This is a genomic window from Stenotrophomonas sp. STEN038 (genome assembly GCF_056759895.1).
In genome coordinates this window covers 1-57671 of sequence record NZ_JBRRDW010000009.1, presented here as the reverse complement: position 1 = coordinate 57671, position 57671 = coordinate 1, and the positions used below count along the sequence as shown (strand labels likewise).

General features: G+C 64.2%; 47 protein-coding genes and 1 pseudogene (1 of these 48 running past the window's edge). 30 read left to right on the top strand and 18 right to left on the bottom strand.

Going from position 1 to position 57671, the window contains the following annotated elements:
• From ACVOLS_RS05580 to ACVOLS_RS05565, 4 genes are all read left to right on the top strand, one after another.
• A protein-coding gene (locus ACVOLS_RS05580) for a TonB-dependent receptor (RefSeq protein WP_481544818.1) crosses the window boundary here: on the top strand, window positions 1-2658 show its 3' portion. The gene continues 153 nt to the left of window position 1, outside the view; the window shows 2658 of its 2811 coding nt (coding positions 154-2811); its start codon lies off the left edge, out of view; it ends in the stop codon at window positions 2656-2658.
• A 209-nt stretch (window positions 2659-2867) separates the two neighbouring features.
• Window positions 2868-6038, top strand: a complete 3171-nt coding sequence (locus ACVOLS_RS05575; protein ID WP_481544817.1) for a TonB-dependent receptor — start codon at window positions 2868-2870, stop codon at window positions 6036-6038.
• 78 nt (window positions 6039-6116) lie between these two features.
• The gene (gene pelA / locus ACVOLS_RS05570) at window positions 6117-7178 is read left to right on the top strand and encodes a pectate lyase (RefSeq protein WP_481544816.1); all 1062 of its coding nucleotides are present in this window, start codon (window positions 6117-6119) and stop codon (window positions 7176-7178) included.
• A 92-nt stretch (window positions 7179-7270) separates the two neighbouring features.
• Window positions 7271-11059 carry a LamG-like jellyroll fold domain-containing protein gene (locus ACVOLS_RS05565; RefSeq protein ID WP_481544815.1) on the top strand — a complete coding sequence of 1263 codons (3789 nt, stop codon included), beginning with the start codon at window positions 7271-7273 and terminating at the stop codon, window positions 11057-11059.
• A 167-nt stretch (window positions 11060-11226) separates the two neighbouring features.
• On the opposite strand, the gene ACVOLS_RS05560 is transcribed toward ACVOLS_RS05565, so the two are convergent.
• The 3 genes from ACVOLS_RS05560 to ACVOLS_RS05550 all read right to left on the bottom strand — a co-directional run bounded on the left by ACVOLS_RS05560 (window position 11227) and on the right by ACVOLS_RS05550 (window position 14561).
• The gene (locus tag ACVOLS_RS05560; RefSeq protein WP_481544814.1) at window positions 11227-11817 is read right to left on the bottom strand and encodes a cysteine dioxygenase family protein; all 591 of its coding nucleotides are present in this window, start codon (window positions 11815-11817) and stop codon (window positions 11227-11229) included.
• 56 nt (window positions 11818-11873) lie between these two features.
• Window positions 11874-13478, bottom strand: coding sequence for a carboxylesterase/lipase family protein (locus ACVOLS_RS05555; RefSeq protein ID WP_481544813.1), 1605 nt, complete (start codon window positions 13476-13478; stop codon window positions 11874-11876).
• A gap of 99 nt (window positions 13479-13577) precedes the next feature.
• Complete coding sequence (locus ACVOLS_RS05550) at window positions 13578-14561, bottom strand: alpha/beta hydrolase (protein WP_481544812.1); 984 nt, start codon at window positions 14559-14561, stop codon at window positions 13578-13580.
• Between the two features lie 140 nt (window positions 14562-14701).
• Here ACVOLS_RS05550 and ACVOLS_RS05545 point away from each other — a divergent pair, with 140 nt between their 5' ends.
• The 7 genes from ACVOLS_RS05545 to kduD all read left to right on the top strand — a co-directional run bounded on the left by ACVOLS_RS05545 (window position 14702) and on the right by kduD (window position 22149).
• The gene (locus ACVOLS_RS05545) at window positions 14702-15529 is read left to right on the top strand and encodes a 2-keto-4-pentenoate hydratase (RefSeq protein WP_481544811.1); all 828 of its coding nucleotides are present in this window, start codon (window positions 14702-14704) and stop codon (window positions 15527-15529) included.
• A 37-nt stretch (window positions 15530-15566) separates the two neighbouring features.
• Window positions 15567-16571: a TRAP transporter substrate-binding protein gene (locus ACVOLS_RS05540; RefSeq protein WP_481544810.1), complete on the top strand. Its 1005-nt coding sequence runs from the start codon at window positions 15567-15569 to the stop codon at window positions 16569-16571.
• Window positions 16572-16584: 13 nt separating this feature from the next.
• Window positions 16585-17121: a TRAP transporter small permease gene (locus tag ACVOLS_RS05535; protein ID WP_481544809.1), complete on the top strand. Its 537-nt coding sequence runs from the start codon at window positions 16585-16587 to the stop codon at window positions 17119-17121.
• Window positions 17122-17124: 3 nt separating this feature from the next.
• The gene (locus ACVOLS_RS05530) at window positions 17125-18408 is read left to right on the top strand and encodes a TRAP transporter large permease (RefSeq protein ID WP_481544808.1); all 1284 of its coding nucleotides are present in this window, start codon (window positions 17125-17127) and stop codon (window positions 18406-18408) included.
• A gap of 88 nt (window positions 18409-18496) precedes the next feature.
• The gene (locus ACVOLS_RS05525; protein ID WP_481544807.1) at window positions 18497-20074 is read left to right on the top strand and encodes a family 43 glycosylhydrolase; all 1578 of its coding nucleotides are present in this window, start codon (window positions 18497-18499) and stop codon (window positions 20072-20074) included.
• Window positions 20075-20098: 24 nt separating this feature from the next.
• Window positions 20099-21175 carry a LacI family DNA-binding transcriptional regulator gene (locus tag ACVOLS_RS05520; protein WP_481544806.1) on the top strand — a complete coding sequence of 359 codons (1077 nt, stop codon included), beginning with the start codon at window positions 20099-20101 and terminating at the stop codon, window positions 21173-21175.
• Window positions 21176-21393: 218 nt separating this feature from the next.
• Window positions 21394-22149, top strand: a complete 756-nt coding sequence (kduD, locus tag ACVOLS_RS05515) for a 2-dehydro-3-deoxy-D-gluconate 5-dehydrogenase KduD (protein WP_282270993.1) — start codon at window positions 21394-21396, stop codon at window positions 22147-22149.
• On the opposite strand, the gene ACVOLS_RS05510 is transcribed toward kduD, so the two are convergent.
• Window positions 22098-22571 (bottom strand): hypothetical protein, encoded by a 474-nt coding sequence (locus tag ACVOLS_RS05510; protein ID WP_481544805.1) that lies wholly within the window; start codon window positions 22569-22571, stop codon window positions 22098-22100. The two genes, kduD and ACVOLS_RS05510, sit on opposite strands and share 52 nt — an antisense overlap.
• Before the next feature lie 117 nt (window positions 22572-22688).
• Here ACVOLS_RS05510 and ACVOLS_RS05505 point away from each other — a divergent pair, with 117 nt between their 5' ends.
• The 3 genes from ACVOLS_RS05505 to ACVOLS_RS05495 all read left to right on the top strand — a co-directional run bounded on the left by ACVOLS_RS05505 (window position 22689) and on the right by ACVOLS_RS05495 (window position 25803).
• Window positions 22689-23327, top strand: a complete 639-nt coding sequence (locus ACVOLS_RS05505; protein WP_282270991.1) for an RpiB/LacA/LacB family sugar-phosphate isomerase — start codon at window positions 22689-22691, stop codon at window positions 23325-23327.
• A 278-nt stretch (window positions 23328-23605) separates the two neighbouring features.
• Complete coding sequence (locus ACVOLS_RS05500; protein ID WP_481544804.1) at window positions 23606-24781, top strand: GDSL-type esterase/lipase family protein; 1176 nt, start codon at window positions 23606-23608, stop codon at window positions 24779-24781.
• A gap of 278 nt (window positions 24782-25059) precedes the next feature.
• Complete coding sequence (locus ACVOLS_RS05495) at window positions 25060-25803, top strand: outer membrane beta-barrel protein (RefSeq protein WP_481544803.1); 744 nt, start codon at window positions 25060-25062, stop codon at window positions 25801-25803.
• 46 nt (window positions 25804-25849) lie between these two features.
• On the opposite strand, the gene ACVOLS_RS05490 is transcribed toward ACVOLS_RS05495, so the two are convergent.
• Complete coding sequence (locus tag ACVOLS_RS05490; RefSeq protein ID WP_481544802.1) at window positions 25850-26779, bottom strand: LysR family transcriptional regulator; 930 nt, start codon at window positions 26777-26779, stop codon at window positions 25850-25852.
• 137 nt (window positions 26780-26916) lie between these two features.
• Between ACVOLS_RS05490 and ACVOLS_RS05485 the strand changes: the two genes are divergently transcribed.
• From ACVOLS_RS05485 to ACVOLS_RS05465, 5 genes are all read left to right on the top strand, one after another.
• Window positions 26917-27627: a pirin family protein gene (locus tag ACVOLS_RS05485; RefSeq protein ID WP_481544801.1), complete on the top strand. Its 711-nt coding sequence runs from the start codon at window positions 26917-26919 to the stop codon at window positions 27625-27627.
• Between the two features lie 393 nt (window positions 27628-28020).
• Window positions 28021-28401, top strand: a complete 381-nt coding sequence (locus tag ACVOLS_RS05480; protein ID WP_481544800.1) for a copper resistance protein CopC — start codon at window positions 28021-28023, stop codon at window positions 28399-28401.
• 12 nt (window positions 28402-28413) lie between these two features.
• Window positions 28414-29310 carry a copper homeostasis membrane protein CopD gene (gene copD, locus ACVOLS_RS05475; protein WP_481544799.1) on the top strand — a complete coding sequence of 299 codons (897 nt, stop codon included), beginning with the start codon at window positions 28414-28416 and terminating at the stop codon, window positions 29308-29310.
• 25 nt (window positions 29311-29335) lie between these two features.
• Window positions 29336-30028 (top strand): heavy metal response regulator transcription factor, encoded by a 693-nt coding sequence (locus ACVOLS_RS05470; RefSeq protein ID WP_481544798.1) that lies wholly within the window; start codon window positions 29336-29338, stop codon window positions 30026-30028.
• Window positions 30025-31392: a heavy metal sensor histidine kinase gene (locus ACVOLS_RS05465; protein WP_481544797.1), complete on the top strand. Its 1368-nt coding sequence runs from the start codon at window positions 30025-30027 to the stop codon at window positions 31390-31392. The genes ACVOLS_RS05470 and ACVOLS_RS05465 overlap by 4 nt, the downstream gene beginning before the upstream one ends.
• Window positions 31393-31410: 18 nt before the next feature.
• Here ACVOLS_RS05465 and ACVOLS_RS05460 read toward each other — a convergent pair whose 3' ends face one another.
• From ACVOLS_RS05460 to ACVOLS_RS05445, 4 genes are read right to left on the bottom strand one after another with little or no spacing between them, the layout of a single operon-like run.
• Window positions 31411-32067 carry a DUF2894 domain-containing protein gene (locus ACVOLS_RS05460; protein ID WP_481544796.1) on the bottom strand — a complete coding sequence of 219 codons (657 nt, stop codon included), beginning with the start codon at window positions 32065-32067 and terminating at the stop codon, window positions 31411-31413.
• Complete coding sequence (locus ACVOLS_RS05455; RefSeq protein WP_303748166.1) at window positions 32067-32717, bottom strand: OmpA family protein; 651 nt, start codon at window positions 32715-32717, stop codon at window positions 32067-32069. The genes ACVOLS_RS05460 and ACVOLS_RS05455 overlap by 1 nt, the downstream gene beginning before the upstream one ends.
• 5 nt (window positions 32718-32722) lie before the next feature.
• Complete coding sequence (locus tag ACVOLS_RS05450) at window positions 32723-34810, bottom strand: DUF802 domain-containing protein (protein ID WP_481544859.1); 2088 nt, start codon at window positions 34808-34810, stop codon at window positions 32723-32725.
• A 10-nt stretch (window positions 34811-34820) separates the two neighbouring features.
• Complete coding sequence (locus ACVOLS_RS05445; protein WP_481544795.1) at window positions 34821-35537, bottom strand: DUF3348 domain-containing protein; 717 nt, start codon at window positions 35535-35537, stop codon at window positions 34821-34823.
• Between the two features lie 206 nt (window positions 35538-35743).
• Between ACVOLS_RS05445 and ACVOLS_RS05440 the strand changes: the two genes are divergently transcribed.
• The 4 genes from ACVOLS_RS05440 (at window position 35744) to ACVOLS_RS05425 (ending at window position 40295) form a co-directional block, all read left to right on the top strand.
• Window positions 35744-37957 carry a TonB-dependent siderophore receptor gene (locus tag ACVOLS_RS05440; RefSeq protein ID WP_481544794.1) on the top strand — a complete coding sequence of 738 codons (2214 nt, stop codon included), beginning with the start codon at window positions 35744-35746 and terminating at the stop codon, window positions 37955-37957.
• A gap of 97 nt (window positions 37958-38054) precedes the next feature.
• Entirely contained in the window at window positions 38055-38375 is a 321-nt protein-coding gene (locus ACVOLS_RS05435) for a hypothetical protein (RefSeq protein WP_481544793.1), read from the top strand.
• Window positions 38372-38674: a hypothetical protein gene (locus tag ACVOLS_RS05430; RefSeq protein ID WP_481544792.1), complete on the top strand. Its 303-nt coding sequence runs from the start codon at window positions 38372-38374 to the stop codon at window positions 38672-38674. Before ACVOLS_RS05435 ends, ACVOLS_RS05430 begins: the two co-directional genes overlap by 4 nt.
• 10 nt (window positions 38675-38684) lie before the next feature.
• The gene (locus tag ACVOLS_RS05425; protein ID WP_481544791.1) at window positions 38685-40295 is read left to right on the top strand and encodes a PepSY-associated TM helix domain-containing protein; all 1611 of its coding nucleotides are present in this window, start codon (window positions 38685-38687) and stop codon (window positions 40293-40295) included.
• 147 nt (window positions 40296-40442) lie between these two features.
• Here the strand turns inward: ACVOLS_RS05425 and ACVOLS_RS05420 are convergent, their stop codons facing one another.
• Window positions 40443-40715, bottom strand: a complete 273-nt coding sequence (locus tag ACVOLS_RS05420) for a metal/formaldehyde-sensitive transcriptional repressor (protein ID WP_481544790.1) — start codon at window positions 40713-40715, stop codon at window positions 40443-40445.
• A 62-nt stretch (window positions 40716-40777) separates the two neighbouring features.
• Between ACVOLS_RS05420 and dmeF the strand changes: the two genes are divergently transcribed.
• Complete coding sequence (gene dmeF, locus ACVOLS_RS05415; protein ID WP_481544789.1) at window positions 40778-41761, top strand: CDF family Co(II)/Ni(II) efflux transporter DmeF; 984 nt, start codon at window positions 40778-40780, stop codon at window positions 41759-41761.
• 159 nt (window positions 41762-41920) lie between these two features.
• Here the strand turns inward: dmeF and ACVOLS_RS05410 are convergent, their stop codons facing one another.
• Window positions 41921-42556: a response regulator transcription factor gene (locus tag ACVOLS_RS05410; protein WP_481544788.1), complete on the bottom strand. Its 636-nt coding sequence runs from the start codon at window positions 42554-42556 to the stop codon at window positions 41921-41923.
• Window positions 42553-43786 (bottom strand): annotated as a pseudogene (locus ACVOLS_RS05405) (sensor histidine kinase). The gene ACVOLS_RS05410 and the pseudogene ACVOLS_RS05405 overlap by 4 nt, the downstream one beginning before the upstream one ends.
• Window positions 43787-43826: 40 nt before the next feature.
• On the opposite strand from ACVOLS_RS05405, the gene ACVOLS_RS05400 reads away from it, so the two are divergent.
• Window positions 43827-44534 (top strand): DUF2306 domain-containing protein, encoded by a 708-nt coding sequence (locus tag ACVOLS_RS05400; protein ID WP_481544787.1) that lies wholly within the window; start codon window positions 43827-43829, stop codon window positions 44532-44534.
• A gap of 114 nt (window positions 44535-44648) precedes the next feature.
• Here the strand turns inward: ACVOLS_RS05400 and phhA are convergent, their stop codons facing one another.
• Entirely contained in the window at window positions 44649-45539 is an 891-nt protein-coding gene (gene phhA / locus ACVOLS_RS05395; RefSeq protein WP_481514298.1) for a phenylalanine 4-monooxygenase, read from the bottom strand.
• A 132-nt stretch (window positions 45540-45671) separates the two neighbouring features.
• On the opposite strand from phhA, the gene ACVOLS_RS05390 reads away from it, so the two are divergent.
• Window positions 45672-46154 carry an Lrp/AsnC family transcriptional regulator gene (locus tag ACVOLS_RS05390; protein WP_282271903.1) on the top strand — a complete coding sequence of 161 codons (483 nt, stop codon included), beginning with the start codon at window positions 45672-45674 and terminating at the stop codon, window positions 46152-46154.
• Window positions 46155-46339: 185 nt separating this feature from the next.
• On the opposite strand, the gene ACVOLS_RS05385 is transcribed toward ACVOLS_RS05390, so the two are convergent.
• The gene (locus ACVOLS_RS05385) at window positions 46340-47374 is read right to left on the bottom strand and encodes a patatin-like phospholipase family protein (RefSeq protein WP_481544786.1); all 1035 of its coding nucleotides are present in this window, start codon (window positions 47372-47374) and stop codon (window positions 46340-46342) included.
• 195 nt (window positions 47375-47569) lie between these two features.
• Window positions 47570-48583, bottom strand: a complete 1014-nt coding sequence (locus ACVOLS_RS05380) for a TIGR00266 family protein (RefSeq protein ID WP_481544785.1) — start codon at window positions 48581-48583, stop codon at window positions 47570-47572.
• Window positions 48584-48755: 172 nt separating this feature from the next.
• Here ACVOLS_RS05380 and ACVOLS_RS05375 point away from each other — a divergent pair, with 172 nt between their 5' ends.
• Window positions 48756-51059, top strand: a complete 2304-nt coding sequence (locus tag ACVOLS_RS05375) for a TonB-dependent receptor (RefSeq protein ID WP_481544784.1) — start codon at window positions 48756-48758, stop codon at window positions 51057-51059.
• Window positions 51060-51356: 297 nt separating this feature from the next.
• On the opposite strand, the gene ACVOLS_RS05370 is transcribed toward ACVOLS_RS05375, so the two are convergent.
• From ACVOLS_RS05370 to ACVOLS_RS05360, 3 genes are all read right to left on the bottom strand, one after another.
• Entirely contained in the window at window positions 51357-52463 is a 1107-nt protein-coding gene (locus tag ACVOLS_RS05370; RefSeq protein WP_481544783.1) for a glycoside hydrolase family 18 protein, read from the bottom strand.
• A 298-nt stretch (window positions 52464-52761) separates the two neighbouring features.
• A complete protein-coding gene (locus ACVOLS_RS05365) occupies window positions 52762-53598 on the bottom strand; it encodes an acid phosphatase (RefSeq protein WP_481544782.1) in 837 nt (278 codons plus the stop codon).
• Window positions 53599-54068: 470 nt separating this feature from the next.
• Window positions 54069-54893, bottom strand: a complete 825-nt coding sequence (locus ACVOLS_RS05360; RefSeq protein ID WP_481544781.1) for an ABC transporter ATP-binding protein — start codon at window positions 54891-54893, stop codon at window positions 54069-54071.
• A gap of 126 nt (window positions 54894-55019) precedes the next feature.
• On the opposite strand from ACVOLS_RS05360, the gene ACVOLS_RS05355 reads away from it, so the two are divergent.
• The 3 genes from ACVOLS_RS05355 to mutM all read left to right on the top strand — a co-directional run bounded on the left by ACVOLS_RS05355 (window position 55020) and on the right by mutM (window position 57539).
• A complete protein-coding gene (locus tag ACVOLS_RS05355) occupies window positions 55020-56222 on the top strand; it encodes a DesA family fatty acid desaturase (RefSeq protein WP_481544780.1) in 1203 nt (400 codons plus the stop codon).
• A complete protein-coding gene (locus ACVOLS_RS05350; RefSeq protein ID WP_481544779.1) occupies window positions 56219-56548 on the top strand; it encodes an EF-hand domain-containing protein in 330 nt (109 codons plus the stop codon). The genes ACVOLS_RS05355 and ACVOLS_RS05350 overlap by 4 nt, the downstream gene beginning before the upstream one ends.
• A 178-nt stretch (window positions 56549-56726) precedes the next feature.
• Window positions 56727-57539 carry a bifunctional DNA-formamidopyrimidine glycosylase/DNA-(apurinic or apyrimidinic site) lyase gene (mutM, locus tag ACVOLS_RS05345; protein ID WP_481544778.1) on the top strand — a complete coding sequence of 271 codons (813 nt, stop codon included), beginning with the start codon at window positions 56727-56729 and terminating at the stop codon, window positions 57537-57539.
• Window positions 57540-57671: the final 132 nt, after the last annotated feature.

The window sequence follows — 57671 nt, the reverse complement described above, 5'->3', positions numbered from 1 at the left end:
ACCGGCTACCGCGCCAGCGTGGAGAAAGCGCTGGACATCAAGCGCGGCGAAGCCGGCGTTGTCGATGCCATCGTCGCCGAGGACATCGGCAAATTCCCCGACAGCAACCTTGCCGAGTCGCTGCAGCGCATTCCGGGCGTGGTGATCACCCGTGATGGCGGCGAAGGCCGCAACATCTCGGTGCGCGGTCTGGGCCCGGACTTTACCCGCGTACGTATCAACGGGCTGGAAGCACTGAGCACGGTTGGCAGCACCGACGGCCAGGGCGGTACCAACCGCGGCCGTGGCTTCGATTTCAACGTATTCGCGGCGGACCTTTTCACCCAGTTGATCGCGCGCAAGACCGCCTCGGCGGATGTGGATGAAGGCTCGCTGGGCGCCACCGTCGACCTGCGCACAGGCCGTCCGTTCGACTATGACGGGCTGACCATCGTCAGCAATGTGCAGGCGTCCTACAACGATGCCTCGCAGTCGGCGATGCCGCGTTTTGCCGGTTTGATCGCCAACAGCTGGGCCGACGGCAAGTTCGGCGCGCTGTTCTCGGTGGCCTACTCCGAACGTGAAACCGTCGAAGAGGGCAGCGGCACCGTGCGTTGGGCCAACGCGCTGGCGAACACGCCCACCAACACCGCCAATCCGAACGGTGTCGGCTTCGCCGGTTGCTCCACTGGTACCGCGCCCTTCCCCGGCGTCTGCAGCGACAAGGTCTACACGCCGCGCTTCCCGCGCTACACGCTGATCGAGCATGACCAGAAGCGTCTGGGTGTTACCGGCGCGCTGCAGTTCAAGCCCAGCGACCGCACCAGCTTCAACCTGGACATGCTGTACTCCAAGATCGACGCCAAGCGTGATGAGAAGTACATCGAAGCCAATGGCCTGAGCAAGACCGGTACGGCTGGCAAGGCGCAGACCGTGGTCACCGATGGCGTGATCGAGAACGGCGCGCTGGTCTACGCAAAGATGGACAACGTGGACATCCGTGCGGAAAACCGCCACGACGAATGGACCACCGATTTCTACCAGCTCAGCCTTGATGGTGAGCACCGACTGACCGACAACTTCACCATCACCGGCAAGATCGGCACGTCCAAGTCCAAGCATGAGAACCCCATCCAGGCGACCATCATGATGGACAAGCTGGATGTGGATGGTTACAGCTACGACTACCGTGGCAATGCCAACAAGCCGGTGTTCAACTACGGTGTGAGCCCGACCGACCCCAGTGGTTGGACGCTGTCCACCATTCGCCTGCGCCAGAACTACGTGACCAACGAGTTCCACAATGGCCAGTTGGAGTTCTCCTGGGTGATGGGCCCGTCCTTCACCCTGGACGGCGGCATCCAGGCCAAAAACTACAGCTTCGACTCGATGGAACGTCGCCGCAAAGCGACTGAAACCGAGGTCCCCAATTTCAGCACCGGCAACAAGCTGGTACCTGCTGACATGACGGAGATCGCCAGTCTCGGTGGCATGTCGGGCTCGCCCGGCAAGTGGGTGGTTCCGAACTTCGGCGCGATTGCCGACCAGTTCGGCATCTTCAGCAATCAGGGCACCTTTGCCGTTGCCGACTACGCACCCAGCATCCGTGGTGTGGAGGAGCAGGACCGCAGTGGCTGGTTGATGGGTCGCTTCTCCACCGAACTGGGCTCGATTCCGGTGTCGGGCAACATCGGTGCACGCTACGTCAAGACCAAGCAGACCTCGCACGGCATCGCCACCGGTTCCGGCACGCCGGTCGTGGCGACCGCAACGCGTGAGTACAACGACTTCCTGCCGTCGCTGAACCTGGTTGCGGAAATCACGCCGGACTTCCTGATCCGCTTGGGTGCGGCCAAGGTGATGTCACGTCCGGGTCTTGGCAGCCTGACCCCGGGCGTCACCGTCAGCGTCAGCGGTAGTGCCAAGACGGTGAGCGCGGGCAACCCCGACCTGGAACCGATCCGCGCCAAGACCGTGGATCTGGGCTTCGAGTGGTACTTCAACGAAGGTGCCATGCTCGGTGTCGGCCTGTTCTACAAGGATATCGGCAGCTTCATCCAGAACACCCGTGAGAGCCGCATCTATTCGGAAAGCGGTCTGCCGGCCAGCTTGCTGGCGGGTACCACTGCCAGCCCGGATGACACCTTCGTGTTCTCGCTGCCGGTCAATACCCCGGGCGGTGACCTGACCGGTGTCGAGTTCAACTACACGCAGCCCTTCACTTTCCTGCCGGGCAAATGGTCCAACCTCGGTGCGCAGTTCAACTACACCTATGTGGAATCGAAGGTGCAGTACATCACCAGCAGCGGCGCGCTTGCGCAGAAGACCGATCTGACCGGGCTGTCGCGCAACTCCTGGAATACGACCTTGTTCTACGAAGGTGAGCGTTGGTCAGGCCGTGTTTCGGCGACCAACCGCGACGACTACCTGATCCAGGTGCCGGGCACCGAAAAGGGCTTCGACAGTGCAGGCCTCGGCGTACACGGCCAGAGCGGCACGACCTTCGTTGATGCGTCCATCCACTACCGCATCAGCGACCAGCTGGAAATCAGCCTGGAAGGCGCCAACCTGACCAACGAAGCACAGGAATCGTGGGTGGCAAACCCGTCGGTATCGCTGCCGCTGGAGTACAGCGAGACCGGCCGCCAGTTCACCTTGGGCCTGCGTTACAAGTTCTGATAGTCGCACTTTGGCAGGGACTGGAGCGCACTCTCTCCGCAGCTCCGGCCCTGCCCTTTCATCTTCCGCAGGCCATGGTCATGCCATGGCCTGACGGCTGTCCACGTGCGGCCGCAACGGCCCGACAGCACCTTTGAAGTACTCGCCAGGGACAACCCCACACCCTTCTCAGTCCGCTTGATTCCCCGCCCGGGGAAGGAGCCAACCGTATGGATCGTAAGCGCCGTTTTGGAAAGACACCGGTTACCTTGTTGGCAACCGCCATTGCTTCGGTATTGACTGCTCCCCTCGCCTTCGCCCAGTCCGCACCAGCGGCCGCCGAGGCCACCCAGCTGGATGCAGTGAACGTCACTGGCTACCGCCAGAGCCTGCAGAAATCGCTGGATGAAAAGCGTTACACCACCGAACAGGTGGACGCGATCTTCGCCGAGGACATCGGCAAATTCCCCGACCAGAATCTCGCCGAGTCGCTGCAGCGTATCGCTGGCGTATCGATTGATCGCGAAGGCGGCGAAGGCCAGCGCATCTCGATCCGTGGCCTGGGTGCGGACTTCACCCGCGTGCGCCTCAACGGCCTGGAAGCATTGGCCACAGCCGGCAACGGCAGCAGCGGCGTCAACCGCAGCCGTGGTTTCGATTTCAATACCTTCGCTTCCGAGCTCTTCAGCCAGGTCAAGGTCAACAAGACCCAGTCGGCGCAGATGGATGAAGGCTCGCTGGGTTCGACCGTCGACCTGCGTGGCTCGCGGCCATTCGATTTCGCCGGCTTCCAGGCCTCGGCCTCGGCACAGGCCGGTTATGGCGAGCTCTCGGAGAAATTCGATCCGCGCTTCTCCGGGCTGATCAGCAATACCTGGGCCGATGGCCGCTTCGGTGCCCTGTTGTCGGGCTCGTACAGCAAGCGCAACGTCTACGAGGAAGGCTACAACCCGGTGCGTTGGGAGCACGGCAACCACCGCAACTCCAACCAGTCCACCGCCGCCAACAACGGTACCTACGGCTTCTGTTCGCCGGTGGGCTACAACCCGCAGACACCGCGTAATCCGGCGTCGAATGAAACCCCGGCCGGCAGTGGCAGCCAGGCCAACCAGGACCGCAACAACGGCTGGGGCAGCTATGGCATCAGCGCCACCCATTGCGGCAACGGTTTGCCGCGCCCGGCCAATACGCCGGAGAACATCGCCGCCTACGAGACCGCGACCAATGCCTGGATTCCGCGCTACCCGCGCTATATCCGCACCGCGCATGAGATCGAGCGGCTGGGCGTAACCGGTGCATTCCAGTTCCGCGTTTCCGATGACACCTTGCTCAGCTTCGATGCGATGTATTCGAAGTTGGACAAGGAGCAGCGCGAAGATTCCATCGGCGCCAACCTGCACCGCGCCGCCAACCTCGGTGGCAAAACCCAGATCGTGGTGCGCGAGGCCGAAGTGGATGCGCAGAACCGACTGATCTACGGCGTGTTCGACAACGTCGATTTCCGCACCGAATCGAGCCTGATCGAGGAATCGACCACCTTCCAGCAATACAGCTTGAACCTTGAGCATCACTTCAACGATGCGGTGAAGCTGGAAGCCGTGCTCGGCCACTCCAGCTCGGATTACGAACGCCCGGTGTTCTCGTTGGTGAGCTTCGACAACAGCAATGTCGATGGCTTCGTGATGGACATGCGCAACGGCGGCGACATGCCGAACATGACCTTGCCGTTTGCCTTGAACGACCCGGCGGCATGGTCGTGGCTGGGCTATGGCGCGGTGCCGGTCAACAGCAACGGTACCGCGCGCGGCAGCAACATCAGCGAAGTGCGCTTGAACCCGAGCTACGTCAACAACGCCTTCGACACCGCCAAGATCGACCTGCAGTTCAACATCAACCCGACCTTTACCCTGCGTACCGGCCTTGCCTATAAGGACTACGACATGGAGTCGGAGGAATACCGCCACATCAGCTACGGCCGCCTGGCCCAGGCCTTGCCGGCGGGTGTCACCGTCGGTGACCTGAGCACAACGCTGACCGGCTTCGGCAAGAACCTGTCCGGCAATGTGCCGAACGGTTGGCTGATCCCGGATTTCGGCAAGATCGCCGAGCTGCTCAACATCAACTGCAATTGCGATACCGGCGTGCAGGGCGGCGATTACCGCTTGGCTGGTGTTGGTCACTTCGGTGCTTCCAACAACAATTTCGAGGTCAACGAGCGCAGCCTCGGCGGCTACCTGCAGTTGGACTTCAATACCGAGCTGTGGGACCGCGCTTTCCGTGGCAACCTCGGTGTGCGCGTGGTCAACACCCAGATCAACGCATCGGGCTGGGCGCCATGCAACGCAGCGACGTCGGGTAACAATTCGGCCAACTGCGAATCGTTCTTCGGTGTCGCCAGTGCGACGGCTGCCGCCGGCGAACGCTCGCTGGTGCGCTCGGTGGTCAACCACAGCTACCAGGACGTGCTGCCATCCTTGAACCTGGCCTGGGACGTGGCCGAGAACGTGGTGCTGCGCTTCGGCGCGGCCAAGACCATGGCACGACCGACGCTTGCCTACCTGTCACCCAGCGTCAGCGGCGGACCCACCGGTTACTTCGATGATGGCCGCGTGTTCGCGATCAACCTTGGCAATCCCAAGCTCGATCCGTTCCGCTCGACCAACTACGACCTGAGCGCGGAGTGGTACTTCGGTGATGGCGGCCTGTTGTCTGCTGCGTTGTTCTACAAGGACATCGACAGCTACGTGCAGCGCACCCGCCTGCTGACCACCTGGGGCGACATGGGCTACTCGCTGGACCTGCTGCCGGCTGGCTTCACCGCCGACACCGTGTTCAACGTGCAGAGCTACTACAACACCCCGGGCGGCCCCCTGAAGGGCTACGAGTTGAGTTACCAGCAGCCGTTTACCTTCCTGCCCGGCATCTGGAGCAAGTTCGGCATCCAGCTCAACTACACGCACGTCGAGTCGAGCATCAAATACATGTTCAGCTCGGCCGGCAACAGCAATACCAGCATCACCACCACCTTCACCGACAACGACCTGGTCAACCTGTCGCCGAATTCGTACAACGCCACTTTGTACTATGACGACGGCAAGTTCAGCGCCCGCGTATCCACCAGCTACCGTGACGGCTACATCGGCGAGATCCTCAGCCAGGAAAGCGTCTGGGACCTGGACGGCAATCAGTTCGCAACGCCGGATGTGACCGGCAAGAACAGCGTGCGCAACGTCGACTTCAACATGTCGTACAAGGTCAACAAGAAGCTGTCGCTGACCTTCGAGGCGATCAACCTGCTCGACACCCCGGACGAGCGCTATGTGGACTCGTCACGGCAGATGGCCGACCGCTACACCGTTACCGGTCGCCAGTACTACGTCGGCGCGCGCTATAAGTTCTGAGATGAAACATACGCACGGCCAATGCAGTAACACCGGGATGCCAGCACGCTGGCGTCCCGGTGCGCGCAGGAGGATGCGATGAGGCGATTATGGTTGTCGACAGCGCTGTTGATCAGCGCGGGCTGGAGCTTCCCGGCGGCGCATGCGGCCACGCCGCGCACCGAAGCAGAGGCCGAGAACATGTTGCTGCTGCAGACCGCCTCCGGCGGTTGGTCCAAGCAATACCAGGGCGAGGCGGTGGACTACCAGCACGTATTCAGCGCCGACGAGCGCACGGCGTTGCAGGCCCCGGATCGATTGGATGACGCCAACATCGACAACAAGTCGACCACGCGTGAGATCCGCCATCTGCTGCAGGCCTGGAAAGACACCGGCAACGCCGCCTACCTGAGCGCCGCACAGCGCGGCGTGGACTATCTGCTGGCCGCGCAATACGCCAATGGCGGCTGGCCGCAGTACTACCCCGAGCGCTCGCTGTACCGGCATCAGATCACCTTCAACGACGACGCGATGACGCGGGTGCTGGATCTGTTGCAGGACATCGCCGAAGGCGTGCCCGCGGTTGCGGGCTTGCCGCCGGACTATGCGGGCAAGGCCAACGCCGCCTTGCAGCGCGGTCTGCAGAATGTATTGGCCACGCAGGTGCGCATGGATGGCCGGCTTTCCATCTGGGCAGCGCAATACGACGAGGTCAGCCTGCAACCGGCCAAGGCGCGTTCCTACGAACTGCCATCGCTTGCGGTATCCGAGTCGGTGGGCGTGCTGCGGCTGTTGATGCGCCAGCCCGAGCCGAACTCACAGACCATCGAAGCCATCGAAGCCGGCCTGCACTGGCTGCAGGCCAATGCCTTGCCGGGCTTGGCTATGCGCAAAGTTGAAGCACCGGAACAGCCCAGTGGCAAGGACGTGCTTATAGAACATTTGGCAGGCGCAAGGTTGTGGGCACGCTTCTACGATCTGGACCAGGGGCGGCCGATGTTCGTCAATCGCGAGGGCGAACGCGTGGCGCGTTTCGCGGATATTCCGAACGAACGCCGGGTCGGTTATGCCTGGTACGGCGTGTGGCCTGAGCAGTTGCTGGTGCGGGAGTGGCCGAAGTGGGCGCAGCGGCATGGGCGGAAGATGCCGGAGCGAACGTGAAGCCAGGCCCTTCTCCCTCCGGGAGAAGGTGGCCCGAAGGGCCGGATGAGGGTAAGGCAGTTGCAGTCAACCGATTTGGAACGAGTTAGACAATGAACCAGAAAGCCGTGTTGCGTCCCACCCACCTCGCCTGCGTGCTGGGCCTGTTGTTGGCACCGCTGAGCGCAGTCGCGCAGTCGCCTGGGCTGTTGTTCCGCGTATCGGCGGACAAGGGCTTCGTCGCCGACAGCGCAGGTGGCGACGCAACACCGAACTTCCAGGACAAGGTCAGCCTTGTTGATGACGGCGCGCATGGCCGCGCCATCCAGTGGCAGGACGACGGCGTGCTGTCATGGAATGCGCCCGGCAACATTCAGGCCGAGCGCGGCACCTTGTCGTTCTTCTGGCGCTCGCGCTATGCGGTGGGCGAAACCCCGTTCGTGATCTTCCGCGTCGGCTACGCCGACCACAGCAGCTGGGACATGGCCTGGCTGCGCATCGACTGGAACGGGCATGGCTTCGATGCCTTCGTTACCGATGCCAACCTGGCCCGCACCCGCGTCTCGTTCAAACTCGACAGGAATCCGTCGCCCGAACAATGGCAGCACATCGCCTTCGCCTGGGACGAGGACAAGGGCGTCAAGCTGTTCGTCGATGGCCGCGAGGTCGCGCAGGCGGCCACCACCGGCGACTACGACGCAGCGCTCGATCAGCTCGGCCTCGCTGGCCGGGTGATGGCGCCCTACCAGGTGCAGAGCCGCTACAACTTCCTGCGTGGCAGCGACTTCGACGAGATCCGCGTCTACGACCGCATGCTCGATGGCGCCGGTGTTGCCGCGCTTGCGCGCAATGCCGAGCCGCGCAGCGCCGAGGGCGGCAGCGCCTCGCAACGCGCCTGGTGGCACCGCTATGGCTGGGAAGGTGCCGCACCGCCGGCACTGAGCGCGCCGACTACAAGCATCCGCAAGGTCGAGTTCGCGGACGTAAAAGACAAGCTGCAGTGGATGTGGAAGGGCACTGACGGTATTGCCGAAACCACCTGGCCGGGCGTCTACAACCGCTCGCGCCTGCCCGGGCGCAATGATTACTTCCAGCTGCCGGACTGGAACACCTATGTGGAAGGTGGCCAGCAACTCGACCTGACGGTTCCCGCAGGCGAGCACATCAATCGCATCGAGATCCGCGGCGCCGCCTACGGCGAGCTGAAAGGCACGGCCGGCACCCTGTTCAAGCGTCCGCAAGGCGTGGTGCGTAGCGTGGACAGCTTCGCCGACCAGGTCGGTGGCACCCTGCATTTCCACAACACCGCGCAGGAAACGCCGATCCAGGAGATTTGGGGCTACCAGGTCAGCGACGCGGTCGAGCCGGAAGGCACGGTCAAGCAGCGCTACCAGATCGACAGCAGCGTGCTGCCGGATTACACCAATATCGCCAGCCTGCGTGACTACATCGACGGCCGCTTCGCGCCGGATGAGCGCAGCACGGTGATGGCGCTGCCCAAGGGCGCAGGCTCGCGCAAGCGCGCTGCCGACAGCCTGCCGAGCAAGCCGATGCCGATCGTGCACGTGCTGATTCCGTCCGGCGTCGGCGATGCACCGGCCGCGCAGCCGCTGATCCGCAGCTGGGCGCATAGCTGGGAGAACATGTACGACGGTCTCGATGGTGTTGCGATCGATATCCCTGCCCTGGACCTGCCGGCGACGCATGACGGTCTGATCCCGCTGAACATCCGCATCAAGGACCCTATCTGGCCGGCGCGCGACATGATTGACGTGTCGGTGTCGGTGAAGCCGGGGGAAGCACGCACGCTGTGGCTGGACCTGCGCGACCGCATTCTCACCGCCGACAGCCTGTGGATCTCGGTAGCCTCGGCTGCGCCCGGCTTCAATGCCGCATCGCTGGACGGCGCCGAAGTACGCTTGGTGTTCAAGGAACGCAAGGAGGCGATCAAGCAGCACGTCGCCGATCGCTTCAACCAGGTGCGTGACAACTGGGGCTTCCTGGTCGAGGAGCACACCACCTCCAAGCGCCAGCGTTTGTACTCACGCGTCTATGCCGATCTGAGTGATCTGCTGCGGGTCGATCCGGACCATGAGCTGGGCCGCCTGTATTGGAATTACATCAGCTACAACAGCCAGGGCAAGCCACCGTTCGAGCAGCCGCAGGCGCCGAAGGGCGTACCGTTGTGGGCGTTCCGTCAGGTTGAAGACCTGAAGTACGTGCGCCGCTTTGTCGACTGGTGGATCGAGAATCGTCAGGTTGCTTACGGCGATTTCGGCGGCGGCATTTCCGATGACAGCGACCTGACCCAACAGTGGCCGGGACTGGCACTGATGGGCGTGGAGCCCGAGCGCCTGAATCGCTCGCTGACGGCACTCTCCGATGCGGTTTACCGCAACGGCATGTTCTCCAATGGCCTGAGCACCATCGAGACCGATGAGCTGCACGCCTACGAGGAGGGCATCAATACCAACAGCGCGATGCTCTACCTCAACTGGGGCGATCCGCTGACCGTCGAGCGCCTGATGGAGACGGTGAAGGCCTTCGACGAACGCATCATCCTGCGCAACCCGCAGGGCAACCTGCTGTTCTCCAGCAACTGGTTTGGCGGCAACAAGGTTTACCGCGAGCCGAACTGGCAATGGCAGAAGCCATACTCGTTCCCGGCGCTGCACCCGGCTTTCCTGATGGGTGAGTACAACGCCGATCCCACCGGCCGCAAACTGGTCACCGGTCTGGCTGACGGCTATCTGGCCCACGCCTACAAGGACGACAAGGGCCGCTTCACCCTGCCCAACGAGATCAACTGGGCCACGGGCAAGACCCGCGGCGGCGAGTTGAACCAGGGCTCGGGCAGTGGCGATCTGATGCACACCTTCTGGGCCGCGTGGCGCTGGACCGGCGATGCCAAGTACCTGCAGGCGCTGGATTACCGCGTGGTGCGTGGTGGGCCGGGCGTGCTCTCCAACCTCGGCGAGAACTACGTCGATGTGCTGGGCAGGCAGCAGGACTGGGGCAAGCAGCTGGTGGCCGATGCCGACAAGGGTGGCAGTGCTTTTGCTGCGATCAGTGCCTGGCAGCAGACCGGTGACAAGAAGTACCTGGAAACGCTGCACGCCGACGGCATCCAGGCCAAGGCGCAGCGTGAGTACATGAACACCGAAGGCCACTGGTGGAGCGACCGCGTCGAAGCACCGAGCGAGTTCCTGCAGCGCCTGCGCCTGGGTGGCATCGGCCTGAAGCGCAACCAGAGCTGGCCGGGGCATACGGTGAGCTGGCAGTTCGCCCAGCCTGAGGGTGCCGAACAGGTCGCCTTGCTGGTGCATGCGCCGTCACGTGAGCGCTTCAAGGTGATTGCCTACAACCTTGGCAATACGCCGCTCGACGCGACCATGACCGGTTGGAACATCGCCGCCGGCACCTGGCGGATCCGCAGTGGCGTGGACCGCGATGGCGATGATGTGATCGACGGCAAGGTGGAGGTTCGCGAGGTGTTGCTGGAGAAAAGCCTCGGTACGCCGCTGCGGTTTGCGCCGAAGCAGAGCCAGGTATTCGAGTTCGAGCTGGTGACGCCGGGCACGCCGGTGGAGACACGCGCGGACCTGGGCATTGGCCGCGGCGATCTGAAGATCGAGGGTGAGCGCGTGCAGTTGACCGTGCACAGCCTGGGGCATGTCGGGACTGGCGCTGGTTATGCGGTGCTTGAAGATGCGCGCGGTCGTGAGGTCGCCCGGGTTGCGGTGCCTGCATTGGAAGCGCCGCTGGATCTGTCGCCGCGGACGGCGACGGTGGAGCTGCAGATGCCGGCCGGGTTCAAGCGCGAGGGCGCGAGTGTGCGGGTTGGTTTGGATGGGGATGGCGCTGAGGTGACGAAGCTCAATAACCGGCTGCCGCTGCAGTGATTGTTCAAGCCCCTCTCCCGAAGGAGGGGCTTTGCCAACTGTAGTGCCGAGCCATGCTCGGCAAAGGCCTTACCGGTAATGCCCTATGCCGAGCATGGCTCGGCACTACAGGTGTTGCTTGCATTGCCGGCTTCGCGGCTTACGCCGCTCCTGCAAAAGCGGCCAGCTCAGGCATCCAGGCCCAGCTCTTTGCACTCACGCGCATACCAGCGTGGCGCATCATCGATCGGCTGGAAAACGTGGCTGCGCTCCATCACGCGCTGGTAGACGTGCACCGAGATCGCAATCCGTTCGGCGTCGCTGTTGCGCAGCGTATGGAATTCATCCGGCGGAATCAGGTTGCCGGCGCTGCCCTTGCAGCCGTGCAGGCACTCCCGTGGCGCGAACTGGTAGCGTTCACCATCGCGCTCCAGCATCCGGTACGGGGTGATCTCGAGCGTGCCCTGCCACACGCCTTCCACGCACCACAGGCCGTCGTGGTCATGCAGTGGCGTGCCCTGCCCCGGCCCCCAGGTCATGGCAATGATGCTGTAGCCATGTTCCGGGCTGCGGTAGATCTCGCGGCGGGCGTAGTGGTCATGCACCGGTGCGTGTACGCAGGCCGGCAGCACGATCTGCGGATCGCGGATGGCGCGTTCCAGCACAGCCTGCACCTGGGCGACCGTGCTGTGGGTATCGCTGGCCTGTAGGGCGGCGTCGATACCGTCCAGCAGGCGCTGGCGACCAGCGAATTCGGGATGCGGCGATTGCAATGTCATCACCGCAGTCTAGGCAAGGCAGGTAAAGATTCCGTTGAAACTATCTGCCAACCAGCTCAGAAGGTGCCGCGCTGGATGAAGGGTGCCTGCTGATAAAGCTGGCGTTCGCCGCCACGGGGGTCGTCCATCTGCCGGCTTTGTGTGTCGAACAGCATGGTTTGTCTGCGTTCCAGCCCGTATTGCTGCCAGTGCGGCAGGCCCGCGTGGTTCGGATCGCCGTGCCGTGCGAAGGCCAGCAAGGCATCACTCATCGTGTCGGCGAGCTGCTGCATCGCCGCACCATTGCCGGTGCGCGAGCCGGGCTGGCTGTTGTTGTGGAACACCAGCGGGATGTCCAGCGTATGGAAGGCGCGCAGCCTGGCGGCGTCGCCATCGCGGTCGTAACCGTCCAGCTGGTACGCCCAGGTCGGTGCGCCCTGGCGCGCACGCGCTTCCAGTTCTTCCACCGCACCGCGCCAGGAGCGGCCAGCGGTGGTGGCGGCGAAGAATACTTCCGACGGTGTGTACTGCGGATACAGGCGGCGGTATTCGGCGATCACCACCGAAGGCAGCAAGTCCACGTATTGCTGGGCTTCGAGCTTGGCCGGCAGCTCCTCCCAGCTCAGTTCGAAATTCTTCGGATCGTTGCCGAGGAAGGCACGGGTTTCGTCGTGGGTGTTGCCGATCACCATCGGGATCGATGCTGATTGCCGAGGCGCTTGCGGCCAGAATGGATGCACCGGCAGGTTGCGCGCATCCAGCACCGGGCCGACGTAAAGGCTGCTGTTCTCCACACGCGAGGGATCGCGCACTTTCACCGCCTCCAGCAGCTGCTGCATCGGCATGCGCCGCAATGCCTCGGGATCGGCCTTGAGGTGTTCGAGCACCAGCTGCGCGCGTTGTGTGGCAGCGCGGGGGCCGGCGGCGGTGGCCTGCTGGCCGCTCATCGTCCAGGCGCGGTGGAACAGGCCCTTGGCTGCCGGCATCGCCATAAGCGTGGCGATCTTGGCGCCGCCGCCGGATTGGCCGAACACGGTGACGTTGTCGGCATCACCGCCAAATTCGGCGGCGTGCTGGCGCACCCACTGCAGCGCCTGGATCAGGTCGAGCTGGCCGACATTGCCGGAGTCCTTGAAGGTCTCATCGCCGAGCTGGGCCAGATACAGGTAGCCGAACAGGTTGAGGCGGTGATTGACCGTCACCACCACCACGTCGCCGCGTCGGCTCAAGTTGCCGCCGTCGTAGAGCGGGTCGCTGCCGGAGCCGTTGTTGTAGGCGCCGCCGTGGATATAGAACAGGATCGGCCGCTTGCCGCCGTCACGCAGTGCTGGCGTCCACACGTTGAGGTAGAGGCAGTCCTCGCTGCCCGGGCCTTCGCTGCCGGTTTGCGGGGCCGCGGCTGCGTAGTCGAGCGCATCGCGTATGCCGCGCCAGGCTTGTTCCTGCAGGGCGGACTGGAAGCGGCGTGGTGCGGTGTCGGCGCCGTAGGGGATGCCGCGGAATACGTGTGTGCCGTTCTCGGTCTGGCCGGCGAGGCGGCCGCTGCGGATGCGGGCGATGGGACTGGTGCCGGTGTTTGCCCAGCTGGAGTTGTTGAGGGTGGCAAGGCTGGTTGCTGCGGCCAGCAGGGTGGTTTGCTGGAGGAAGCTGCGGCGGGCTGGGTTGTTTGGGGTTTGCGGCATGGTGGTTGTCTTCTAGCAGGCGGCTGATTGGTGCGAGGGGCTGATGGTTTCCCCCTCTCCCCAACCCCTCTCCCGCGAGGGGAGAGGGGCTCTGGAGCGCTACTTCGGTTGTTGTTGCGATGCCATCCAGCTCAAGGCCAGTTGTGGCCATGCCGCTGTCGTGAGGCCTACCGTGCCGCGTGTACCGAAGCCGTGGCCGCCGTGTGGGAACAGGTGCATTTCGCTGCTGACGTTTGCACTGCGCAGGCTGTTGTAGAAAAGGAGGCTGTTGCCTACCGGTACGACGTCGTCATCGGCGGCGTGCAGCAGGAAGCTTGGCGGTGTGTCGGCACGGACCTGCAGCTGCATCGAGTACTGCTGCAGCAGTTCGTCGCTGGGCGCGCTGCCGAGCAGGCGGTCGCGTGAGCCTGCATGCACGTCGTCGCCGCGCATCGTGATGACCGGGTACATCAGCAGCTGGAAGTCGGGGCGTGCGCTTTCCGCGTCGATTGCGTCGCTGTGCGGATAGACGTTGCGGTCAAAGCCGTTGCCCAACCGCGCGGCCAGGTGGCCGCCGGCCGAGAAACCCATCGTGCCGATACGCTGCGGGTCCAGGCCCCAGTCCTTGGCGTGGCGGCGGATCAGCCGCAATGCACGCTGCGCATCGGCCAGTGCCGCTTCGCGGTCGGTACGGCCTTCGCCGGGTAGCCGGTAGCGCAGCACGAACAGGGTCACTCCGCCCTGTTCCACCAGGGCCGGCACCAGCGCCGTGCCTTCCTTGTCCAGCACGACGCGCTGATAGCCGCCGCCGGGGATCACCAGCAAGGCGCTGCCATTGGGCTTGGCCGGGCGATACGCCACCAGATAGGGCGCGCTGACATGGTCGATATAGCGGTCCGGCAACGCCAGATCGCTGCTGCGTTCGACGATGCGCTGCGCCTGCGACAGCGGCTTGTCCCCCGGTGCCATGCCCTGCGGCCATAGCGCGATACGGTCAGCCGACCCTGCTGCGGGTTCACCATCGGTGGCGGCCACTACGGTTGCCGGAAGTAGTCCGACAAAAGTGGCGAAAGCCAGCTGCAACAAGGGTTTCAGTCGAATCATGAGCGTAGCGGTTAGGTCTTGGCTGAGGGCGTGGTACAGGTTCTGGTGCAGTGCACATTGTCAGATGACACCGGTTTACCTTATACAGCCAGTCACAGCACTGTCGATGGGCAGTGCAGCAAAGTCACCAGGAGACGCACTTGAGCAACGACCAAGGCAGCCAGCCGCAGGCGCCAGCCGCGCTGGACGAGATTGCCCGCACTTTTGTGGAAGCACGCCGCGATGGCCGTTCGCTTCCGGATTTCCCCGGTGCGATCCCGGACGACCTGGTCACCGCCTATCAGGTGCAGGATCTGGCGATCAGCCGCTGGGATGACAGCGTGGTCGGCTGGAAGGTGGGCTATATCGCCGCCGAACGCCGCGACAGCTCCGGCGACGATCGCCTGCTCGGCCCGATTTTCAAACGCAATCTCTGGAATGCTACCGGTAGCATCGTGGAGATCCCGGTATTTGAAGCCGCTGGCGGCTTTGCCGCGGTGGAGGCCGAGTACGTGCTGGAACTGCTGGCCGATGCACCGGCCGACAAGCTCGACTGGACCCCGGAAGAAGCCGAGGCGCTGCCGGCCAAGCTTTATATCGGCGTGGAAGTGGCCAGCAGCCCGCTGAAGACCATCAATGTGCTCGGTCCGCGCGTGGTGGTGTCCGATTTCGGCAACAACAACGGCCTGGTGCTGGGCGGCGAAGTGCCGAACTGGACCCGCTGCGATGAGCCGGAGCTGCGTGCGCAGACCGAGATCGACGGCGTCGTGGTCGGCATCGGTGGCGCCACTACCCTGCCCGGTGGCCTGCGTGCGGCCTATGCCTTCGCGCTGTCGCGTTCGGCCAAGCGTGGCCGGCCCTTGAAGAAGGGCGAGCTGATCGCTACCGGCAATGCCACCGGCATCCACGACATCGCCGTGGGCCAACAGGCATTGATTCGCTTCGCCGGTTACGGCGACATTTCCTGCAAGGCTGTGCCGGCTGGGTAATCCCGGCAGCCACGGTAGCAACGCGTTGGAGGGCGCTATGGTTACTCGAAGAGGATTTCTCAAAACCGGCATGGGGGCATTGGCCGTACCGGTACTTGCCGCCTGCTCTGGCGGCGGCAAGGGTGCGGCTGCTGGCAGCCAGCTGCTGACTGCTACCGATGTGCACGTGGCCGACTACCCGACGGTCACCGCGGTGAAGTGGATCGGCGAACAGCTGCTGCGTGAAACCGGCGGCCGCCTGGGTTTGAACCAGTTCCACTCCGGCCAGCTCGGCCGTGAGTCCGAAGCGATCGACATGGCCCGCTTCGGTGCCATCGACATCACCCGCGTCTATTCCGGCGCGCTCAACAATGCGTTCCCGCTGACCCGCGCGCTGTGCCTGCCGTATGTCTTCGACTCAGTCGACCATATGCGCCGCGCGCTCGATGGCGGTATTGCCGATGCAGTGCTGCAGGGCTTTGAGAGCCGCGAACTGGTCGGCCTGGCGGTCTATGACTCCGGTGCGCGCAGCTTCTACAACACCAAGCACCCGATCATCACGCCCAAGGACCTGCACGGCTTGAAGCTGCGCGTGGCCAGCTCGGACATCTTCCTGCAGCTGATGCGCCTGTTCGGTGCCAACCCCACGCCGATGTCGCTGGGCGACACGTTCTCCGGCATGGAGACGCACATGATCGACGGCGCCGAGAACAACATGCGCAGCTTCCATTCCAGCCGTCATTTCGAGGCCGCGCATTACTGGTCGGAAAGCCAGCACTCGTACGCGCCGGACATCCTGCTGATGTCGCGCCGCAGCCTGGATGCGTTGACCCCGTCCGATCGTCGTCTGGTGATCGATCTGGCGCGGCAATCCGTGCAGGTGATGCGCACCGCCTGGGACGCATCCGAAGACAAGGCCCGCGAGGCGGTACTGGCGTCCGGTGTGAAGTCGAATGCGGTCGACATGCCGGCATTCCGCGCCGCTGCCGAACCGCTGCTGCGTGACTACCTGCAGCAGGCTGATATCGCCGCGCTGCACCGTCGCATCCGCGACTTCGCCTGAGGGGGCCGTACCGATGTCTGATTCCAACGTACAAGCGGCCCCGGCAGGACTCCAGCGCGTGCTGGAGAAAGTTGCCGACGTGGTCATCTACATCGCCGTCGCCGCCCTGCTCGGGCTGGTGGTGGTGCAGGGCTGGCAGGTCTTCGCCCGCTACGTGATCAATGATTCACCGAGCTGGACCGAGCCGGTCACGCTGTTGCTGTTGAGCACGACGATGAGCATGGGTGCTGCGGCCGGTGTGTATACCAACCGCCATTTCGGCTTCTTCCTGCTGGCCGAGCAGATGCATCCGCTGGTCAAGCGCCTGATCGATGCGCTGGTGCCGCTGATCGTCGGCACCATCGGCGGCTTCCTCGCCTGGTGGGGTTGGGTGCTGTGGCTGGACGGCCTGCACATCAAGACCGCCGGTGCCAACCTGCCGCAGAGCGTGAACTACCTGCCGTTGAGCGTCGGTGGTGCGCTGATGGCGGTGTTCGCACTCAATCGCCTGCTGTTGTCGCTGCGCGCAGGCGCCGGCACCGCTGCCAACGCTGCTGAAGGGGACCGCTGAGTCATGGGTATCGCTATTCTTTTCCTCGTGTTCGGCGTGCTGCTGTTGATCGGCGTGCCGGTGGCCTATGCGCTTGCCGCTGCCGCGTTGGCCACCCTGCTGTATCTGGATATCCCCAGCATCGTGCTGGTGCAGCAGATTTCCGCCGGTACCGGCTCGGCTTCGCTGATCGCCATTCCGCTTTTCATCTTTGCCGGTGAAATCATGATGCGCGGCGGTATTTCCGAGCGTCTGATTTCCCTTGCGTCGTCGCTGGTCGGGCGCATGCGCGGCGGCCTGGGCCAGGTCTCGATCCTGTCCTCGCTGTTCTTCGGCGGCGTGTCCGGTTCGGCAATCGCCGACGTGTCGGCGGTTGGCGGCACGATGATCCCGCAGATGGTCAAGCGCGGTTACGACCGTGACTTCGCGGTCAACGTCAGCATCACCGCCGCGCTGGTGGCGCTGCTGGTACCGCCCTCGCACAACCTGATCCTGTTCTCGGCCGCGGCCGGTGGTGGCCTGTCCATTGCCGATCTGTTCGCCGCAGGCATCGTGCCGGCCTTGTTGATGACGCTGGTGCTGATGATCACCGGTTACGTGGTCGCGCGCCGTCGTGGTTACGGCGTGGAAGCCTTCCCGGGCTGGCGCGCGGTGCTGCTGCGGCTGGTTGCCGCCCTGCCCGGCCTCGGCCTGGTTGGCCTGATCTTCTTCGGTATCCGCGCCGGCATTTTCACCGCGGTGGAATCGGCGGCCATCGCCGTGGTCTACGCCTTGCTGGTGACCACCGTGCTGTACCGCCAGCTGCGCATCAAGGAGTTCTTCGAAACCGTCATCCATGCGGCGCGCAGCACCGGCGTGATCCTGTTCGTAATCGCCACCGCTGCGGTGTTCGGCTGGTTGCTGGCCTACCTGCAGGTGCCTGCAGCGGCGGTGGACTTCCTGCAGTCGTTCGCGCACAGCAAGTACATGGTGCTGTTGATGATCGTGGTGATGCTGCTGTTGCTGGGCACCTTCATGGACCTGGCGCCGATGATCCTGATCTGCACGCCGATCTTCCTGCCGGTGGCCAAGGCCTATGGCATCGATCCGATCCACTTCGGTCTGGTGCTGGTGCTGACCGGTGGCCTCGGCCTGGTCACGCCGCCGGTGGGCTCGGTGCTGTTCATCGGTACCGCCATCGGCAAGATCAGCGTCGGCGAAAGCATGAAGACCATCTGGCCGTTCTGGATGGCCGGCCTGCTGGTGCTGTTGATCGTGACCTTCTTCCCCGAACTGTCGCTATGGCTGCCGGCCCTGCTGCGTAGCTGATGCATGCACGCTGCGGACAGGTTCGCGCCTGTCCGCAGCCGTGGTTTGACGCTGGCGTATCTGCCGCGCCTTCAACCTGGAGATGTCGATGAACGTGACCCGTACCCTGGCCGCGCTGGCCACCGCATGCCTGTTGGCCGCCGTGCCTGCCTGGGCCGCCGATGCACCGATCAGCCCGAAGCGTGGCATCGAGCACCAGCGCATGGCCGATCTGGGCAATGGCAGCTTCCTCAACCCGGTGCTGGCCGGCGACCACCCGGATCCGTCGGTGCTCAAGGACGGTGATGATTACTACCTCACCCTGTCCTCCTTCGACGCCTACCCGGGCCTGCCGATCTGGCACTCTCGCGACCTGGTCAACTGGCAGCCGCTGGGCCATGCCATCACCACCAACGTCGGCGCGATCTGGGCGCCGGACATCATCAAGCACGACAGTCGCTACTTCATCTATTTCCCGGCACGCACCGGCGATTCACGCAGCAACTTCGTGGTCTGGGCCGACGACATCAAGGGCCCGTGGAGCGAACCGATCGACATTGGCCTGTCCGGTTACATCGATCCCGGTCACGCGGTCGGCGAGGACGGCAAACGCTACCTGTTCCTGTCCGGCGGCGACTACGTGCAGATCAGCGACGACGGCCTGAGCGTGGTCGGCAAGCCCAGGCACGTCTATGACGGCTGGCGTTACCCGGAAAGCTGGGACGTGGAGTCGTATGCGCAGGAAGGCCCGAAGATCAGCCAGCGCAATGGCTGGTACTACATGACCACCGCGGTCGGCGGCACTGCCGGTCCACCGACCGGGCATATGGTCATCACCGCACGCTCGCGCTCGATCCACGGGCCGTGGGAGAACGCGCCGAACAATCCCATCACCCGCACCGTCGATCGCGCCGAGCCATGGTGGTCGCGTGGCCATGCCACCCTGATCGAGGGCACCGATGGCCGCGGCTGGATGATGTACCACGGCTACGAGAACGGTTACTGGACGCTGGGCCGGCAGATGCTGCTGGAACCGATCGAGTGGACCGACGATGGTTGGTTCGTGGCCAAGGGCGGCGATCTGGGGGCGCCGCTGCACAAACCTTCCGGCGAGGCGCTGCCGCATGGCATGGCGCTGTCCGATGACTTCAAGGGCGGCAAGCTCGGCCCGCAATGGTCGTTCTTCAACCCGACCCGCGAGGAGTACCAGCGGCTCTCCTTCGACAAGGACGGCATGAGCCTGCAGGGCAAGGGCACGACCCCGCGTGACAGCTCACCGCTGACTGCCATTGCCGGCGACGTCGCCTATCAGTTCGAAGTGGAAATGGACATCGAGCCGGGTGCCTTCGGCGGCGCCCTGCTGTATTACAGCGACCGCCTGTATGCCGGCGTGGGCAGCAATGGCGAGCAGTTCATCCTGCACCGCTACGGCGAGGAGCGCCCGACCCGGCCCCAGCCCAGCGCCAGCGGCGGCAAGCTGTGGCTGCGGGTCACCAACAACCGCCACATCCTCACCATCCACACTTCCAAGGACGGCCACAGCTGGCAGAAGTATCCTGTTCAGATGGAAGTCTCCGGCTACCATCACAATGTGGCGGGGAAATTCCTTGCACTGAAGCCGGCCATCTATGCCGCCGGCAACGGCAAGGTCCACTTCCGCCAGTTCCGCTACCGTGCTCTGGATTGAGTGCGGCCCGATAGAATGCCCGTCATGAACGGTTTCAAGGACATCGCCTTGCGCAAGAAAGCCGACGCCGCCACCACGCCCCAGTCACTGGGGCGGCCCGCAACCATCAACGACATCGCGCGGCTGTCGGGTGTTTCCAAGAAGACGGTCTCGCGGATCATCAACAACTCACCGCTGGTGCGCAAAGACACCCGCGACAAGGTTGAAGCGCTGATGCGCGAGGTCGGCTACACGCCTGATCCGCTGGCGCGTGGGCTCGCGTTCCGGCGTTCGTTCCTGATCGGCATGGTCTACGACAACCCCACCGCGCAATACGTGGTGGACATGCAGAACGGCGCGCTGGATGCATTGCGCGGTTCCAGCTTCGAGCTGGTGGTGCACCCCTGCGACACCCGCAGCCCCGGCTATATCGAGGGCGTGAAGCGCTTCGTGCAGCAGCAGAAGCTGCATGGCGTGATCCTGGTGCCGCGTGCCTCGGAAGACCAGGCACTGGCCGACATGCTGGACGAGATCGGTTGCCGCTTCACCCGCATCGCCGCCCTGCCGCTGGATGAAACCTCGCAGATGGTGATCACCCATGACCGCGACGGCGCCGCCGAAGCGGCCGATTACCTGCTGTCGCTGGGCCACCGCGACATCGCCCTGATTACCGGCCCCACCGCCTATCGCTCCGCGCACGAACGCACCTCGGGCTTTCTGGAAGCGCTGGAACGGCGTGGCATCGAGCTGCCGCCGGCACGCATCATCGAGGCCGGTTACACCTTCGAATCGGGTGTGGCCGCGGCCGAGAAACTGCTGCTGGGCAAGCAGCGCCCGACTGCGATCTTCACCGGTAACGATGAAATGGCTGCCGGCGTCTACAAGGTTGCCATGCGTGCCGGCATCAACATTCCACGCGAGTTGTCGATCGTCGGTTACGACGACAGCCCGCTGGCGTCGCGCCTGTGGCCATCGCTGACCTCGGTGCGCCGCAACACTCGTGACACCGGGAGAACAGCGGCTGCGATGCTGATCCAGCCGGAGGGCAAGACCGCCATGCCGATGGCCAGCGTGCGCCCGCATCTGATCGTGCGCGATTCCTGCCAGCCGCCGCAGGACTGATCGCCCCCAAGTTTTTGTTTTGCAAAGGAAACCACTTATCTTGCAGTGCAAAATGACACCGGTTTCCATAATTGGCTAGAATCGCCCGGCAGGCCCGCGGATTGCAGCGGCGGGCCACTGGACAGATGCGCTGACCGGGACCGCCCCGGCGCCATCGCCCCGCTCCGGCACCCGCCGCCGGCAGCACTACCGAACTACCGCTCTGGGAGAGGAACAGCATGACGAATCCATTCAGTCTCGAAGGCAAGGTCGCCCTGGTAACCGGTGCCAATACCGGTCTGGGCCAGGGCATCGCGCTGGCGCTGGCCGCCGCCGGTGCCGATATTGCCGGCGCCGGCATCGTCCCGGCCGACGAGACCGCCGAGAAGGTGCGCGCGCTGGGCCGCCGTTTCCTCAACATCGAAGCCAACCTGATCAGCATCGAGCCGGTCGAGCGCGTGGTTGCCGAGACAGTTGCAGGCCTGGGCCGCCTGGATATCCTGGTCAACAACGCCGGCCTGATCCGTCGCGCCGACGCGGTGGATTTCAGCGAGAAGGATTGGGACGACGTGATGAACGTCAACATCAAGTCCGCGTTCTTCATGAGCCAGGCAGCCGGCAAGCATTTCATCGCCCAGGGCAGCGGCAAGATCATCAACATCGCCTCGATGCTGTCCTTCCAGGGTGGCGTGCGGGTGCCGTCGTATACCGCTTCCAAGAGCGGCATTGCCGGCATCACCCGCCTGCTGGCCAATGAGTGGGCAGGCAAGGGCGTGACCATCAACGCCATCGCCCCGGGTTACATGGCTACCGACAACACCGCGCAGCTGCGTGCTGATGAAGACCGCAACAAGGCGATCCTGGACCGCATCCCGGCCGGCCGCTGGGGCAAGCCGGAAGACCTGGGCGGTACGGCAGTGTTCCTGGCTTCGAGCGCGTCGGATTACGTCAACGGCGCGATCATTCCGGTGGATGGTGGTTGGTTGGCGCGCTGAGGATTGAAGGTGGTGAAGCGGAAGCTGAAAGGCAGGCACGAAGCGTAAAGCTGAAAAGCCAGGAGCGCCCTCACCCCTACCCCTCTCCCGCAGGCGGGAGAGGGGAAAGCAAGAGCCAAGGCAGGAGCAGAAGCAACAGCCAAAGCCAAAGCCAAAGCAACAGCCGAAGCAACAGCCAAAGCAACAGCCAAAGCAACAGCCGAAGCAACAGCTAAAGCAACAGCTAAAGCAACAGCCGAAGCAACAGCTAAAGCAACAGCCGAAGCCGAAGCCGAAGCAACAGTCCAAGCAGAAGCAGAAGCCCAAGCAGAAGCCCAAGCAGAAGCAAAGGTAGAAGCAAAGGCAGAAGCAAAGGCAGAAGCAAAGGCAGGCGCGACAGCGATAGCGAGCGCAGGCAGCCAAGCTGCAGTCGCGCGCGGCACAGATTTCCCTTCTCCCGCATGCGGGAGAAGGTGCCCCGAAGGGGCGGATGAGGGGAGCTTTTGCTTCTGCTTCCACCTCATCACCAACAACGTTTCCCCCTAATCGAGAGTCACGCAATGAAAATCGCATTGATGCAGGAGTTCAGCCAGGCCGCCAAGAACCCGGTGGTGCTGGAACAGCTCAACACCGTCGCCGCCGCACAGGGCCACGACGTGTTCAACGTTGGCATGGACGGTGACAACGATCACCGCCTGACCTACATCCACCTCGGCATCTGCGCCGCGTTGCTGCTCAACGCCAAGGCCGTGGATTTCGTGGTTGCCGGCTGCGGCACCGGGCAGGGCGCGATGATGTCGCTCAATGCATGGCCGGGCGTGTTCTGCGGCTACTGCATCGAGCCGACCGATGCCTTCCTGTTCGCACAGGTCAACAGCGGCAACGCGCTGGCCCTGCCGTTCGCCAAGGGCTTCGGCTGGGGCGCGGAAATCAACATCCGCTACATCTTCGAGAAGGCATTTGCCGGTGAGCGCGGCCAGGGTTACCCGGCTGAGCGCAAGGAATCGCAGATGGCCAATGCCGGCATCCTGGCGCAGGTGAAGCAGGGCGCCTCCAAGGATTTCGTCGAAGGCCTGAAGTCCATCGACCAGGAACTGGTGAAGCAGGCCGTCGGCGGCGAGCGCTTCCAGAAGGCGTTCTTCGACAACGCGCAGGACGAGAACATCGTCGCCTACGTGAAGAGCGTGCTGGGCAAGTAAGCCCACGCGTGCGGTAGCGCCCTTGCGGGCAGACAAGGGCGCCTGCGGGCGCCTTTGTTGTTTGTGGATATCGATGCACCCAACGGCACATTCGCAATGTTGGATACCAGCCCTTCTCCCCTTGCGGGAGAAGGTGCCCGAAGGGCGGAAGAGGGGAGGCGTGCGCAGCACGCATGCTTCTTGGTGCTGGAACTCATCAAGCCAGCGATCTTCGATCGCCCCCTCTCCCCAACCCCTCTCCCGCAAGGGGAGAGGGACTTTAAGGCGAACAGCAAAGCATGAAGACCTCAGCATTTTTCCTCATCGCCCTTTGCGCTCTCTTTTCCAGCGCCCGCGCCAACGAATCCGCCCACCGCGTCTTCATAGCCGCAGACTCAACCGCCGCCAGCTACGGCCCCGAACGCGCGCCACAAGCGGGCTGGGGCCAGATGCTGCAGAGCTGGTTTGACGACAGCCAATGGCAGGTGCGCAACCACGCCGTCGGCGGTCGCAGCACCCGCAGCTTCATCAACGAAGGACGGCTGGATGCAATCGAGAAAGAGCTGCAACCCGGCGACGTATTGCTGATCCAGTTCGGCCACAACGACGCCAAGCTGGAAGACGCTACGCGCTACACCAATCCAGACAGCGACTATCAACAGTTCCTCTCACGCTACATCGCCGCTGCACGTGCGAAAGGCGCAACGCCCATCCTGATCACGCCGGTCGCACGCCTGCTCTACGATTTCGGTGCGTTGCTCGACACGCACGGTCGCTACACGCTTGCAATGAAGCAGGTCGCCAAAGCGCAGGACGTGCAGCTGATTGATCTCAATGCCAGTTCGATGGCGTGGATACGCGCGCTGGGCGAGCAGGGCGCCAAGCCCTACTTCATGTTCGTGCCCGAGCAGAACAAAGCCGATGGCACCCATTTCAGCGTTGCCGGTGCAACCGCGGTGGCGTGCCTGGTGATGCGCGGTTGGGTGGACATCGCGCCGCAACTGAAGCCCACGCTCAAGCGCGATATCGACTGTGGTGCGATCACTGCGGGGCAGGGCGTGGTCGCTTCCACGCCAAGTGCTGCCGCACCTGTTGTTGCAACGCCAAAGCGGGAGGCAGGCAATACCTACGGTTCACAGGTCATCCGCGAACAGGACATCGGCCGCCAGCAACCTGGTCCGCACGGTGGTGCCGGACCGACCACCGCCTATTCGTTCTTCGCCGACGTAAGCGATCTGCCGTTCGTGATGCGCAAGCGCGTGCTGCACAAAGGCGCAGGCATCGGCCTGCATCCGCAGCACAAGGACGAGATCTATTACATCGTCAGCGGGCGTGGTCTCTATGTGCTGGACGGAAAACAATACGAAGTCGCTCCAGGGCATGCCTTGCTCACCCGCAGCGGCAGCAGCCATGCCCTGCAACAAATGGGTGAAGATGACCTGGTGGTGATGCTGGCGTATCCAGCAGCGCGTTGACTGCGCAGTTCGGGGGCAATGTCTGGCTCATCGCCGCGATGCCCGGCTGCGGCATCGTCCCAATGTTGCTGTTTCATCGGCACCTTCGTGCAGGCCAACGCTGCCATGGCCGGGCTGGCTTGACACGGCCACGGGCCGCCCCCAATGTGCCGTCCCTAGGGGCTTCCGATCCAGATGAACGTCGGCGCTGCGTAAGCAGACGCCGGCGACGCGCGTCCTGCGGGCGCGGCGGTTCGGCTCAGGAAGAATGGAATACGCACCATCCAGGATGGAAACCGATGAAGAAGCACAGCCTTGCCGTACTCGTTCCGTTGTTGCTGCTGACTGCCGGCGCTGCCGATGCGCAGTCCATTTCAGAGGGTTGGGCTGCCTATCGCGCCCAGCAGACCGCACCCACCGCTGTAACGCCAGCGCAGCCTCAAGTGGCCGGCGAGGCCGCGCCGCAGGTGACTTCCGATTCGCCCATCACCCAGACACCGGCAGCGGCACCCGCACCCGCACCCGCACCGCAATGGGGCGGCCCATCGCCCAAGCGCGAACAGCCGCAACATGGCTTCTTCGTCGGCGTGCAGGGTGGTGCTGGCTGGGTCTATGAGGATGCTGACCAACGTGCGGTTTCCGCCAGTGCGGGCTATCGCTGGCAGATCGAAGATTTCGCCCAGGTGGGTATCGAGCTTGGTGCAGGCAAGCTGCGGGAAACGCACGAGAAGGACTTTCTGGTGCCTGAGGTCAGGTTCACCAACATCGGTGCGAATGCGCGTTTCAGCTTCGGCAGGAACAGTGCCTGGTTTGGCACCGTGCGTGCTGGCTACTGGCGCGCCAAGTCGGATGATTACTGGGGAAAAGTCAGTACCGATGGTCTTTACGGAGGCGTGGGCGTTGGTGTGGACGTCAGCCGCCACTTCAACCTGCAACTGATGTACACCGGCTACCTGTACTCGGCGGACTACAACTACAACGACGAAGAGTACGAAGTGAATGGCGCCGACACGCTCACTCTGGGTGCGGAAGTCCGCTTCTGATTGCCTGCACGCCGGTCGTTGCGGATCGGCTCATGGGCACGTTCGATTAGATGCCATGCCGGCCAGGTGCCGCCCACGGCTCCTTCTCCAAACGCAGCGCCAGGTAGTCGATCAAGGCCTGTACCCGTGCCGGCCGATGCAGGCCGGGCGGGGTGATGATGCTCAGCGCCAACGGTTCGACCTTCCAGTCGTCCATGGCGGTCTGCAGGCGGCCGTCGCGTAGTTGTTCCCAGACCAGGAACTCCGGCTGCAAGGCCAGCCCAAGCCCGGCCTGCAGGGCGGCATCGAATATGTCGGCATTGTTGGCCTGCAGTTGGCGCGGCACGGTCTGCGCGAACTCGCCGTGGCGCGGGTGGCGGAAGCGCCACGTATTTCCGCTGCGGGTGTAGCTGTACTGGAAGCCGCGGTGCTGGACCAGATCACGTGGATGGCTGGGGCGGCCGTGCGCCTCGAAGTACGCCGGCGACCCGACCAGCAGAATGCGTACCTGGCATAGCTGGCGTGCGCGCAGGCTGGAGTCGGCAAGCGTGGAGATGCGCAGCGCCATGTCGAAGCGCTCGGCCACCAGGTCCACCATTTGATCACTGAGCTGGATATCCAGTTCCACGTCCGGGTGCGCCTGCATGAACTCCGGCAGCAGTGGTGCCAGCCGCGACACGCCGAACGACATCGGTGCCGCCAGCCGGATCAGGCCACGCAGCGCTGCCGAACGGTCGGCTATTTCGGCTTCGACCGCCTCGCCTTCATCGAGAATGCGTACTGCCCGCTCCAAGGCCGCTTCACCCGCGGCGGTCAGCGACATGCGCCGTGAGGTGCGGTGGAACAGGCTGGTGCCGATACGCGTCTCCAGCCGGGTGATGGCCTTGGAGACGGTGGCCTGCGACAGCTGCAACTCCTCGGCGGCGCGGGCGAAGGAGCCGGCTTCGGCGACCTTGGCGAAGATCGCCCAGGCTTCCAGGTCAGGCAGGCGGTTCATGGTGGCGGCTCGCAGGGCAGGGTGGGGCGATCATGTCACAAATGGAAAGAATGCTTTTCCATACTTTCTATTCTCGGTATCGAGGTGCAGGCCTAGACTTTCCCACATCGAAACCCCACCGCCTTCAGGAGAACGCCATGATTGAACGTCGCCCATTTGCCAGCCTCGGTGGAGCCAATCACGGCTGGCTCGATGCCAAGCACCACTTTTCGTTTGCCGAGTACCAGGACAACAAGCGCATGAACTGGGGCGCGATGCGGGTCTGGAACGACGACATCATCCAGCCCGGCACCGGCTTCCCGGCGCACCCGCATGCCGAGATGGAAATCATCACCTATGTGCGCGAAGGCGCCATCACCCACAAGGACGACCAGGGCAACCAGGGCCGTACCGAAGCCGGCGATGTGCAGGTGATGAGTGCCGGTACCGGCATCCGCCACGCCGAATACAACCTGGAGGCGGGGGTCACCAAGATCTTCCAGATCTGGATCTTCCCCGACCAGCGCGGTGGCAAGCCGTCCTGGGGCAGCAAGCCCTTCCCCAAGGGCGAGCGTTCGGGCCGCTTCATCACCCTGGCCAGCGGCATGGAAGGTGACGACGATGCACTGCCGATCCGCGCCAACGCCCGCGTCCTGGGTGCCACGCTGAAGGCCGGCGAGAGCACCGAGTACCACTTCACCGACGCCAACCGTTACGGCTACCTGGTGCCGAACACCGGCAAGGTCGACGTCAGTGGCGTGCTGCTGGAAGCCCGCGATGGCGCCGCCATCACCGGCGAGACCAGCATCCGCATCACCGCACTGGAAGACTCCGAGCTGGTGCTGGTGGATACCGCGGCGCTGCAGTGAGCAAAAACCGGGGTCAAAGTCGGGTTATGTATCTCTACCCGATCAAGCTCCCGTAGACGACAAAGGCGGGGATATCCGCCAAAGCAGTTCACTTGAGCATTTGAGTCACCAGAATCCGACGCCAGACATCTGGTGTCGGTTTTTTTTTTGTAGGAGCGGCGTAAGCCGCGAAGCAGGAAGATCATCAGATGACACAGCTGCCAAGGGTTCAAGCAACGTCAGCTTCGCGGCTCACGCCGCTCCTACAGTTCCTGCAGCAAATGCAAGGCTGGTGGCATCCCCGGCCTCGCCTGCGGGTTCTGCACGGCATTTCTGACAGTTTCGTAATCTCCAGGTCAGGCCGATGACAGTTGCGTGCGCCTAGCCTGAGCACCTCTCCCGCAGGTGCCGGTCATGTCATTACTTCGTCGCTTCTCTCTCTCCGCTGCCGCCATGCTGCTGGCTGGCGTCTTCATGTCGGCCACGGCAATCGCGCATCCGCGGGTGCTGAGCTCCAGTCCTGCTGCCAACGCCGCCGTGGCCGCGCCAATCCAGATCGACGTGACCTTCAGCGAAGCCTTGCTCGCACGCGGCTCGCGCGCCGAGTTGTTCATGGGCCATGGCCGCTTGTGGATGAAGGTGGCAGTGGCGCCTGCGCAGCTACTTGCCGATGGCCGCACCCTGCGGACCGTGCCCACTGCACCGCTGGTGCCGGGCAACTATCGCCTGCAGTGGCGCACGGTGGGATCGGACAGCCACCCGATGAGTGGCGAGATCGATTTCAGCGTCAAGTAAGCAGGCCGGACGATGTCGGAGCCCTTTGTCTACGCGCTGCGTTTCATGTTGTATGTGGACCTGATGCTGCTGTTCGGCGTGCCGCTGTTCGCGCGCAATCAGCGGCTGGCACCGCTGCTGGGCTGGCGCAGTTGGGGCGTGCTGCTGGCGGTGGGGGGTCTGGTGATGGTGTTGTTGGACGCGACTCTGCGCATATCCACCTTGCTCGACATCGCACCGGATTCACTGGGTGTAGATGATCTGGCCTGGTTCATCGGTGCCACCACCGCCGGCCGCGCCGCCTTGGTGCGCGGCGCGGTGCTGGCCTTGCTGCTGCTCCTGTTGCTGCCGCGGCGTCAGCACGCGCGCCAACTGCTGCCACAGACAGCATTGGCCGCCATCGCGCTGGCCAGCCTTGCCTGGAATGGTCATGCCGGCGCCGGCGATTACCTGCAGGGCTGGCCGCGGCTGTTGGCTGGCATCATCCACCTGCTTGCTGCCGGTGCGTGGCTGGGCGCCATAGTGGCCTTGCTGAGCCTGCTACGGCGCAGCCAGCAACAGCCACAAGGCGAACGCGCAGCGGCGCTGTTGGCCGGCCTGCGCGGCTTCGCGCTGCCCGGCACGGTCATTGTCGTGCTGCTGGCCATTACCGGCAGCATCAGCTACATCGATCTGGGTGGCGCCCTGGCCAGCCTGACCGGCACCACCCATGGGCGCTGGCTGTCGTTCAAGCTGCTGTTGGTAGTCGGCATGCTGTTGTTGGCAGCGTTGCATCGTTGGCGGCTGGTGCCGGCTCTGGCTGCTGCGCTGCAGACCAGAGCAGCGCATCCATTGCGCGCGCTGCGCCGCAGCCTCGCGTTGGAAGCATTGCTGGCGCTGCTGGTGCTGGCATGTGTCGCCGTACTGGGTACGCTTGACCCTACCGCCTGAGCCAGCGCTGCTTCGAGGACCCGCAATGAAGTTGTTGATCGTCGAAGACGAACCCAAGACCGGCAGCTATCTGCGCCAAGGGCTTGAAGAGGCCGGCTATGTGGTGGATCTCGTTGCCGATGGCGTGGACGGGCTGCACCTGGCCAGCAGCGGCGACTATCAACTGTTGATTCTGGACGTGATGTTGCCGGGCATGGACGGTTGGAACGTACTGGCGCGGCTGCGTGATGCCGGCAATCCACTGCCGGTGCTGTTCCTGACCGCGCGCAGCAGCATTCCTGATCGCGTGCAGGGCCTGGAACTCGGCGCAGATGACTATCTGGTAAAACCCTTCGCCTTCGTCGAATTGCTGGCGCGGGTGCGCACCTTGCTGCGTCGCGGTCAGGTGCAGCCGCAGGCAGAGCGCATCGTCATCGCCGATCTGGTGGTGGATACCCTGCGTCGTCGCGTGCAGCGCGGCGAGCGCCGCATCCAACTCAGCCAGAAGGAATACGCCTTGCTGGAACTGCTGGCGCGGCGCCGTGGTGAAGTGCTGCCGCGCTCGCTGATCGCATCGCAGGTGTGGGACATGAACTTCGACAGCGACACCAACGTCATCGATGTCGCGGTACGCCGGCTGCGCGCCAAGATCGACGACGATTTCGCCGACAAGCTCATCGTCACCGTGCGCGGCATGGGCTATGTGCTGGAAGCGCCAGCCGCCGGTGACGATGCGTGACGCGGCGGCGCTCCATCGTCTGGCGGCTGACCGCACTGCTGGCCACGATCAGTGTGCTGGTGATGGCGGTGCTCGGCATCGCCATCGACCAGGCGGTGCGCCACAACTTCAATGCCCTGGACCGCGCCGAGCTGGAGAACAAGGCGGCACTGATCAGCGATATGGCGGCTACCGTACCGCCGCAGGAGCTCGGTCAGCGCCTGGGCGAAGCGCTGGGTCACCATCCGGATATCGCCTTCTGGATCGGTGATGCCGACGGCAACGCCCTGTTCTCCACCGCGCCGCCAAGCCTGCTGGCCTATGCGCGGCAGCATCCGTCGACGGCGCAGCTGCGGCAGCAACTGTGGCGTTTGCCAGACGGCAACCGGTTCATCGTCCTGCATCTGCGCCAGATGCAGCAAGGTCGTCCGCTGACCTTGTTGTTGGCGATTGACGGTGCCCGCCACGCGCCATTCCTGCGTGGTTTCCACCAGCTGCTTGCGGCCTGCATCGTGCTGGCGGCGGTGACCAGCAGCCTGCTCGGCGGCTACGTGGTACGGCGCACGTTGCGGCCGCTGCAGAACCTGGCCGATGAAGCCAAGCAGATCACCACCGAGCACCTGGACCGACGCCTGTCAGTGGGCGCGGCACCGGCCGAGCTCGATCACCTCGCGCAGACCTTGAACAGCATGCTGGCACGGCTGCAGGACGATTTCGTACGTCTGTCCGAATTCTCCGCCGACCTCAGCCATGAGTTGCGCACACCGATCACCAATATGCTTACCCAGGTGCACGTGGTACTGGCGCAGCCGCGTGACAACGCCGCCTATCGCGATGCGCTTGGTTCCTGCGCCGAGGAGATGCAGCGGTTGTCACGGACGGTGACGGACATGCTGTATCTGGCACAGGCGGAAACGGTGGATGCGTTGCCAACCCGGGAACGTGTGGCGATTGGCGGCTTGGTGGATACGCTGCTGGAGTTCTACGGTCTATTGGCCGAAGACAAACAAGTGCGCCTGCAGCGTGACGGCGATGCCGAACTGCAGGGAAATCGCCTGATGATCCACCGTGCCATCGCCAACCTGCTCTCCAACGCCATCCAGCATTGCCCGCCCGGCGGCGTGGTACAGATCCGCATCCGCAGCAGCGATGGCCGCTGCAGCATCGAGGTCAGCAATCCCGGTGCGCCGATTCCTGCCGAGGTATTGCCGCGATTGTTTGACCGCTTCTATCGTGCGGATCGTTCGCGCGGGCGCGGCCATGGTGAGGGTGCAGGCTTGGGTCTGGCGATCACCCGCGCCATCGCCCACGCGCATGGTGGGCAGGCGCAGGTTGCTTCAACAGCACAAGACACGGTGTTCAGTCTGCAGCTGCCGCTGGCATGAACGGCGCGCGTTGAAGCGTTAGGTCTTTTTACGTTTGCCTGTGCTCGCGCGAGGAGGCTTGCGGGCGCTGGCAGCGCGGCCAGTGTTGCTTTGCGGACTGCTGGCGCCCAGCTGCTCCATCCACGTCAGTACGTCCACGTAGGCGATGAAGTGCTGCAGATACTCCGGCGACAGCTCCTGCATCAGCGCCATTGCGCGGTAGGTGAGCACGCTGGAGTTCAAAGGACCGGCGTCTTCTGGCAACGAATCCAGGCATTGACGCAGCAGACTGTCGATGCGGATTCGGCTCCACAGCTGCTGGAATTCATCCAGTGCCGGCATCAGCACTCCTTCGGTGCTATCGCCAGTGTCGCTGTCGCCAGCTGCTGCGTTGGCGGTGCTCAGCGGCAACTGGTATTGCAGCGGATCTGCCTCCAGCTGCTGCAGCAGCAACTGCAGAGGGCTGCCGGTTCCGGTCTGTGCTGCAGGCTCCGCATCTTCAACCGCAACAAGCTGTGCATACGCGCCGGTCAGCTGCGACAGACGTGCATCCAGCTGCGCGCGCGCGCTGCCCGCATAGCGTTGTGCGCGCTGCGCCAGCGCAGCGATCAGCTCGAAACGTGGCGGATCAAAACGATCCGCGCCGCTTTCGCGCCATGCCTGCAGCTGTGCGAGTGCTGCGGAATCAGCAGGCATCATTGTGCGGCGTCGGCCTTGCCGTCCTGCTTGGGACGCGGGATCGGTGCGATCTCGACGCGACGGTTCTTTGCCCGTCCAGCTTCGTCATCGTTGCTGCTGACCGGCTGCTCGGCACCGAAGGCAGCGGCGAACACCGACTGCGACGGCACGCCATCGGCAATCAGCGTGCGGGTGACGGTGAGCGCACGCGCGGCCGACAATTCCAGGTTGTCGGCGAATCGGCCATGGACCACGCGCACCGGCTGGTTGTCGGTGAAGCCGCTGACCATCAGGATTTCCTCGCGTGCACCCAGATAGTCCCGCAGCGGCGCGGCGATGCTCTGCAGCAGCTCGCGGCCTTCCGGCTGCAGCTGGTCGGAGTTGAGTGCGAACAACACGCTGCCGCTGATGCCGATGCGCCCATTGATCACGGTGACGCGGCCAGCGGCCAAGGGTGCAGCCAGGGCCTGCTCCAGCGTCTTCAGCTTGGCGGTCTGTTCCTGGCGCTGCTTCACTTCCTCATCCAAGCGGTTGTGCAGCAGCAGCTGTATGCCGATCACGCTGGCCAGGATCAGCACGAAGGCGCCGAGCAGCACCGACATCAGGTCGCCGAACGCGGCCCAGGTGGTGGCGCTGGATTCGGCGTCGAATTCGATTTCGTCGCTCATCGCGCTCAGGCTCCGGCGTTGTCGCGGGCTTCGGCCAGCTGCTGCAGTTCGCCGATGATCTGCTTCTGCGAGAGCATGCTCAGGTCCACCACTTCGCGCGCCTGTGCGACGTAGTAAGCCAGCTGCTCATCGCTGCGCGCCAGCGACTTGTCGAGCGCGCTTTCGATCAGCTGCAGGCGTTCGTTCAAGGCTGCCGTGGACTGGCCGAACAGCTGCACCGCACTGCCGAAGGCATCGCCGAGGCTGGCCATTTCGACCGCGCTGGCGGTGACGTTGGCGGCGGCGTGGTCGAGCTTGCTGGTCTCGCTTTCAAGCTGGGTGCTGAAGCGGCCGCCAACGCGTTCGAGCAGATCGGCCGAGGTGCTGACCAGTGCGTCGACTGCGCTGCGCTGTTCGGTCGATGCGTGGGTGACCGCGCCGAGCAGGGTTTCCAGCGTCGACAGCAGGTGGCTGCGTTCTTCCAGCATGGCGGTGTCGCGGACCATGCTGTCGGACAGGTTCTGGCGCAGCTCGGCCACCACTTCGGCGGCGGCACGCGGTGCCTCGGAGGCGGTCTGCACCAGGCGCGAGATCTCAGTGATGGTGTCGCGGGCCTGAGCCTGCTGCTGCTCGCTCATGGCCTGGGTGGTCTGCGCGAGGCTGTCGCAGATCTGCTGCTGGCGCTGGGCGACTGCTTCGCCATTACGCTGCCAGCTGCTGTCCAGTGTGCCGACCATCGCCGTGAGTGCCTGCGACCACTGACCCAGACGCTGTTCGTCGCGCTCTGCGAAGGCGCTTTGCAGCTGTTCGTGCGACTGCTGCAGCGAAGACAGCAGCGACTGTGCGTGTTGCTCGAATGCAGACGACGCGCTCAGCAAGGCCTGTTCATTGCGCTGTGCAAGTTCGTCATGTGCGTCGTGCTGCTTTGCCAGCGCATCGCGCCACGCTTCGGCGGTACGGCCGACGTTGTCTTCCATGCGCGCGGCAACGCCGTCGATCAAGCTGTTGGAGCGTTGCTCGAAGGTGCTGCCGAACTGTGCAAGCGCCTGTTGCAGCTGTTCGGTCAACGCGCTGTTGCTGCGCTGTTGTTGCTCCAGTGCGCTGTTCCAGCTGCTGCCCGCAGTTGCGGCCGCACTCTGCACGGCGGCGTTGATGCCTTCCAGTTGCTTGTGCACGGCGCTGTCGATGCTGGCGTGCAGCGCATTGGACTTGTCAGCAAGCCCCGCCATGGTGGCATCAACGACGGGCTGCAGTGCGGCGCCAACCGCATTGGCCTGCTGGCTGATACCGGCCTGCATTGATTGCTGCAGTGATGCCGCCAGCTGCGTATAGGCAGCTTCAGTGCGCTGGTGGAATTCCTGCTGGCTGGCCTGCAGGCGTTCGTTGTTGCTCTGATGCTGCTGCTCAAGGCTGCTCATCATCGACTGCAGGCGCTCGACCAGGGTCGGCATCAACGCGTTCTGTTCTTGCAGCAGGCGGAAGGTCTCGCCGCGCTGGAAACGCTGCGAGTGCGTGCGCAGCTGGCTGGCGATGCCGGCATCCAGTTCCTGCACGGTCTGCGCGCGCTCACGGCGCAGCAAGGCCGACAGCAGGCCGAGCGCGGCCGAGCTGGCAACACCGGCAATCGAGGTGCCGAAGGCGAAGCCCAGACCCTTGACCGGTGCGGCCAGCGAGCTGCGGATCGCATCCAGGTCGGTAGCGCTTTCCAGCGCCAGGCCAGTGCCGCGCAAGGTCGCCATCATGCCGAGCAAGGTGCCGAGCATGCCCAGCAGCACCAGCAGGCCGACCAGATACGGGGTCAATGCAGGTGCGGGCAGACCGACGCGTTCGCCCTGTACGCGCAGCCGCACCGGACCGCGCAGGCCCGGCTGCAGGCGGCTGAGCCAGCCATCGAGGTTGTCTGCCGCCTCGCCGATGGCCGGCAAGGCCTGCTGCAAGGTGCTGGTGGCCTGGCGGTAGCGGAACAGTTCCACCGCGCCGGCCAGATAACAGGCGGCGATGATCGCGGCGACCACCGCGGCCAGCGGATGGGTGCCGGCATAGCCGACGCCGATCCAGCACACGGCCAGCAGGCCAACAAGGAAGACAACGACTGCAACGAGGTTTCTGGACATGAGGTACGGATTACCGGGTGCGTAGCGCTGCGAGCAGGCCATCAATGGGGTGGAAGCGGACATCCAGTTCGGCCAGCAGCGCGATGCGCAGGTCTTGCCGGAACGTGACCAGCCAAGGGCCGGTGGGTGCCGCGGTGGGTTCCGATGCGGTTGCATCGGCGGGGTCGTGCGCGGCTGCAGCGAGCAGCCGTTGGTAGTGCAGGCCGAGCAGCACCGGCACATGGGAAAGCAGACTGTGTTCGCGCGGGCTGAGGGTGGCTTCCATCACCGCGTCGACTTCGGCCAAGCGTGCCTTGGCCGGGGATTGCCGCGCCAGCATGTCACGCAGGCGGCCGCGCAGGCGACCGCTGGCGGTCTGCATGGCGCGTTGCTGACTCAGGTAGTGCTGGCGGTAGGGGGCAAAGCCGGGCGGCAGCTCGGCGTCGGCAGGGGCTGGGTTGCGCGGAGGGCTCAGGTCGATCTCGGCCTGGATGGCCTCGACCAGTTTGATCCGCACATTTGCGTATTCAGCATCCTGCGCCGGCGCGTAGTCGGCACCGGGTTCGGGCTCTGGCGGCGGGTTGTCCAGCGCCTTGGACAGGGTGATGGCACGGTTCCAGTCGAACCACTGCGCCAACCGCTCCGGCACCGCAGGCGCCGCAGGGGATGTTCCCTCGTCGTTGAATCGGGCCAGCAGGCGAATGAACGCCGGGCCCAGAACGGGCGCCCGTTCGGATGCTTTCGCCATGGTCCTGACTAAAAATTGGCCATTTTACATGCTGGCGCAAAGCGCGCCTTGGGCTGGGTATTCAGGCCTCGGCTGGCGGCACCAGCGCGGCTGGCAGAACAGGCAGTGCCAGCGATGTTGTTGCGAATGGTTATTATTTACTATAATCGGCACATCAGCCGCTGCCTGGGCAGTCAGCCAATACTTCTGTCTGTGCAGGTTGATCCGTGTCCCTCCCCCGTATTTCTGCCGGCCTCCGTCCGGCCTTGCTGTCCCTCGCCGTCGTTTCGGCCCTGTTCCCGCTTGCTGCCATCGCCGCCGAAGCCGAAGCGGCTGCCGACGCGCAGACCCTGGATGCGGTGCGGGTCAATGCCTACCGCACCACTGGCCACACCTCCGGCGCGACCAAGACCGATACCGCCATCGCTGAAACCGCACAGTCGGTGTCGGTGATCGCGCGTGAGGAGCTGGACGCACGTGGCGTGCAGAACCTCAACGAAGCAATGCGCTACGTGGCCGGCGTGTCGCTGGAAAGCAGCGGCATCGACAACCGCGTCGATGATTTCCGCATCCGCGGCTTCGATGCCGGCAGCTGGGCCAACAACGTCACCATCGACGGCATGCGTGCGCCGCAGGGCAGCCAGTGGAACCGCAGCATGGTCGACAGCTGGAACCTGGATCGCGTGGAGGTGCTGAAGGGCCCGTCAGCGGTGATGTACGGGCAGGTGGCTCCGGGCGGCATGGTCAACCAGGTCAGCAAGACGCCGGTGCCGGACCAGCAGCAGGTGCTGCGTCTGGGCATCGATGGCAATGGCCAGTACAGCAGTGCGTTCGACGTTGGCACCGGAACGGATGACAACCGCCACCTGCTGCGCCTGGTCGGCCTGTATCGGGACGGCCAGACCCAGATCGATCGCACCGAGCAGCAGCACTGGTTCCTTGCACCCAGCTACACCTTCCAGATCGCCGAGCGCACGCGACTGACCCTGCTCGGCCTGTACCAGAAGGACGACGGCGGCTCGACCTACCAGTTCCTGCCGATGGCCGGCACGCTGCGGCCCACCGCCTACGGCTACATGAAGAACACTACCTTCATCGGCGAGCCCAACTGGAACACCTTCGACCGCACCATCTGGACCGCCGGTTACCTGTTCGAGCACAGCTTCAACAGCAACTGGACCCTGAGCCAGAGTGCGCGCCATACCGATGTCGAATCGGTATTCCGCACGGTGGTGACCAATGGCGGCCTCAACACTGATGGTCGCACCCAGAAGCGCCGCGCAACCTGGGGCGAAGGCGACTCCAAGGGCGAGACCGTTGATACCCGCCTGACCGGCAAATTCAGCACCGGCATCGCCGAACACACCGTGCTGGTTGGTGTGGATTGGCAGAAAGCCGATTGGACTGGCGCACGTGGCGCGATGACCAACCCGGCCGATATCGACATCTTCAATCCGGTCTATACCAACTACGTGCCGGTCACCACCAGCATCAATTACAGCGGCGGCATCAACCGCCAGACCGGTGCCTACCTGCAGGACCAGATCGCCATCGACAAGTGGCGGCTGACTTTCGGCGGCCGTTACGACTGGACAAAGGACGACACCTGGACCCAGGCATATACCGTGGCCACCAACACCTACCGCGCAGTGGTGCCGACCAAGGTCAAGGACAAGTCGTTCACCGGCAATGCCGGCATCCTGTACGTGGCCGACAACGGCTTGACGCCGTACCTGAGCTACGCCGAGTCATTCCAGCCGGCGGCCACCAACGTCAACATGAGTTACACGCAGACGCCGTTCGACCCGGTGACCGGCAAGCAGTGGGAGGCAGGGCTGAAGTATCAGCCGGCTTCGTTCGATGGCCTGCTGACGCTGTCGGCCTACGACCTGCGCCAGCAGAACATCGTCACCAATGATCCGATCAAATCGCATAACACCTGCGGCGCCGCCGGCAACAGCGACTGCCAGGTGCAGGACGGCGAAGGTCGCGTGCGTGGCGCCGAGCTGGAAGGGCGCATCACTCCGCTGGAAGGCTTCAGCCTGATCGGCGCAGCCAGCTGGATGGACTCGGAGGTCACCCGCAGCAACAACGGCTATACCGGCAAGCAGCTGGCAATGGTGCCGGACTGGACGGCGGCGTTGTGGGCCGACTACACCTTCCTCGCCGGTGGCCTGGAAGGCCTGAGTGTTGCGGCCGGCGTGCGCTACAACGGCCGCAGCTATGGCGACAGCGCCAACCTCTACCTGATCCCCTCCTACACCTTGTGGGACGCAGCGATCCGCTATGACGCCGGCCAGCATGGCGCGGTCGGCACGCAGTTCGCGCTCAACCTGAGCAACCTCACCGACAAGCGCTTCGTCTCCACCTGCGGCGGCGTGTCGTCCTGCTACTACGGCACCGGCCGTACCGTCACCGCCACCGCACGTTTCAGTTGGTGATCCCCGCGCGGAACCTGCGCATTCGTGCAGGTGCCGCGAGCGCGTCCAGCGAAGAGCCAGACATGATGAAGACTTCCTATCGCATGCGCGCCAGACATTGGCGCGCGACCACGCATCGCAGGCAGGCAGCCTGAACCTGTGGCTGGGACTCGCCGGCACCTTGGCCGGCACCATTGGCGGACTGCTGCTGTACGTCGCTTCGCCACAGCAACAGCTGCGTGCCGCCGGACCGTGGCCGAAGCGGCATGCATGGTGGCCGGGCACGTTGCTGGTGCTGCTGTCGCTGTTGGCACTGTGGCCGCTGCTGGCGCCGCTGGAGGCAATCGCCAGCTGGTTGGTGTTGCTGATGCTGGTGTGGTCGCTCGCGCCGTTCCTTGGTGCGTGGCGCGCACGCGTGCGTGCGGGGCGGTCGGCATGAGCACGACGAAACCGCGGCTGGAAAGCCGCCATTGGTTCGGCAAGACCTGTGCGGGCGTGGTACTTGGGTTTGGTTTGGCGCTGTCGCTGTCGGGCCTGTTCGCGTGGCTGGGCCCAGACGGCATCAATGCCGGCGGCGGCAAAAACCAATTCAACATGTGGCTGATGGCACCAATCTGGGCGACGGTGCTGTCCTTCGTCTACCTGTTCCGCAGCAGCCTGCGTGCCTGGCTGTGGTTGGGCGCGGCCAATGCGCTGGCTTTCGCCGCGCTGTGGCTGGTGCGTGGAGTGATGTCATGAAGGTGGCTGTATGAAGATCCGCAGCGACATCATCAAGGTCTACAAGGATGTACATATCTGGATCGGCATCGTCAGCGGGCTGATGCTGTTCATCGCCTTCTATGCCGGCTCGGTCACCATGTTCGAGAAGCCGCTGGAACGCTGGGCGACACCGCCTTCCACCTTGTCGCCAGCACCGTCGCTGCAACAGGCCGACGCGCTGGTGGCCGCGGTGCTGGCCGAACACCCGAAGGCCGCATCGCGTTACTTCGTGTCGGTGCGTCCGCACGCCGATCAACCGGCGCGGGTGTACTGGCAGGAGCGCGCCCCCGGCCAGGGCCGGCGCCAGTTCACCGAGTACGGCGCCAGCTTCGCCGCCGACGGCAGCCTGCAGGTGGCACAGACGCGCAAGGCACCGGTGGCGCAGCTGGTGGATACGCTGCACCAGCTGGTCGGCCTGCCATTCCCGGACAAGATCGCGCGGCCGATCATGGGCGCGGTGGCGATGGCGTATGCGGTCGCCCTGGTATCGGGCCTGATCGTGTTGCTGATCACCTTGAGCAAGGATGTATTCGCGCTGCGCATCGGCAAGAACATCAAACGCATGTGGTTGGATGCACACAACGCCCTGGGGCTGTTCAGCCTGCCGTTCCACATCGTCATCGCGCTGACCAGCGTGGTGTTCGCCTTCCATGACCAGTTCTACGATGCACAGGGCGCGGTGGTGTATCCGCAAGGCATCGAGTGGAACGAGGAGCACGCCGAAGCGCCGGGTGGAGCCGCAGTACTGCCGGCCGCCGAGTTGCTGCGCCGGGTGGAGCAGCAGCTGCCGGGCTTCGAGGTGCAGAGCTTCGGCTTCCAGAACAAGGACGGCCATGTTGAAGCAACGGTGACCGGGCTGGATATCCGCCATGGCACGCGTGCGCGTGTTTACGCCAGCACGCATCTGGATCCGTATAGCGGTGAGGTGGATGCGCATGACCTGCCTGGCCACATGGATGGCTGGAACGGCGCGGTCAATGCGTTCTTCGCGCTGCATTTCGGCAGCTTTGGTGGCAACCCGGTGCGTTGGTTGTACCTGCTGATGGGCCTGGCTGGCGCGGCGCTGTTCTACACTGGAAATCTGCTGTGGGTGGAATCGCGGCGACGCAAGCGCAAGGGCACGGAAACGCCGATGCAGAAGCGTTCGGCCTGGGTGTTGGCCTGCCTGACGGTAGGTGTGTCGCTGGGTTGCGTGGCCGGCATATCCGCCAGCATCGCCGCGACCAAATGGTTGCCGTCGCTGGTCACCGATCTGAAGGCCTGGCACACCGGCATCTATTACGCGCTATTCGTCGCCGCCATCGCCTGGGCATTCCTGCGTGGGGCACCGCGCGCTGCGGTGGAGCTGCTGCGTTTGAGTGCGCTGTGTACGTTGGCGATTCCGCTGTCGAGCATTGCCGGTGCTTTGGGAATCGGCGGAAGCTGGTACCACGCAGGCAGTTGGCCGGTAGACCTCACCGCACTGCTGTCAGTGCCGGTGATGCTGTACATCGCAAGGCGTACGCAGATGCGCCTGCAGCAAGGCCATACCGACAGCGTCTGGGCGCAAGGTAGTGCCGAGCCATGCTCGGCAGAGGCCGTGCCGGGACCTCAACTGTAGGAGCGGCGTCAGCCGCGAAGCTGGCAATACTGCAATTACCGAGGTGTCTGCGAGCTGATGGATCATCAGCTTCGCGGCTTATGCCGCTCCTACAAAGGCTTATAGGTCGCGGGTGACGCCCCTGCCGAGCATGGCTCGGCACTACCCTCACTTCGCGTGGCGCTTCATCAGCTCCAGCAATACCTCGGCCTCCTGCGCGCGTTTGGCCGGGTCCTTTTCCGCGACGACATGGTCGCTCAGGTGCCCGGCCATCACTTCCAGCATCAGTCCGTGCATGGCGCCCTTGGTGGCGGCGATCTGCACCAGCACGGCGTCGCAGTCGTCGCCGCTCTCCAGCGCTTGTTCCAGGGCGGCCACCTGGCCGGCGATGCGGCGTACCCGGGTCAGCAGCTTTTTCTTGTCGCGTTGGATATGAGCCATGACTGGCATCATATACCCCTTGGGGGTATAGAATCACGCCGTCCTTCCCCCAACCCACAGCCATGCAACTCGCCGCGCTCGCCCAATCCCGTCGCCACAGCCATGCCTTCAGCGAAGGCAATCCGATGGCGGAGAAAAACACCCGTCGGGCGATGGCGCTGACCGTGGTGATGATGGTGGTGGAGATCGCCGGCGGCTGGTGGTTTAACTCGATGGCGGTGCTGGCCGATGGCTGGCATATGAGCTCGCACGCCTTGGCGCTTGGTCTGGCGGCGTTTGCCTATGCCTGTGCCCGGCGCTATCGCGATGACCCGCGCTTTGCCTTCGGCACCTGGAAGATCGAGATCCTGGCTGGGTTCACCAGTGCGATCCTGTTGCTGGGGGTTGCCGCGATCATGGCCTTCGAGTCCATCCTGCGCGTGTTCAAACCCAGTCCCATCCATTACCAGCAGGCCATTGCGATCGCGGTGGTCGGCCTGTCGGTGAACCTGCTGTGTGCATGGTGGCTGCGCGATCAACACCATCATCATGGTCACGATCATGGGCATGACCACCACGCGCATGGCGGCCACCATCATCATCACCATGACCTGAACCAGCGCTCGGCCTATCTGCATGTGCTGGCGGATGCGGCGACCTCGGTGCTGGCGATCATTGCCCTGCTCGGTGGCCTGTACTTCGGCGCCTCCTGGCTGGATCCGCTGATGGGCATCGTTGGCGCGGTACTGGTGTCGGTCTGGGCCTGGGGCTTGATCAAGCAGACCAGCGGTGTGCTGCTGGATGCGGAAATGGACGCGCCGGTGGTGGCCGAGATCCGCGAAGCGGTGGAGCAGGGCGATGTGCCCGCGCACATCAGTGACCTGCACGTCTGGCAGGTTGGCCGTGGTCGCTATGCCTGTGCGATGGAAGTGGTGACCGAAACGGTGGTAGCGCCGGAGGTATTCCATCGCGCATTGGCGATCCACGAAGAGATCGTGCACGTGACGGTTGAGGTGCGTAGTGCCGAGCCATGCTCGGCAGAGGTTTTACCGGGAAACCAATTGTAGGAGCGGCGTCAGCCGCGAAGTTGGCAATGCTGCAATGACCGATGTGTCTGCAATCTGAGGTGCCTTCAGCTTCGCGGCTGATGCCGCTCCCACAAGCGCTGATGGATTGTGGGTACAGCCCTTGCCGAGCATGGCTCGGCACTACAGGGCTGGGTGGTGCTAGATAACCCGCAGGGTGATCGCCTTCAACACCGCGCGGGTGCGGTCGCGGGTGTCGAGCTTGTCGAGGATGGTCGACACATAGTTCTTCACCGTGCCTTCGGCCAGGAACAGGCTGCCGGCGATCTCGCGATTGCTGTAGCCGCCCGCCATCAGCCGCAATACCGCGACTTCTTTCTGGCTGAACAATTCCTTGGGCGCGTCATCGGCGTGGTAGCGATAACGCTGCCGCACCGCGTCGGTGCTCACCGGCTGCAACAAGGTCTGTCCGGCGATGGCGCGCCGGATGGCGTCGTGCAGATCTTCCGGCGCCGCATCTTTCAGCAGGAAGCCTTGTGCACCGGCTTTGGTGGCACGCAGCAATAGATCACTCTCGTCGAAGGTGGTCAGGAACACACAAGGTGTTTGGTCGCCGCTTTGACGCAGGGCCTTCAAGGCTTGGATACCGTCCATGCCCGGCATGCGGATATCTGACAGGATCAGCTGTACCGGTTGTTGCGCCAGTTGTTCGAGCAAAGCTTCGCCGCTGTCGGCCTCGAACACGATGGTGATGCCAAGCTGCTGCAGCAAAGCACGCAGGCCGGCGCGGATCAGGGCCTGGTCGTCGACCAGGGCAATGCGGGGGGACTCGTTCATGCCGGCAATTGCACACGAATCTGCAAGGCACCGGAAGCGGCACGTTGCAATTGGAAGCGGCCGCCCTGTTCGTCGATCCGCTCGCGCATGCCGGTGAGCCCATTGCCTGCGCGCGGCTCGCCCCGTAGCTGGCCATCGTCTTCCATCGCCAGCAGCAGCTGTCCATCGTGGCGCCGCAGGGATACCTGCAGGACCTTGGCATCGCTGTGGCGGGCGCTGTTGGTAAGGGCTTCCTGCACGCAGCGCAGGATGGTTTCGGCTTTGGCGGTGTCGCTGAGCTGAACGTCGTCATCCAACTGCAGCTGCAGGCGCGGGCGCGGCAAAGGGGCGGCCAGCGCGTGCAGGGCGGTGTCCATGTCGAGCTGGCCGCTGTCGCGCAGGCAATGCACCACGGCGCGGATATCGCCAAGCAACTCGGCGGACAGCTGTTCGCACAGGGCCAACTCGGGCGCGGCATCGGCGCGTGCGGCTAGCGCGCGCAGATGCAGGCGCAGGGCAGTGAGCTTGTGCCCGGCGACATCATGCAGCTCACGCGACAGCCGCAGCCGCTCCATGTCACGGGATCTTTCAGCGAGCAGGGCGCGGGTGGCCAGCAGGTCGGCATTGACCAGCGCCAGCCGGTCGCGCGCCTGCTCGGCGCTGCGCGCGTAGTGCGTGGTAAGCATGGCGAAGGCCTGGAAGCCGGCAAAAATCAGCACCACCGCGCCGGGGTGGCCATGGCTGCCACGCAGGACCAGGTACATGCCCAGATTGACCAGCAGCATCACCACCAGCGTGGTGCGCAGTGGCCAGCTCATGGCCACCTGCGCGGCCAGCATCACCAGCAGGGCCGGGGCCACGCCGCTGCTGGCGGCCAGACGAATCACCGCCAGCGCTGCCACTGCCTCGACCAGCAGCGCCACGCTGCGCTGTGGCGAGGGCCGCTCGTAGCTGGCGGCAAACAGGAACGCGAGCAGGAACAGGAGGGCACTGCCCCAGCGCAGTGCGAGCTGCTCGGCGGAGCCATAGGGCAGGGTGGCCGCTACCGCCAGCCAGGTCAGCAGGCCGGCGAGGTTGAGCGGGTGCAGCAGCCTGTGCCAGCGCGAGCGGGGAGTGATTTCCATGCACGCATGCTGGTGGGCGCAGGCGCCTTTCGACAAGGGGGTAACTGCAGAAAGTGACTTCCGGCAGGGTCCAGCAGTGACCGGCGCGACTGCCGTGCGTGCGTCCGCACGCGCACGCTGTGCACAGGCCATCGCACTTCGCCGGCCGTCACTGAAGAGAGCTCCCAATGCCCGGATATTCCCTGATCGTCGCGCTGCATGTGCTGGCTGGCGTGGTCGCCCTGGTCGGCTTCTGGTCGGCGGCGTTCATGAAGAAAGGCTCGCCCCGGCATCGCTTGCTGGGCAAGGTGTACCTGGTGGCGATGGCGGTGATCGTGGTTACCGCGCTGCCGATCACCGTCCAGTTCGCCTTCTTCCGCCAGCAGCCGTTGTCGGCCTTGTTCCTGGCCTACCTGATGGCGATCACCGGCAATGCGACATGGTTGGCGTGGCGCGCGGTCACCGACAAGCGCGACTGGAAGCAGCTGGTGTCGCGACCGGGCTGGCATCTGGCGCTGTGGCCGATGGTGATCCTTGCGTTGGTGGTGGTGGGCACCGGCATCCAGCACCGTCAGCCCCTGTTCCTGGGCTTCTCGTCGATCGGCCTGTGGGTGGGCTGGCGCATGCTGAAGTTCGCCCGTCGCGGGCCGTCGCGTCCGGACTGGGCATTCCGCCAGCACTACCAGTCGATCCTGGGTGCAGGCATTGCCACCCACGTGGCCTTCCTCGGCATCGGCATGCGTCCGGTATGGCAGTGGCTGCACAGCCACACCACGGTGCCGGCATTGCTGATCGAGCTGTTCCCGTGGGCGGCACCGTTGCTGGTGGCGGTATTGGTCGGCGTCTACCTGGACCGCAAGTACGGCGGTCGGCGGGTGGCCAAGACGGCGCAGTGAGTTGCGGGTGTTGGTAGCCCTGGGTGCGCTTCGCTTGCCCGGGCTACGTGGGACGCAGACGAAGAAGCCGCCCTTGGGCGGCTTCTTTGTTCATCTGCTGCGATGTTAGCTGGCTCAGACGTCGCCGCCGTCGGCCCAGCCTTCGCCGCTGCCGCGCTGGAACACGGTGTCACCTTCCTGCACGTCGCCGGCAGGCAGATGTTCGGCATCGGCCAGGCGTGCATAGATCGGGGTGAAGTCCGGCTCGGTGGCGGCCATCAGTTGCTCGAAGCCGTCGATGACGAAGTAGCTCTTCTGGAAGGTGTCGATACGGTAGCGGGTGCGCATGATCCGCTCCAGATCAAAGCCAATCCGGTTTGGCGCAGCCGACTCCAGCGAGTACAACGATTCGCCCTTCGAGGAGACGATGCCAGCACCGTAGATGCGCAGGCCCTCGGCGGTGTTGATCAGGCCGAATTCCACCGTGTACCAGTACAGGCGGGTCAGGTTCTGCAGCGCGTCCGGGCCGATCGCGTGGGCTTTGACGCCACCGCGGCCGTAGGCGGCCATGTAGTCGGCGAACACCGGGTTCATCAGCAGCGGCACGTGGCCGAACAGGTCGTGGAACAGGTCGGGTTCGGCGATGTAATCGATCTGGTCCGGGCGGCGGATCCACCAGGTCACCGGGAAGCGGCGGTTGGCCAGGTGATCGAAGAAATCGAGCTCGGGCAGCAGCCCCTCCACCCCGACCAGGGTCCAGCCGGTGGCCGCGCCCAGCACTTCATTGAGCTGGTCGAAGCGCGGAATCATGTGCTCGCTCATGCCCATCTCGTCCTGGGCATCGAGGAATTCCTGGCAGGCACGGCCGACCAGCAGCTCGCGCTGGCGCTGGTACAAGGTGCTCCAGGTGGCATGGTCGTCGGCGCTGTAGCCGTCCCAGGGCTGCTCCACCACGGCGGTGGTATAGACCGGCACGTAACCCTTGTCGGTCTGCTGGTGTTCGACGCGGCGCGGGTTGGCTTCCATGGCGGCAGCTCCTGAAGGGAATAGATAACCGCATGGTAGGAAGCCTGCCGCGCAACAGGTGTGCGTAATTGCGCTGACAACCGGTTCTAACGCAATATTGTTGCGTCACTTCAATGCTGCGGAGCAACAAAGATGGCTTCGGTGAACCTTGATCGCACGGATCTGCGGCTTCTGGTCGAAATACAGCAGCATGGCCGCGCCACCAATGCCGAACTCGCTGCACGGGTGAATCTGTCGCCCTCGGCCTGCCTGCGGCGGGTACAGCGGCTGGAAGCGGAGGGGGTGATTGCCGGTTATGGCGCACGGCTGGAGCCACGTGCGATCGGGCTGGGCCTGCAGGCCTTCGTGCGCGTGCAGTTGTCCAAGCACGGCCAGGCGGCCATCGATCATTTCGTGCAGGCGGTGCAGCTCTGGGACGAAGTGGTGGCGTGCCATGCACTGACTGGCGACATGGACTATCTGCTGCAGGTCTACGTACGCGACCTGGACCACTTCTCGGAATTCCTGCTCGACAAGCTGCTGAACGCGGCCGGCGTGGCCGACGTCAATTCCAGCTTCGTGCTGCGCACGGTGAAGGAGTTCCGCGCCCTGCCGCTGTCGCAGTTGGGGCGGTGAAGGAGTAATGGTGCTGTGCTCTAGCCCCTCTCCCGTTTACGGGAGAGGGGTTGGGGTGAGGGCGCTTTGTGCTTCAGCTTGTGGGAGCGGCGTCAGCCGCGAAGCTGACAATCAGAAACGCCATCAGCTTCGCGGCTTACGCCGCTCCTACAAAAGCTGCAGCCACGATGTCCTGCCGTTGACCCTCAGCGCGCCGGCGCGCTGCAGTTCTTCTCGATGCCACGCAGCTTCTCGATGCGGCTGCGGCTGTCCTGGCAGCGCTGGTGCGCTTCGGCCTGTACAGCGGCGGCACGTGCCTCGGCGCCGCGTGCGGTGGCGATACGCGCCTGCTGCAGGCGGGCAATGCCGGCGCGGATCTGCGGCATCGCAGCCATCGCCGCCTTCTCGCCTTCGAGGATGGCGCGGCCACGCTGCTCGAAATCGGCAGCGCCGATGTCCAGCACTGCCGGGCGGATCACCACGTCGGCACGCGCCAGTTCCTGCTCACCCAGGCGCTGGCCCATGATGGTGATCGACTGGCCCACTGCGCCGAGCAGGCCGGTCGGGCGCTGGCCGGTGGCGCGGCTGGAGATATCCACCGCGATCACGAATTCGGCACCCAGCTGCTTGGCCGCATCCACCGGCACCGGGCTGACCACGCCGCCATCGACATAGCTCTTGCCACCGATGATCACCGGCTCGAACACGCCGGGGATGGAACTGGAAGCACGCACCGCCTGGCCGACATTGCCACGCACGAACACCGCGCGCTCACCGGTTTCCAGCTGCGTGGCGACCGCGGCGAACGGCTTCTGCAGCTGCTCGGCGCGCTTGTTGCCGACCTGCGCGTTGACGTAGTCCTGCAGCTTCTGGCCTTGCACCAGGCCGCCGGAGAACAGGCGGATATCGCGGATGCTGGCTTCATCCAGCGCGACCGCCTTCTGCTGCATCTGGAAGGCGTTCATGCCGCTGGCATACAGGGCACCGACCACGCTGCCGGCGCTGGTGCCGGACACCACCACCGGCTCGAAGCCATTGGCTTCCAGCATCTTGATCACGCCGATATGGGCGAAACCCTTGGCTGCGCCACCGCCCAATGCCACGCCGATCTTGACCGGCCTCACCGGCGTGGTCGGCTGCACCGCTGCCGGCGGAGTGGGCTTGGTGTTCTCGCCGCCGCAGGCTGCCAGCAGGCCAAACAAGGAGAGGGACAGCAGCAGACGGGCGTTGCGCGCTTTCATGATGAACAGGGGGCGTCGGAAAGGGCGCCAGCATAGCGCTTTGTGTTGGCAAGGCACGTTGCGGCAAGCGGAGCTGTTTAGGTAGGGCTGCGACTCTGGTTCAGTGTGCCGGGGGAATGAGCTCGTCATCCCCGCCTGCGGGGGAATGACGAGCCAAGGCCTGGGTTTACGCAGGAGCTTTGCTCCAACCAATAATCAGAACTTGTTGTCACCATCCAGCAACCGACCCAATCCACCCAGCACCGAGCCCTCGCCGCGGCTTTGGCCACCACCCTGTGGTGCGGCGGCAAACATGCGGCCAGCCAGGCGCGAGAACGGCAGCGACTGCAGCCACACCTTGCCCGGGCCGGTCAGGGTGGCCAGGAACACGCCTTCGCCGCCGAAGAACATGCTCTTCAGGCCGGCTACGCGGCGCACGTCCATGTCCACGCCAGCGTGGTAAGCCACCACGCAGCCGGTATCAACATCGATGCGCTCGCCCGCGGCCAGCTCGCGCTCCACCACGCAGCCGCCGGCATGTACGAACACCCAGCCGTCGCCTTCGAGCTTCTGCATGATGAAGCCCTCGCCGCCGAACAGGCCGGTCATCACCTTGCGCTGGAAGTGCACGCCGACCTGCACGCCGCGCGCGCCGGCCAGGAAGCTGTCCTTCTGGCAGATCAGCTTGCCGCCGTGCTGGTCCAGCTTCATCGGGATCACCGTGCCGGGGTAGGGCGCGGCGAAGGCGACCTTGGCCTTGCCGTTGCCGGTGTGGGTGAACACGGTGGCGAACAGGCTTTCACCGGTGATCACCCGCTTGCCGGCCGACATCAGCTTGTCCATGAAGCCGCCGCCCTGGCCCTCGTGGCGGCCATCGCCGAACACGGTGTCCATCTGCACGGTTGAATCCTTGAACATCAGCGCGCCGGCCTCGGCAATCGCGCTTTCACCGGGGTCGAGTTCGATTTCCACGAACTGCATCTCATGCCCGATGATGCGGAAGTCGATATCGTCGGCACGGCTGCCCCTGCCACCTACCGGCGGCGGCATCGGCGGCGGGCCGGCCTGGCCGCCGAAGTCGGCGATTTCGGTCACCGCCTGCCAGCCCTGCATGCCCTCGCGCCAGGCCAGTGCCTGGCGGCTGCCCTGGGCAAAGCGGCGCGCTGCCTCGTCGTCCATCGGGCCGACGCGGTCGGCCTGGCCGGGAATATGGAAATACCACTGGGTCATGACAAGGCGCCTGGCGGGAAGTAAGTGCCAAGTCTATGCGGCGGACGGGCTTCACACCCCTGACAGGCGTCATGCCGCTGAATACCTGAACGATTGCGATACGAATGTTGTACTGCAACAATTCCATGCTAGGCGCAGTTCCCCATTCCTCCTCAACAGGCCCTTCTCCGCCATGTCCCCGACCCGTACCGTCCGCCGCCGCCTGCCGGCAGCGCATCCGCTGTTTGTCGCCGTTCTTGCCGTACTGCCACTCACCGCTGCCGCGCAGGATGCGACCCCGGCCCAGAAGCAAGCCGCCACGCTGGATGCGGTGAAGGTCACCGCCGCACGCAAGGTGGAGAACATCCAGGACGTGCCGGTGTCGATCAGCACCGTCAGCGGCGAGAAGCTCGACGCGCTGGCTTCCGGTGGTACCGACGTGCGTTACCTGTCCGGCCGCGTGCCCAGCCTGAATATCGAATCCTCGTTCGGCCGTGCCTTCCCGCGCTTTTACATCCGCGGCTACGGCAACACCGACTTCCGTCTGAATACCTCGCAGCCGGTCTCGCTGGTGTATGACGACATCGTGCAGGAAAACCCGATCCTGAAGGGCTTCCCGATCTTCGACGTGGATCAGGTGGAAGTGCTGCGCGGCCCGCAGGGTTCGCTGTTCGGCCGCAACACCCCGGCCGGCGTGGTCAAGTTCGACTCGGTGCGTCCGTCGCAGGAGTTCGAAGGCTACGGCAAGGTCGGCTACGGCAGCGACAACCTGTGGAATGTGGAAGCCGCCGTCGGTGGCGCGCTGAGCGCACGCTGGTCGGCACGTGTGTCGGCCCTGTACCAGCGCCGCGACGACTGGGTGAAGAACACCGGCACCGGCCCGAATGACGGTCTGGAAGGCTATGACGAATCGGCCGTGCGCGCGCAGTTCCTGTACGAAGGCGACAACTTCGAAGCGTTGCTGGGTGCGCACAAGCGCCACCTCAACGGCACCGCACGCCTGTTCCGCGGCAACATCTTCAAGAAGGGCAGCAACGACTTCGTGCCCGGCTTCGACCCGGACAAGGTATCGATCGACGGCCTGAACCATTCCGAGCTCGACAGCAGCGGTGCCAATGCGCGCCTGAGCTGGGACCTGGGCAACTACAAGCTGTCCTCGATCACCGGTTACGAGACCGTTGATACCTTCAGCGTCGGCGACATCGACGGCACCTCCGGCCCGTACTTCACCGAAGACGTACCGTTCGCCTCCGAAACCGCCGATGGCATCCCCAGCCACTCGCAGTGGACCCAGGAACTGCGTCTTGAATCGCAGAACGAAGGCCCGCTGAACTGGCAGACCGGCGTGTTCTATTTCAAGGAAGACTATGACGTCGATAGCGTCAGCTACGACACCACCAACGGCAGCAAGCAGGACGGCTTCCAGCGCATCAACCAGACCAACGATGCCTGGGCGGTGTTCGGCGGCCTGAACTTCCAGGCCACCGATAAGCTGGAACTGCGCGCCGGCGTGCGCTACACCGTCGACAAGAAGGACCTGAAGGTCAAGGATTACTGGAATACCGGCTTCTCGCCGTGCGTGCTGTCGGCCAAGTGCGACCTCGCCGGTCTGCTTGCCGCGCAGCAGGACGCCTACGCCAAGGGTGACGCTGTTGATCCCTACCTGTCGGCCTCGACCAAGGACAAGAAGTTCAACTGGGACTTCTCGGCCACCTACGCCGTCAATGACACGGTCAACGTCTACGGCCGCGTTGCCACCGGCTTCCGTGGCAGCTCGATCCAGTCGGCGGGTGCCTTCAACAACAAGACCGTCGCCGATCCGGAAACCGTGCTGTCCTTCGAAGCCGGCGTGAAGGCCGACTTCTGGGACAACCGTGCGCGCCTGAACGCCAGCATCTATCACTACCGGGTCAAGGACCAGCAGCTGACCGCCGTGGGTGGTGTTGATGGCAACGCCAACATCCTGCTCAATGCCGACAAGAGCGTAGGCCAGGGCTTCGAGTTGGATCTGCAGGCCTATCTGACCGACAACCTGCTGGTCACCCTGGGCAGCGGCTACAACCATACCGAGATCAAGGATTCGGATCTGGACGTGGCGCCGTGCTTCTCCTGCGAAGTGACCGACCCGGTCATCAACGGCAAGGCGCGGATCAACGGCAACCCGCTGCCGCAGGCACCGGAGTGGACCCACAACATGACCGCGCGCTGGTCGCTGCCGCTGGCCGATGGCACCCAGCTGTACGTGTTCACCGACTGGGTCTATCGCAGCGAAGTGAACTTCTTCCTGTACGAGTCCAAGGAGTTCACCGGCAAGTCGCTGCTTGAAGGCGGCCTGCGTGTGGGTTACCAGTGGAATGACGGTGATTACGACGTGGCGCTGTACGGCCGCAACATCACCAACCAGATCCGCGCCACCGGCGGCATCGACTTCAACAACCGCACGGGCTTCATCAACGAGCCGCGCCTGTGGGGCGTGGAGTTCAAGACCCGCTTCTAAGCGTTGCTTGTGTGAGTTGAACGCAGAAGGCGCGGAGCAATCCGCGCCTTCTGCGTTTCTGTAGTGCCGAGCCATGCTCGGCAATGGGGCGTTACCGATAGCCCAGCCGAACATCTTGTGGGAACGGCCCAGGGCCACCCAGCGCTGCTCCTGAAAAACCGGGTCGGTGAAGCTCCTGCCGAGCATGGCTCGGCACTACGGTTGGAGCTACCGGTGAGGCCCCTGCCGAGCATGGCTCGGCACTACGCTTGGGGCTACCGGTGAAGCTCCTGCCGAGCATGGCTCGGCATTACCGGATCAACGCAATGCCTCATGCAACACATCAAGCAACTGCTCGTTGTCATCACCGCGCTGTTCCCAATACATGATGCCGCCCAGGCCCTGCTGCTTTACGTAGTTGGCCTTGATCAGCAGCGATTGCGGATCGTCGTAACTGATCATGCGTCGCTCCTTGGCATTCCACAGCCACGGCACCTGCGCCTCGTCATCCCAAAGCCGCTGCCAGTCCGGCGCATTGAGGCGGGTGTGGACGATGTCACGCCAGGTAATGAAGCCACCTTCTTTGGTGAACTTCTGGAAGCGACCGTTGTTGTCCGTGCCGACATCACCAAAGGTACGGCCATAGAACGGCACACCGACATTGATCTTCTCGGCAGGTACGCCCGCGTCAAGGAAGTACTTCACCGCATCCACGGTGGTACGGCCCTGCGGCGTAGCCAGTGAGGAACGCGCAAGCCCGGAATGGTGACCGGTGGTTTTGGTCAGGCTGCCATAGAAGTCGTAGGTCATCAGGTTGATCCAATCCAACGACTCGGCGATGCGCGGCAGCTCCAGGCCTTCCGCGGCGCGGCCTTCGGCAGCGGCGATGGTCAGCAGGTAATGACGCTTGCCGTCGCCTTCGCGGTCCAGGCGCGCGCGCAGTTCTTCCAGCAGCACGGTGAAGTTCTGGCGATCATCCGGACTGTGGCTGATGTCGGCATCACCGAGCGTGGGGTATTCCCAGTCGATATCCAGACCATCGAGTTTGAACTGGTGCATCAGCGCGACGCTGCTGTCGATGAAACGTGCGCGAGCCGGTGCAGTGGCGGCGGCCTCGGAGAAATTGCCAGCACCCCAACCACCGATCGACAACACGATCTGCAGTGAGGGGTTGTCCGTGCGCTTGGCGACCACGGCGTGCAGGCGCTTGGGATCGACGCTATCCGGCAGATACACGCTGCCATCAATGCGAACCATGGCGAAGGCAAAGTTCACCACGTCGAGTTTCTGCGCCGACAACTGCAGCGGCTCGGGGCTGTCCATCACGTAGCCGATCAGGCGCGGCGTCTGTGCGTGCACGGCGAAGGGCAGCAATGCGGCGAGCAACAGCGCATGCAGGCGTGGACTACGAAGGAATACAGGCATGAGAGGTCCCGTAATGAGAGGACCCGGGACTGTAACCGCAGCAGTGCGTCACAGCACAAGGCAGTGACGTTGGAAACCATCGTGCCCACGGTAGAGCCGAGCCATGCTCGGCTGGGGCGTTACCGGTAAGCCTGCCGAAGGCCTTGTAGGAGCGGCGTCAGCCGCGAAGCTGATGGCCAGCCAGATTGCCGATATGTCTGCGATTGAAGCAATGCCAGCTTCGCGGCTGACGCTGCTCCCACAGAATCGGATGCTCCGGACCCCGATGCCGAGCATGGCTCGGCACTACAGGTGAGGCTCAGCGCGCTTCGGGGATGTCCGAGGTCAGCGCTGCGGTTTCTGCGGCGCAATCGCGTGGCAGCGGCAGATTGAGCGTGCGTGCATGGGCAAGCTCTTCGCGTGCCTTGGCCAGATCGGCGACAAACGCCGGGTTGTCGTGCAAGCGCGCGACCGTGGCCGCACCCATGAACTGGCCCTGCTGCACGTCGCTATACCAATGCACGTTGCAGACCAGGCGGCTGTGGCCGTAGTTGCGGCCGCGCTCGATCAAGGCGGTGGCATGGTCGGGATCGATTTCCGACAGGATCAGGCCCCAGGCCCAGCCAATCGACGTATGCCCGGACGGGTAGGAGCCACTCTTGCGCAGGCCCTCTTCATCCTCCGGCGTGCAGGTCGGTGCGTTGTTGACCATGAACGGACGCGGGCGCTGGTAATGGGTCTTCGCCGCCTTGGTGGCGGCACTGGCATCGATGCGGCTGCGTTCAAGCAGGCTGTACAGCACCGGCGTGGTCTTGGCGGTGACGGCCACGCCCAGCGCGCAGCTGAACTGGTCAGCGCCTGCCGGGAAACTCAGGTCGGCGTCGGTGTGCGCCTGCACGAAGCGCGCGCTGCCGCGCATGTTCATGGCTTGGCTGGCGACGGCTTCATCCAGCTGTGCCGCGACCGAACCGGGGGCCGGAGGCGCGGGACTCAGCGCGAGGCTGTCGGGGATGGCGGGGCCGACCAGATAGCCGACGACCTTGTTGCTGGAATCCTTGCCTGCAGAAGGCAGGGTCGGGGTGCTGGAACAGGCGCTGAGCACGGCGGCCAGCGCGAGGGCGGCGCCAAGGCGCAGCGGGGAAACGGGAAATGACATTGCGAGGACAACGGGATTACAGGAGCGGACCGGCATCATCGCACCAACGGACGCGCTCTGCCCCCTCCCTTTGCCGAAGGCAAGGGGAGGGCTGGGGAGGGGTGCTCTTCGCATGAGCTTCAGCAACCAGCACAAGCAACGGCCAAAGCAACCCCCTCCCAGCCTCCCCCTTGGCTACGCCAAAGGGGAGGAGCCAGAGCTCCCTCCCTTGCGCAACGCGCAGGGGAGGGTTGGGGAGGGGTGCTCTTCGCATGAGCTTCAGCAACCGACACAAGCAACGGCCAAAGCCACCCCCTCGCAGCCTCCCCCTTGGCTACGCTAAAGGGGAGGGGCCAGAGCTCGCTCCCTTGCGCAACGCGCAGGGGGTGAAGAAGGCCTGCGTGCGCGCCACTGGCGCGCGGCCTGATCAACGACCGAAGGCTGTGCCTTTGGGCCGGACGGGTTGGGGAGGGGTGCTCTTGCTTTAAAAACTACGCAGTGCCAACCCAGGCCGACATCCGCCCGGCATCCTCGCGCACCTCGATCGGGCCGCCGAACACCTCCGACAGCGGACCCGAGCGCAGCAGCTCGCTGCGAGAGCCATCAGCAAAGATCCGACCACCTTTCATCAGCACCACGCGGTTGATCTCGGGGATCACTTCCTCGATGTGGTGGGTGACCAGCACCAAGGTGATGCCCTGCTGGGCAAGGTTGCGCATGCTGTCGACCAGGTGCTGGCGCGAGATCAGGTCCAGGCCGGTGGACGGTTCGTCCAGCAGCAAGGCCTTGGGCTGGTTGACCAGCGCACGCGCGATCAGCACACGGCGGGTTTCACCGGCTGACAGCTCGGCATAGCTGCGGCCCAGCAGGGGCAGGGCGCGGGCCAGTTCCAGTGCATGCCGCGCGCGCTGACGCATGCTGTCGGTGACATCGCGATGCCCCGGTACCACGTAGCTGGCAAAGAAGCCGGCGATCACCGCCTCCTCCACGGTCAGCCCGGGCATGCTGGACAGGTTGCTGGACAGGTCGCCGGTGACGATGCCGAGCTGCGCACGCAGCCGGTCAACCTGCCAGCGGGTCTGGCCCATCACCTTGACCGGCACATGGCCGTCGGCGCGCGCCAGCGGATAAAGCTCGCGCGTGATCAGTTTGATGAATGAGGACTTGCCGCAGCCGTTCGGGCCGAGGATGGCGGTGTGCTGGCCCTGCTCGATGCGCAGGTTCAGCTCGTGCAGCACGCGGACCTGGCCGCGGATGACGCAGGCATGGTCGAGTTCGATCAGGGGGGCCGCTTCAGCGGCGGGAGCAATGGACATTCAGTTGGAGGCGGCAGCTGAGGATTCGACCAACGGACGTACCGCCGGTGGATGAAGTTTGCGCTGACAGCCCCCATCATGTGTAGCACTGGTTTCATCTGGCACCGACTGCCTGGAGTGTTCGTGATGTCCGACGCCCTGCTCGATTTCCTCACCGGTGGCATCGTCGGCCTGGGCTGGTGGGGCATGCTGGCGGTGCTGCTGGTGTTCACCCAGCTCACCATCTTCGCGGTCACCTTGTACCTGCACCGCAGCCAGGCCCATCGCGGCGTGGATTTCCATCCCTTGGTGTCACACGTCTTCCGTTTTTGGGTGTGGCTGACCACCTCGATGATCACCCGCGAGTGGGTGGCCATCCATCGCAAGCACCACGCCAAGGTCGAGACCGAGGAGGATCCGCACAGCCCCGTCACCAAGGGCATCCGCAACGTGTTCTGGCGCGGCGTGGAACTGTACCGCGAAGCCCGTACGCTGCGTGGCGACATCGAGCAGTACGGGCGCGGTGCGCCGGAGGACTGGATCGAGCGTAGGCTCTATACCCCGCATGCCAACCTCGGACCGATTCTCCTGTTCGTGATCAACACTACCTTGTTCGGCCTGCCCGGCATCGCCTTGTGGGCGATCCAGATGGCATGGATCCCGTTCTGGGCCGCAGGCGTGGTCAACGGCCTTGGCCATTGGTGGGGTTATCGCAATTTCGAATCAGCCGACACCTCGACCAACCTCACGCCGTGGGCGTTCTGGATCGGCGGCGAAGAACTGCACAACAACCATCATGCCTTCCCCAGCTCGGCACGTTTCTCGATGCGGCGCTGGGAGTTCGACATTGGCTGGCAGGTGATCCGCCTGCTGCAGGTCCTGCGTCTGGCCAAGGTGCTGCGGGTAGCACCGAGCATGGACGTCCGTCCGAATATCGCCGTGCCCGATGCCGATACCTTGAAGGCGCTGCTGTCGCATCGCTTCCAGGCGATGACCGATTACCAGCGCAATGTGTTCGCGCCCGCTTTGAAGGAAGAGGCTGCAGCAGCAGGCGCCAAGCTGCGCAAGCTGTTGCCGCGGCGCATGCGCAAGGGGCTGGTCAATGATGGCCGCTGGCTCAAACCCGATTGCCGCGCACAGTTGCAGACCTGGGTGCAGCAACGCCCCCGCATCAAGCTGCTGGTCGAGCACCGTGCGCGGCTGTCGGCGCTGTTGGAAGCCCGCAGCCATGACGCCGCCGAGCGCCTGCGCCAGCTGCAGCAGTGGTGCCAGGACGCCGAGGCCAGCGGCAGCGCCGCATTGCAGGCCTACGCAGCGCGCCTGAAAGGCTATTCGCTCAGCGCCGCATGAAGACGATTGCCCTTCTTTTCCTGCTGGGTGCTTCCTTGCCGGCCACCGCCCAGGTACAGGACACCAATGCCTACCTGCAGCGCATGGACAGCGATGGTGATGGCCGGGTAAGCCCAGATGAATACCTGCAGTGGATGCTGTACGCCTTCGACAAGATGGACCGCAACGGCGATGGCGTGCTGCAGCCGGATGAGCAGCCGGGCGGGCGTGGCAAACCGATCACCCGTGAGGAACAGCGGCAGGTGATCCTCGCTCGCTTCGCCCGCCAGGATGCCAATGGTGACGGCTACCTCAGCGCCCGTGAGTTGATGGCACCACCGCGCTGACCGGCAGTCCATGAAATGCGGGATATGGGTGTGGGAGCGGCATAAGCCGCGAAGCCAACAATCCAACCGAAGCCGATAGCGCATTGCAGTCGATACAGGTCCGCTGTTTGCCACCACCAGCTTCACGGCTCACGCCGTTCCCACAAAAGCAATCAAACACAATCGTCTCGAGATTCGCATGCCAGAACTACCCGAAGTAGAAACCACCCGGCGCGGCCTGGAACCACACCTGGTGGATAGACGCATCCACGGTGTGATCCTGCGCCGGCCGGATCTGCGTTGGCCGATTCCCGCCGAGATCGAACAGCTGCTGCCGGGCCAGCGTATCGAGGCGATCCGTCGTCGCGCCAAATACCTGTTGCTGGATACCGAAGCGGGCAGCGCGGTGCTGCACCTGGGCATGTCTGGCAGCCTGCGCGTGCTGCCTGGTGACACCCCTGTGCGTGCGCATGACCATGTCGATATCAGCCTGGAGGATGGTCGTCTGCTGCGCTTCAACGATCCGCGTCGTTTCGGTTGCCTGTTATGGCAGCCAGCAGGCGAAACGCACGAGCTGCTGGCTGGACTTGGTCCGGAACCGCTGCAGGATGAGTTCGACGGCGACTATCTGTTCCAGCGCAGCCGTGGCCGCAAGGCGCCGATCAAGACCTTCCTGATGGATCAGGGCATCGTCGTCGGTGTGGGCAATATCTATGCGGCGGAAAGCCTGTTCATGGCCGGCATCAATCCCCTGCGTGAAGCCGGCAAGGTATCGCGGGCGCGCTACCAGCGGCTTGCCGATGCGGCGAAGGAGATCCTGGGGCATGCGATCACCCGTGGCGGGACCACTTTGCGCGACTTCATCAGCCCCGATGGTGCGCCGGGCTACTTCGAGCAGGAGTTGCTGGTGTATGGCCGCGAAGGCGAGAACTGCAAACAATGCGGACGCGCGCTGCGCTATGCCAGCATTGGCCAGCGGGCAACAGTGTGGTGCGGCAACTGCCAGCGCTGAGGCGGAGCAACGGTAGTGCCGAGCCTTACCGGTAAAGCCCCACCTGTAGTGGGGGGGCGGGGGGAGGAGGGGAGAGGGGGGAAGGGGTGGTCGCGGAGGCTTGTGAGGGCACAAGATGCTGAGACGCAGAAA

Coding starts and splice junctions, on each gene's coding strand:
- ACVOLS_RS05535 (WP_481544809.1), top strand. CDS start 16,585: ATGTCTGATTCCAACGTACAAGCGGCCCCGGCAGGACTCCAGCGCGTG.
- ACVOLS_RS05540 (WP_481544810.1), top strand. CDS start 15,567: ATGGTTACTCGAAGAGGATTTCTCAAAACCGGCATGGGGGCATTGGCC.
- mutM (WP_481544778.1), top strand. CDS start 56,727: ATGCCAGAACTACCCGAAGTAGAAACCACCCGGCGCGGCCTGGAACCA.
- ACVOLS_RS05490 (WP_481544802.1), bottom strand. CDS start 26,779: ATGAACCGCCTGCCTGACCTGGAAGCCTGGGCGATCTTCGCCAAGGTC.
- ACVOLS_RS05460 (WP_481544796.1), bottom strand. CDS start 32,067: ATGCCTGCTGATTCCGCAGCACTCGCACAGCTGCAGGCATGGCGCGAA.
- ACVOLS_RS05505 (WP_282270991.1), top strand. CDS start 22,689: ATGAAAATCGCATTGATGCAGGAGTTCAGCCAGGCCGCCAAGAACCCG.
- ACVOLS_RS05360 (WP_481544781.1), bottom strand. CDS start 54,893: ATGTCCATTGCTCCCGCCGCTGAAGCGGCCCCCCTGATCGAACTCGAC.
- ACVOLS_RS05370 (WP_481544783.1), bottom strand. CDS start 52,463: ATGCCTGTATTCCTTCGTAGTCCACGCCTGCATGCGCTGTTGCTCGCC.
- ACVOLS_RS05520 (WP_481544806.1), top strand. CDS start 20,099: ATGAACGGTTTCAAGGACATCGCCTTGCGCAAGAAAGCCGACGCCGCC.
- ACVOLS_RS05485 (WP_481544801.1), top strand. CDS start 26,917: ATGATTGAACGTCGCCCATTTGCCAGCCTCGGTGGAGCCAATCACGGC.
- pelA (WP_481544816.1), top strand. CDS start 6,117: ATGAGGCGATTATGGTTGTCGACAGCGCTGTTGATCAGCGCGGGCTGG.
- ACVOLS_RS05555 (WP_481544813.1), bottom strand. CDS start 13,478: ATGCCGCAAACCCCAAACAACCCAGCCCGCCGCAGCTTCCTCCAGCAA.
- ACVOLS_RS05375 (WP_481544784.1), top strand. CDS start 48,756: ATGTCCCCGACCCGTACCGTCCGCCGCCGCCTGCCGGCAGCGCATCCG.
- ACVOLS_RS05455 (WP_303748166.1), bottom strand. CDS start 32,717: ATGAGCGACGAAATCGAATTCGACGCCGAATCCAGCGCCACCACCTGG.
- ACVOLS_RS05500 (WP_481544804.1), top strand. CDS start 23,606: ATGAAGACCTCAGCATTTTTCCTCATCGCCCTTTGCGCTCTCTTTTCC.
- ACVOLS_RS05380 (WP_481544785.1), bottom strand. CDS start 48,583: ATGACCCAGTGGTATTTCCATATTCCCGGCCAGGCCGACCGCGTCGGC.
- copD (WP_481544799.1), top strand. CDS start 28,414: ATGTCGGAGCCCTTTGTCTACGCGCTGCGTTTCATGTTGTATGTGGAC.
- ACVOLS_RS05530 (WP_481544808.1), top strand. CDS start 17,125: ATGGGTATCGCTATTCTTTTCCTCGTGTTCGGCGTGCTGCTGTTGATC.
- dmeF (WP_481544789.1), top strand. CDS start 40,778: ATGCAACTCGCCGCGCTCGCCCAATCCCGTCGCCACAGCCATGCCTTC.
- ACVOLS_RS05420 (WP_481544790.1), bottom strand. CDS start 40,715: ATGGCTCATATCCAACGCGACAAGAAAAAGCTGCTGACCCGGGTACGC.
- ACVOLS_RS05355 (WP_481544780.1), top strand. CDS start 55,020: ATGTCCGACGCCCTGCTCGATTTCCTCACCGGTGGCATCGTCGGCCTG.
- ACVOLS_RS05575 (WP_481544817.1), top strand. CDS start 2,868: ATGGATCGTAAGCGCCGTTTTGGAAAGACACCGGTTACCTTGTTGGCA.
- ACVOLS_RS05525 (WP_481544807.1), top strand. CDS start 18,497: ATGAACGTGACCCGTACCCTGGCCGCGCTGGCCACCGCATGCCTGTTG.
- kduD (WP_282270993.1), top strand. CDS start 21,394: ATGACGAATCCATTCAGTCTCGAAGGCAAGGTCGCCCTGGTAACCGGT.
- ACVOLS_RS05560 (WP_481544814.1), bottom strand. CDS start 11,817: ATGACATTGCAATCGCCGCATCCCGAATTCGCTGGTCGCCAGCGCCTG.
- ACVOLS_RS05350 (WP_481544779.1), top strand. CDS start 56,219: ATGAAGACGATTGCCCTTCTTTTCCTGCTGGGTGCTTCCTTGCCGGCC.
- ACVOLS_RS05445 (WP_481544795.1), bottom strand. CDS start 35,537: ATGGCGAAAGCATCCGAACGGGCGCCCGTTCTGGGCCCGGCGTTCATT.
- ACVOLS_RS05410 (WP_481544788.1), bottom strand. CDS start 42,556: ATGAACGAGTCCCCCCGCATTGCCCTGGTCGACGACCAGGCCCTGATC.
- ACVOLS_RS05365 (WP_481544782.1), bottom strand. CDS start 53,598: ATGTCATTTCCCGTTTCCCCGCTGCGCCTTGGCGCCGCCCTCGCGCTG.
- ACVOLS_RS05470 (WP_481544798.1), top strand. CDS start 29,336: ATGAAGTTGTTGATCGTCGAAGACGAACCCAAGACCGGCAGCTATCTG.
- ACVOLS_RS05480 (WP_481544800.1), top strand. CDS start 28,021: ATGTCATTACTTCGTCGCTTCTCTCTCTCCGCTGCCGCCATGCTGCTG.
- ACVOLS_RS05495 (WP_481544803.1), top strand. CDS start 25,060: ATGAAGAAGCACAGCCTTGCCGTACTCGTTCCGTTGTTGCTGCTGACT.
- ACVOLS_RS05385 (WP_481544786.1), bottom strand. CDS start 47,374: ATGAAAGCGCGCAACGCCCGTCTGCTGCTGTCCCTCTCCTTGTTTGGC.
- ACVOLS_RS05400 (WP_481544787.1), top strand. CDS start 43,827: ATGCCCGGATATTCCCTGATCGTCGCGCTGCATGTGCTGGCTGGCGTG.
- ACVOLS_RS05450 (WP_481544859.1), bottom strand. CDS start 34,810: ATGTCCAGAAACCTCGTTGCAGTCGTTGTCTTCCTTGTTGGCCTGCTG.
- ACVOLS_RS05425 (WP_481544791.1), top strand. CDS start 38,685: ATGAAGATCCGCAGCGACATCATCAAGGTCTACAAGGATGTACATATC.
- ACVOLS_RS05430 (WP_481544792.1), top strand. CDS start 38,372: ATGAGCACGACGAAACCGCGGCTGGAAAGCCGCCATTGGTTCGGCAAG.
- ACVOLS_RS05390 (WP_282271903.1), top strand. CDS start 45,672: ATGGCTTCGGTGAACCTTGATCGCACGGATCTGCGGCTTCTGGTCGAA.
- ACVOLS_RS05565 (WP_481544815.1), top strand. CDS start 7,271: ATGAACCAGAAAGCCGTGTTGCGTCCCACCCACCTCGCCTGCGTGCTG.
- phhA (WP_481514298.1), bottom strand. CDS start 45,539: ATGGAAGCCAACCCGCGCCGCGTCGAACACCAGCAGACCGACAAGGGT.
- ACVOLS_RS05550 (WP_481544812.1), bottom strand. CDS start 14,561: ATGATTCGACTGAAACCCTTGTTGCAGCTGGCTTTCGCCACTTTTGTC.